Raw genomic sequence first — 57,671 nt, 5'->3', positions numbered from 1 at the left:
CCGATTGAATTTTCGTTGGACGGCCTCGATGATTCGCAAAAATGGGCGTTGCCCCTAAAGGTATGCGAGGATGCTAACGGCACTTACGCTGTAAACCCGCGCAAGTACTATCGTACGGCGGTGCTTCGTCCGATTCTCTTTAATGAGTTTTCAGGACGTTTTTCCGGATCGAGCCTTTTGGGCACGATGGCAGGTGAATCGGATATTAAGTTCAGTTCGACCGAAATTAAGCTTAATGTAGTGACTGACTCTATCGTCTTCTTCTACGCAGGTCAGCGTACCGAGGATTACGAGGATAGAATCAACTACAAAGTGTTCCTGCAATTCACAGGAGATAAGGTGGATTCTAAAAAAGATCTTTATAAAATGAAAATATGGGCTGAGAATGAGAAGTTGAAGTTCAATTCTAATTCTACCCCTACTTATAAAGTGTCATCGGAGATGGACGCTACTAAAACCTATCTGAAGCATACATATATTGTAATATCAGATATTGACTTTGATTTTGTAGACTACACAAGTGTACCCAATTATGAAATAAAATATAATATGAAGGGAGGCTTGTCAGTGTCGCGCGACTTGGATACGCGAAAACCTGATGAAGATCAAGGAAGTGACTCCAAATGGTGGTAAATAGTAGCAAATAACAACTTAACCGCTACACCGGGGTGGCTATGGACAATGGCAAACCTCGGGTAGTGGTATATTTTTAAACTTAAAAGCTGATTATGAACAATACAAAATCGCTTATAGCTATGTTTCTCTTGTCATTCATGGTGCTTTCCTGTACTGATGACGACAAGGATGTGATGGACGAATCGGGTGGATCTCAGAGTTTGTTTTTTGCCGAAGAGGGCTTGATGGTTTCTACGACAGGTGGTGATGTGGTTGCTACTGTCAATTGGAGCAATACAACGTGGCGAATAGAATATGACGAGCAAGAGAATGCAGTCGTATCAAGTTTGTCGCAAAGTGCTGGAGGTAGCTTATCGGGTAGTGGACAAACTGCTGTGACGATACGATGTTTGGACAATCCCACAGGTAAAAATCGCTCACAATCAATCTATCTGGTGGCAGAGGCTAATAAAGAACGTATACCTCTATTACTTACTCAGCCGGGTGACTATCTGAACTCGTTAGCTCCCTTGAAAAGCTATGTGAATCGCACTACCGACCCTGACTTTAAGCTGGGTACTGGTGTAAATGCCGCAAATTTCTTAAAGCAAGACATCGTGTACACGTTGACTCGCTCTAATTTTGATGAAATGACAGCCGGCAATGCCATGAAGTATGGCTCGGTAGTTCAGTCGGACGGCACAATGGACTTTACGAGGGTGAAGAACTTTGTACAATTGGCCGAGCGGTCGAATATGTCGGTCTATGGACATGTGCTTTGCTGGCATGCGCAAACACGCAAGGACTATCTCTATAGCTTGATAGAACCTGAATTTATTCCCGGAGAGCATAAATCGGGTAAGTATATCATCGACTTTGAAAGCGACAATGTGGGTGTATCTTACCCGATGACCGGTAATAGTAGTGCAATTGTAGAGGCCGATCCTGATAATGAATCGGGCAGTGTGTTGCATGTAGGTAACGATGAAGTAGCTGCTCAACGCTCTTATCCAAAGTTTGAGGTAACGTTGCCTGAAGGTACGAAACTGGGAGATTACCTCACTTTATCAGTTGATTTCCGAGGGAATTGGAATAAGGGTCAAACAGGTTCCGGTATGAGATTCGGTATTAACGAGAACTCTCCATCGAAGAAATTTAATACCCCAGCCGGTTTTGGTTGTCCCGATGGAAAATGGGGCAGAGGATTAATCAAAATCAATATGTCCGATTTGAATTTGACTGAAGAACAAAAGGAATTGACCGAATTTACACTTCTTTTAGGCTCTGAAACCGGAACGGGCAATTATTACATCGACAACATCACAATGGATTGGAGTATCACTACCGGTGATCAAACTATAGTGAAGGACCCACAAGAGAAAGTGCGGATTCTGAACGATGCGCTGGAACGTTGGATGGCAGGTATGATCGATGCCTGTGGCGGTTACGTGAAAACATGGGAACTACTGAACGAACCCATGCAGGATTGGCCTGATCCGACCCAACTGAAGACTGGCATGAAAGATGGAGTGGATGTGAATAAGGATAATACCCAAAACTCCAATTTTTATTGGCAAGACTTCCTCGGTAAAGATTATGCAGTGAAAGCTCTTGAATTTGCTCGTAAGCATGGCGGTGAAGATATCAAACTATTTGTTAATGAATATGGACTGGAGGGTATAGGTAGCAAGAAATTGCAAGGATTCTTGGATTATGTGAAATATATCGATGATACCTATGCGCAAAAGTTCCCCAATAGCCGTGGTGTGGATGGTATTGCTACGCAAATGCATGTAAGTTACTATCTAGATGCGGCCAAGCAGGTAGAGTTTGAGGCTTCGATAGAAAATATGTTCACGAAACTTGCAGCGACTGGTAAACTCGTCAAGATATCCGAATTGGATATGGGCTTAGTGGCTGAAGATGGAACTGATATTATGACTGCCGATGTTACAGAAGAGCAACATCGCAAGATGGCCGATTTCTATACGTTTATTATTAAGAAGTATTTCGAAATAATTCCTCAGCCACAACGTTATGGAATTACACAATGGTGTCAGACGGATGCGCCTGTAACATCAGGATGGCGTGGCGGACAGCCTGTTGGTATTTGGGATCTGGATTATAATCGCAAATTGATATATGAAGGATATGTCAATGGGTTGAAACAGAATTAAGAGATGCAGAGTTTTATTTTAGAATAATAATGTATGAAATATTTTTATCTATTAGGATTGATTGCGGTATTATCATTCGCCGCTTGTTCGGATAATAATGAGGAACTCAACGAGATTGTATTGGGTCATCAGAGTGCTGTATTTGTTGGTGAAAGTGTGGATGTACCATCTACAGGTGGATCGGTGAATGTAACCATTGATTGGAATAATACGGAATGGGAGATAGAATATGAATCGAACGACAATTCTTTTATTTCAAGTCTATCTGCCAATGTCGGCGGCAAAGCTATAGGCGAAGGTCAGACGATAGTCACGATTCAATGTGCTGCCAACACAACCGGTGAAAAACGTAGTCAAAGCATTAATCTGATATCTAAAGCTACAGGCAATCAGGTATCCCTCACCTTGAATCAGCTTGCCGATGGCATAGACGTGAAACTATATCGACGTCTTTATGTGTCACCTTCTGATTCGCAGGAAAAGCCTGACGGATCGTTGGAAAAACCGTTTAAAAAAATATCGGATGCTGCACTCAAAGTGGAAGCCGGTGACACGGTATTGATTGCCGGAGGGACTTATTTTGAGGAAAATATTACTCCCATTACTTCTGGTACTGCCGAAGCAATGATTGTGTTTAAACCTCTTTCGGACAATGATAAGGTGACCATCAAACATCCCGGCAAGCAGTTTACTACTGATGGAACGCCGGTGTTTAACCTCTATCAGCGCAGCTATATATGGGTTGAAGGATTCACATTTAAGAGTTATTATTATTCTGGATGGACTTTTGAAATGAAGGAAGCTAATCATTGTGTGGTTATCAATAATCATTTCGAAGACATAGGTAATGATAAGATTGTGAATACCGGCATCTCATTGATTCGTCTATACAATTCATCCGATAATGTGATTTGCAATAACTATTTTAAGGCTACATATGGCGATGGTGTTGGTATGGGACGTGAGTCCAACAACAACCTGTTGGCAAACAATACTTTTATTGAATTCAAAGGGAAGGCTCGTGGATGGGCAGGTGAAGGCTCATCGTTCACTACTAATATCACACTAGGTGACGAGATGGAATTTGACTCGAACAATCTGATTGCTTTTAATTATTCTACGAAAGGTCGTTCGTTGTTTTGGGCTGACCGTAATGGTAGTGATAATATCATTCTTCGTAATCTTGGTTATGACGCAGGGACGTTTATCTTTGACGAGTCACGCTGCAAACGTAATATCATTCAAGAAAATATAGGTTATAAAATTAATGGTCCTGCTTTCGAAACAGCTAGATATGAGACGGGGTATACCGAGAATGAACGTTTGATCAATAACATTGCATATAAAGCTAGTATAGGCTTTTTCATGTCGAAGTCATGGCATGCTGTCGTTCGTAACAACATAGCATACCTCTGTAAGGATTATAGCTTTTCGTTTGATGAAACAGCTGCCGCATGTGGTCCGCATATCTTTGAATACAACCTTTGGGGGACTACACAGAATAACGGTAATAATTGCTTGAATTATCTGAACCAAAAGAAACCTGCAAGCTATCTTGTAGAGCAACAGGGTGGTATTAATGGACCTACGGGCGACCCTATGTTTGCCAACCCAGACAATGGCGATTTTACGTTGAAGAGCGGTAGTCCGGCTATCGGGGCCGGTAAGCTTGGCCAAGATTTAGGGGCATTCGCAGTATATCCTCCTACAAGCTATGGATGGAATGAAGAGTGGAAACTGTCGAAGGGCGTATGCGTGAGCTTCTCAAAACCTGTTACCGATTGTGTGGCATTAGGCCAGCATATCGTTTTTGTCAAACTAAGTTCTCCTTCCTCAAAGGCTGTTTCTGTAAAGGTTAAGGCCGTAGCAGGTGATGCTCGTCCCTACATTGATTACACAATGGTCGATGAAATATCTTTTGCTCCGGGTGAAGTGAGTAAAGCAATACTTGTTAATGTTGTGGATAATGGCTTTGATGATAATCAATTGCTATGTCTACAGATAACACAGGTGAATGGCGCACAGATCGGTCCCCGTAATATTCATGCTATTCGCATTGAACGTTAGTAATTTTAAATTCAAGTTTCGCAAGTTCCTGTGTAATCTTCTTGGCTCAATGAATTAATGATGTTACAAAGGGCTTACGGAACTTGAATTATATTATATGACTTGTTTTTTTAGAAACTCTAAAAAGAGAATAGAATGAAAAAAATATTCGTTTTATTGATGGTCTTCTGCATGCAGATGGCCTATCAAAGTGCACAAGCGCAATCTAATCAAAAATATTGGAAATATGCTCCCCGGCCAGTGCTGGGCTGGAACTCGTGGGACATTTTCGGTACCACCGTCACCGAGCAGCAAGCCAAGGAACAGGCTGACGCCATGGCTCGGTACTTGCTGCCCAGTGGCTATAAGTATTTTACAGTTGATATCCAGTGGTATGAACCCAATTCAAAGGGACATTCATATAAAAAAGGTGCCAAGCTCACTATGGATGAATATGGACGCCTCACACCCGGGTTAAAGAAATTCCCCTCGGCAGCGGGTGGCAAGGGCTTCAAGCCGCTGGCCGATTATGTACACAGTAAAGGTCTGAAGTTCGGTATCCACATCATGCGCGGTATTCCCAAACAAGCTGTAGAACAGAACACTCCTGTATTGGGAACTAACGTCAAGGCACAGGACATTGCCATTACTAAGTCTATCTGCCATTGGAACCCTGATATGTATGGAGTGGATGCTACCAAACCTGAAGGACAGGCCTACTATCAGTCTATCATCCAGATGTACGCCGATTGGGGAGTGGACTTCATTAAGGTGGATGATATTTCTCGTCCGTACAGTGAGATTCAGCAGGCTGAGATAGAAGCCATTCGCAAGGCCATCGACAAAACAGGTCGTGAGATTGTGTTGAGCCTTTCTCCCGGCGCTACGCCTGTGAAAATGGGTAGTCATGTGATGAACCATGCAAATCAATGGCGCATTACTGACGACTTCTGGGACAAATGGGACCATCTCTATGCCATGTTTGAGCGCCTTGATGTGTGGACTCCTTATCGTGGCGAGGGGCATTTTCCTGATGCGGACATGTTGCCCATTGGCTATGTGAGCTTTGGTCGTACCACCCGCTTCACTCCTAATGAACAATACACCTTGATGAGCCTTTGGGCTATCGGTCGTTCTCCATTGATTTTTGGTGGTGATATGACTCGTCTTGATGATTTCACTAAGGAACTGCTTACCAACCCCGAGATGCTAAAGGTTAATCAGCATAGCAAAAACAACCGCCAATTCTCTCGTGAGAATAACTTCATCGTGTGGGTGGCTGATATACCGGGTAGCAAGGATAAGTATGTGGCCTTCTTCAATGCGCAAGGCAAGGAGTCGAGTGACGCTATTGTATCTGAAATAAGCATTGACCTCACCCAACTGGGCTTTAAGAAGAAGGTGAAAGTGCGCGACCTTTGGCAACACAAAGATCTTGGCAAGTTCAAGGGTAGCTTTAGCCAAAAAATCAAACGACATGGCGCAGGGCTGTACCGTATTATCTATTAAAAATGTAACAACATGAACAAGAAACAATTATTTGTATTTTCTGCCTTGTGGGCTGCTACCACCTTACCGGTTTTAGCTATCGATCACCCAGGTATCACTACAAATACGCTGCGTAGCGAAGCCTTTACGCTGTTGCAAGATGCTAAACCTACGCCCATTCTCATGGATGCGGCCGATCAGAAAGGTATCAACATTGCCGTGACTAATCTGGCTGAGGATTTCCGTCGTGTTAGCGGTACTCAAGCTGAAGTGCTTTCTACACCTCGCACGAATCGTTTTATCTTGGTAGGTAGCTTAGAGAGTAAGTATATTCAGCAACTTGTTAAGAACGACAAGCTCGATGTCAAGATGCTACAGGGTAAAAATGAACAGTATCTCATTACCTGTGTCAAGCAGCCCTTTGAAGATGTTGAAGAAGCTTTGGTTATAGTGGGGAGTGACCGTCGTGGCACCATTTATGGAACCTATGAATTGTCGGAACAGATTGGTGTATCACCTTGGTATTGGTGGGCCGATGTACCTGTGGTGAAACAGCAGAATCTCGCCATCGAGCGTGGCAACTATACCGCTGGCGAACCTGCCGTGAAATACCGTGGTCTCTTCTTTAACGATGAGGCTCCTTGCCTCACCAACTGGGTGAAGCACGCCTTTGGCACCAACTACGGTGGCCATGAGTTCTATGCCAAATGCTTTGAGCTCATCCTCCGCCTGCGTGGCAATTTCCTGTGGCCCGCCATGTGGTGCTGGACTTTTTATGCTGACGACCCCCTGAACAGCAAGGTGGCCGATGAGATGGGTGTGGTCATCAGTACCTCGCACCACGAACCCATGGCGCGCAATCATCAAGAGTGGAGCCGCCACCGCAAGGAGTATGGTGCTTGGAACTATGTTACTAATCAAAAGATCATTGATCAATTCTTCAGCGAAGGCATCCGCCGCATGAAAGATACGGAAGATGTGGTGACCATTGGCATGCGTGGCGATGGCGATGGTCCCATGAGCGAAGATGCCGATACCAAGCTGTTGGAGCGTATCATCCGGAATCAACGTAAGATTATTGCCCGCGAAACCGGTCGCCCCGCCGAGGAAACCCCGCAGGTGTGGGCGCTCTATAAAGAAGTGCAAGACTACTATGACAAAGGCCTGCGTGTGCCCGATGATGTGATTATGCTTCTGGCTGATGACAACTGGGGCAATGTGCGCCGTCTGCCCAATGCCGAGGAACGCAAACACCCCGGTGGCTGGGGCATGTACTACCATGTGGACTATGTGGGAACTCCGCGTAACTCCAAGTGGCTCAACGTTACCCCAATCCAAAATATGTGGGAACAGCTCAGCCTCACCTATGAGTATGGTGTAGACAAACTGTGGGTGCTCAATGTGGGCGACCTCAAACCCATGGAATACCCCATCAGCCTGTTTATGGACATGGCTTGGCGTCCGCAGAAATACACCGTTGAAACCCTGCTGGAGCATCCCTACGACTTCTGCAAGCAGATTTTTGGTGAGACTCAGGCAGCCGAAGCAGCCCGCATCCTCAACCTCTACTCCAAGTACAACGGTCGCGTCACCGGTGAGATGCTTGATGCTAAGACTTATAATTTGGAAACGGGTGAGTGGAAACAGGTGCGTGATGAGTATATTTGTCTGGAAGCCGAAGCCTTACGCCAATACAACTTGCTGGCTGAAGAATATAAAGATGCTTACAAACAACTTATCCTTTTCCCCGTACAAGCTATGGCCAATCTTTATGACATGTATTACAGCCAAGCTATGAACCATGCCCTCTACAAGGCTGGTAATCCTGCTTGTAATCAGTGGGCAGATAGGGTGGAGCAAACCTTTAAGCGCGATGCGGCTCTGGCTGATGATTATAACAATGTGATGAGTGGTGGCAAGTGGAAACATATGATGAGCCAGAAGCACATTGGCTACAAGACGTGGAATGATGATTTCAAGGAGGATACGCTTCCTGAAATATTCCGTATGGATGCAGCGCAAGCCAATCGTGAGGGTGGCTATGTGTTTACTGCAAAAGACGGTATGGTAGCTATGGAGGCTGAACATTACTTCAGTAAGCAAGATGCGGCTGATGCCAAATGGACTACCATTCCTTATATGGGACGTACGCTGAGCGGTGTGACACTCATGCCTCGCTTGCCACAAGCGGATGGTGCTAGTTTGACGTATAAGATGCATATTCCCCAAAATGTGAAGGAAGTAACCATTCATGTAGTGGTGAAGAGTACACTTGCTTTTGCCCGTACGGATGGGCATCGCTATACTGTGGTGCTGGATGGTGGAGAACCTATGGAAGTGAACTTCAATCATAATCTGAATGAGAAAAAGGAGAATATCTATAGCATCTTCTATCCTACGGTTGGCCGTCGTGTAGTAGAAAGCAAGATGACTGTGCCTTTGAAATCTACGGAACAGAATTTGCATACACTCACACTGAAACCGCTTGACCCGGGTATTGTGTTTGAAAAGATTGTAGTGGATTACGGTGGTTACAAGCCTGCCTACCTCTTTGGCGATGAGTCACCTTATAGTCGTTCTGTTACCGACTATTAAATGAAAGCCGTGACATATTGTTTTTATAAGCATTAAATTACTGATAACTATGAACAGAATAGGGCTTCCACTTTTTACGCTTCTCTTCATGCTCTGTATACCACTTGGCGCGCAACAGGTTTTACGGGATGCTATATTCTACTATCTTGGACAAGAGATGGTTGGTTTTCCGCAAGAGAAAATGAGCATTCATACTGACCGCCCTTCTTACTTGGCAGGTGAGCGTATTTGGTTTAGAACCCATCTGGTAGATGCGCTACAGATGAAGCAAGCTAATGCGAGTCGTTATGTGTATGTAGAGTTGATTGACCCTGCCGCACAACTCGTGAAGCGTATCAAGTTGAGGCCCGATTCTTTGGGTTATTTCCATGGTTATTTTGATGTTCAAGAAGAACTGCCTGAAGGGTATTATACCCTTCGGGCTTACACGCAATTTATGCGTAATGTAGGAACGGATTATTTCGCTCATAAACAGGTGCTTATCTCTACGCCGGCTACGCAAGATCTTACTCCTCATGTCCGGCTGATAGAACAAGGTAGCAGTGTGGCTACTGTCATTCATTTTAGTTCTGTAGGATATGCAGATACGTTAGTTCCACAGGAAGCTACTATCTTTCCGAAAGGTACGCTTGAGGAGGATGGCATTCGCTTAAAGTTTCGTGACGGTGTGGCAAAATTTACTTTCCGTAAGTGGGAGGTGAATGAACAACGTACTTTTCTGCTTCAAACGGTATATAATAACAAGGTAGCCAGTCGCTTCCTGTCTCTTCCTACAGATACCACTCGTTTTGCTGTCAGCTTTTTCCCCGAAGGAGGTTCTGCTATCGTGGGTTGTAATCAGCGTATTGCCTTCAAGGCTTTGGCGGCTGATGGATTGTCTATAGAGGTGAAAGGTGAAGTGGTGGATGATCTTGGTCAAAAATGTGCTTTGTTACAATCGGTACATTTGGGTATGGGGTCTTTTGTACTTAATTACCAAGCCGGACGCAAATATTATGCGCACTGTTTGACTAAGAATGGGGCGAAACAGACCTTTGAATTGCCTCAGCCAAAGGAAGACGCTGTCGGACTGGCTGCTCGTTGGACTGGCGATTTTTTGCGGTTGTCTTTATTACAGTCTGCTGCTGAATCTAGGCAACGTCCGTTGACTCTGGTAGCGCAGCTCAGAGGGCTGGTTTTATATGCAAACCCTTGGGATTATAGCCAGCCAAAAATTACATTCGAGCGTAGTTTCTTTCCTGCCGGTATCACGCATTTGATGCTGATTGATGATAAAAAGAACATAGTCAGTGAACGACTGGTCTTTAATATGCGTGCTGATGTGAAGGCTGACCTCACTGCTGCAACAGACAAGCCTGCTTATGAGCCTCGACAAAAAGTGAATTTAGCACTTACGTTGAAAGATGCGTTAGGACATCCGTTGAAAGGTAACTTTTCTTTGTCCGTGGTGGATGGCCATGATGTGAAGCCTGACTCAACGCAGAACATCCTTTCCGATTTGTTGCTGACTTCTGATTTACGTGGTTATATCGAGCAACCTCTTTCTTATTTTCAAGGGAATAAATTACAGTCACATCAGTTGGATTTACTCATGATGACTCAAGGTTGGAGAAGATATAATATCCCTGAAGTGGTGAAAGGAAATGTTACGGAAAAACTATCCTATCCGCTTGAAACCAGCGATGTGGTGAAGGGTAGGGTAGAAGGCTTTCTCAAAGGACTGAAAGATGCTAATCTGACACTCTTGGCCATCCGAGATTCATTGTTGGGTACTCATGTAGCAATCCCGGATAAGGATGGTTATTTCAGTTTCGACCAAATGGAATATCCGGAACGTACCAAATACATCATTCAAGCACTTAAATCCAAACGAGGAAGTGCAGGTGTTTTCTTGACACTTGATTCTGTTATTTCTCCTGCACAACCGCAATTGAAACTATTACAGCCACGTACACCTCTGCTTGCCGAGCGTAATTATGTGATGAAAATGGATCAAAAATATACGTTGGAGAATGGAATGCGTGTGTATAACTTGGGTGAAATATTGGTCACGGCCCGTCGTAAAAGTAATACAGCCGGTGACTCTCCCTATTATTCGGCCAATGTGTCCAGAGTCATTTCACGGAAAGACATAGAAAAAGGAAACTTCAGTTCTGTGCTTGATATGGTTCGTCTGTTGCCGGGTGTGGCGGTGATAGGTTCGGAAGTAACCTATCGCGGACAGCCTACATTGGTAATATTGGATAATATGCCTGAGGAGAATTTTGATTATGAACGGTTGATACCTGATGATGTGGGTGACTTGTTTTTTGCTCCCCCTACCACGGTGGGATCTGTCTTTGGCGGTCGGGGTGCCAATGGAGCCATTGTTATCAATACCCGTAGAGGTTTTGTAGAAAAAAATACGGTGAATAATAATATGGCTATAGTGCGCCCCATCGGCTATCAGCAGTCTGTAGAGTTTTACTCTCCGGTCTATGATACTCCCGAAAAACTCAAATCAACCAAGCCCGATTTGCGCTCTACTATCTATTGGAATCCGGCTGTAACAACAGACGAACATGGCGAGGCGCATATATCTTTCTATACGGCTGATTCTTCTTCACGGTATCGTCTGGCGGTGGAAGGTGTTAGTGCTATAGGAGCGATTATCTGTAGTGAACAAGATTTATTTTGAACAATCTATAATTTATTATTAAATCCAATGAGAAGAATAAATGCGATATTTGTAGTATTGATTACATGGTTCTTGACAGTTCCCATGTGTGTAGTGGCTCAGAATGCAAATCCTTATCTGCCCCTGTGGGAGCATTTGCCTGATGGAGAGCCTCATGTCTTTGAAGATCCCGATCAACCCGGTAAATATCGGGTATATATCATAGGGTCTCATGATGTAAGATTTACGGGTTATTGTGGTGCTGATATCCATGCGTGGTCTGCTGCCGTGGATGATTTGACGAATTGGCGTGATGAAGGTCCTATTTTTACGTATAAAGTTGATGGTAAATGGGATGTGATGTTTGCCCCTGACCTTGTGGAAGTGAAACGCAAGGATGGAATTAAGGAATATTACCTGTATCCACATAGTTGTGGTCGTGGGCGTGTGGCGATGGTGGCCAAAGGAAGTCGTCCTGATGGTCCTTTTACGCCCATTAACCTGACGGCTGACGGAACACGTACTACTGAAGGTAGCGTGATTGGATTTGACCCATCGGTGTATGTGGAGTATGTGACTGATCCCAAGGATCCTGATTATGAGGTTGGATTCAGGGCTTACGCCTATTGGGGCTTTCAAAAATCATCGGTAGCTGAGCTTGACCAAAACACCATGTGTACAGTTCGTCCTGGTACGGAGGTAGTGAAATCATTGATTCCTGCCAGTACCCGTTATGGCGAGTTGCGTAGAGAATCTGACAAGGAATCTCCTTATATTTATCAGGGGGAAGACTTGGGGCGATTCAATTTCTTCGAGGCTTCCTCTATCCGTAAGGTGGGCAATAAGTATTTGATGATATACAGTGGTTATTCAGGTCCTGATTATGGCTTGGGTAGTACCAACTCATCGCTCCGCTATGCTTATGGTGATACTCCGCTGGGACCATGGAGGGCTGGTGGCGTGCTGGTGGATTCTCGCGCACCGGTATTGAACAAAGAGGGTAATGCTCTGCAGACAACCAACGCCGGGCACAATACGCATGGCAGCATTGAACAGATTAATGGGCAATGGTATGTGTTTTATCATCGTCCTCCTCGTGGTTTTGGTAACGCGCGTCAGAGTATGGTGGCTCCCATCAACATAGAATGTGATAAGCGTTCGGTGGCTGATGGTGGAAAAGTGGTGATTACGGCTTTTGATCCATATGCTAAAAATAAGGAGTGGAGTGCAATGGCCAGCAATGGTGATTCCTATCGAGGAGCCGAGGTGACCTCTGAGGGCTTTAATATCTTTGGTCTGGACCCTTACCAATTTTATTCAGCCGGATATGCTTGCTATTTGAGTAATGGGCAAACCATGCAAGACTCTTGGGATATTTGGGATAACCATGCTCCTTGTACCAACGTGAAACATGGTGATGTCATTGGTTATAAGTATTTTGGATTTGGTGGGCTCAAAAAAGATAAATTGGGACTCAAGGCTTTTGCGGGTACTCGCAAAGGAAATCAGACTAAGCTCAGTATCTTCTTGGCTCCTTTGGTGAAGGATGGCTTCAAGGTGAGTGTGTGGATAGATGGTCCTTGGGACAACGCTGCATGGAAAGGACGCAAACTGGGTGAGATAGAGGTGCCTGCCGGTTCTGCCTCTTCTATACAAGAGTTTACATTGGATGTCTCTTCTTATGTGGATGGTTTGAAGGGCAAGCATGCTATCTATTTGGTGGCTGAAGGGAAACCTCATACAGCACTTTATGATTTCATCGGTCTAGGGTTTGGCAGTAAATATCAGAAACTGATTCGCCACATCGCTCCTGAAGTACAAATCTATGTGGATGGTAAAGCGGCTGAAATGCCGAAGTATCCAGTGCGTTCAACGGCTGAAAATGGTATTACTGGGTATAATCATTATTTGGTGCAAGTTGATGCAACGGACACTTCTCGAAATCCGGTAATTACAGCGAAAGCTACATCACCCGAGGTGAGCATAAAGATAACTCAGCCCTCTGCTTCTAAGGATGGCATGGTAGAATGCTGCTATAAGGGTGCGGTGAAGTACTTCGCAGTGAGAAGTAAATAGTTATCAAAAACTATAAAAAGAATGATACGCAGGAAAGTTTTCTTATTGACCGCCATCGCTATGATGGCTATAGCGAGCGGAAGTGTGTATGCCCAGAGCGGATTGGAAGCTGTAGGCCCTGTTCCCAATGCCATGCAGTTGGAGTGGCAGCGGATGGAGCAGTATGCCTTCATCCATTTCTCGATAAACACTTATACCGACCAGGAGTGGGGTGACGGAAGCAACGATCCGAAACTCTTTAACCCCACGGAGTTAGATTGCCGACAGTGGGCGCGGGTATGCAAGGAGTCGGGGCTGAAGGGGGTGATACTTACGGCGAAACATCACGACGGATTCTGCCTGTGGCCGTCGAAGTATACCGAATACTCGGTGAAGAACTCGCCATGGCGCGAGGGACGGGGCGATTTGGTAAGGGAACTGTCGGATGCTTGTCGGGAGTTCGGATTGAAGTTCGGAGTGTATCTCTCGCCGTGGGATCGAAACCGAGCCGATTATGGACGCCCCTCTTACGTGGAATACTTCCGCAACCAGTTGACGGAGCTATTGACCAATTATGGCGACGTGTTTGAAGTATGGTTCGACGGGGCCAACGGTGGATGGGGATATTACGGTGGAGCGAGGGAGAATCGCGTGATAGACCGTGCGACATATTACGATTGGCCGGGAACAATAGAGCTGATACGCAAGCTACAACCAAATGCGATAATATGGAACGAGGCAGGACCTGACATCCGCTGGTGCGGTAATGAGGGAGGTTCTATAGGTGAAACCAACTGGAGCCGATTTGACGCTCATGAGTTTGTGCCGGGTACAGCAGATACGGATGTGCTGCGTTTTGGACGAGAGACGGGAACGGACTGGGTACCGGGCGAGGTGAACGTGTCGATACGTCCTGGATGGTTTTACCATACGTATGAGGACTCAAAAGTAAAGTCACTGTCGCAACTGCTCAACATATACTATAATTCCGTGGGGCGCAACGCTACATGGCTACTCAACTTTCCAATAGACCGCCGCGGACTCATTCATGAGAACGATGTCAAAGCAATGAAGGAACTGAAGGTAACGCTCGACCAGACCTTTGCAGATAATCTTGCACGAAAGACAAAGGCGACAGCCGACAGCGAGCTTAGTTCAAAATACAGCGCGGCAAAAGCCATCGATGGCAAGGCCGACACTTATTGGACGGCAGCAGACGGTAAGAAACCCGTCGCCATCACTCTGAAGTTCAAGAGACCGACAACTGTAAACAGACTGCTCATTCAGGAGTATATACAGCTGGGACAGAGAGTGAAATCATTCAAGGTAGAAGCTCTTGTCAGCAATGCAGCCGTTGACGGACATTTGCCTAAGCAAGAGTGGAAGGAATTGGCTCGCGAGACGACCATCGGATATAAGCGAATACTGAGATTTGGCACGGTGAAGGCGGATGCGCTACGCATCAGCATAGATGACAGCGATGGCACGCCACTTTTATCTAATGTAGAGTTATACAATGCTCCGCAGATTCTCCATGCTCCGGCAGTGACGAGAGGTAAGGATGGCGAGGTGGTGATCATTCCATCAGACCATGAGTCGGCGGTATTCTACACGCTTGATGGAACGGTACCCACACGTTCGTCGCGGCGATACACTGGTCCTGTACCGACAGAGGGTAGGGTAAGCGTAAAAGCGATTTCCGTCGATGAAACAACTGGCAGGGAGAGTGCCATAAGTGCGGAGTCATTTGATATCTCACACAAGAAGTGGGCAGTAATCTCTGCCGACCGTAATGCAGTATGGGCTATTGACGGTAATCAGGGCAGCAACTGGCATCAGCGCGGAGCGATGCCTGCTGACTTGACGATTGACCTCGGCGAGAAAGTGGAGATGCGCGGCTTCCGCTATCTGCCCGACCAAAGCGCCCTTTTCGCCTCAGGCTTCATCACATTTTATGAATTTTACGTATCTGACAACGGCAGTAACTGGCGGAAAGTGACTGAAGGCGAATTCTCTAACATCCGCAATAACCCCGCAGCGTGGCATACCGTGGAGTTCGCCCCGGTGAAAGCCCGTTATGTGAGGCTGAGAGCCAAGGCGAACAGTAGTAATGACAATGTGGCGGGATATTCGGAATTTGATATCATAACGAATTAATGAAAAATAAATATGAGAAAATTTTGTTTTTTACTCTGTTTGCTGGCAGGGACAAGTGAAGCGGCCACTTATACAGTGAAAGTGGGGCAAGGACAAGTCAAGGTGGAATGGTATGCCGACGGTGTGGTGCGAGTGGTGAAGACACCTACTACGGCGGAGTTTGTAAGGAAAAGCCTCGCAGTGACTGCCGCTCCGAAGGAGATTAAAGTCAAGGTAAAGGAGACGCAGGACACACTGTTCCTCTCGGACAGCCGCATACAGATTGCAGTGGCAAAACACAGTGGTGAGATTGTTTATCGCATGGCGAAGCGTGCAGAGATTGTTAGGGAAGCATCGGAAGCAGTGTTCACTTCGGTAGATGACGCTGGGCGTAAGTCGTGGAAAGTGAAGCAGGGATTCAGGTTAGAGAAAGACGAGGCTATATATGGTCTCGGCATATTGCAAAACGGAAAGATGTCACAGCGGGGAGTAAACAGACAGTTGCGACCGGGAAATACAGAGGACGGTGTGCTGTTCTTCCAGTCGGAAAAAGGATACGGAATATATTGGGATAATTATTCGCCTACAAATATTTCTGATAAAGGCACTGAAGTTGCTTTCTCGTCGGAAGTGGGCGATGCCGTAGACTATTATTTTATATATGGAGGTAATGCCGATGGAGTGGTGTCGGGCGTTCGTGAACTTACGGGCGATGTACCAATGCTGCCACTGTGGTCGTATGGATTTATGCAGAGCCGTGAGAGATATAAAAGTCAGCAGGAATTGCTTGATGTGCTTCATCGTTATCGTAAGGATGGAGTACCGATAGACTGTATGATTCAGGACTGGCAGTATTGGGGAAACAACTATCTGTGGAACGCTATGGAGTTTATGAGCGAGTCGTTTCCAAATCCTAAGGCGATGATTGACGAGGTCCATGCACAGAATGCTAAATGTATGATTTCTATTTGGTCGTCGTTTGGACCGATGACGAAGCCTTACCGCCAGCTTGATGAGAAAGGACTGTTGTTTGACATAAAGACATGGCCGCAGTCGGGCATCAGTCATCAGTGGCCTCCACGTCAGGATTATCCGAGTGGTGTAAGGGTGTATAACTGCTATTCTTCGGAAGCTCGTGATATATATTGGGAGAATCTGAAGCGCATCTACGATCTTGGAATGGACGGCTGGTGGATGGACAGTACAGAACCTGACCACTTCAATTGGCAACCAGCGGATTTCGACCGACAGACAGGTATGGGCAGCTATCGCAGTGTGTTGTGCGCCTTTCCGCTGATGACCGTTGGCGGTGTGTACGACCATCAGCGTGCTGAGAGCGACAGTTCACGTGTGTTTATACTTACTCGTTCATGCACCTTTGGTCAGCAGCGTTATGGTGCTAATGTGTGGAGCGGCGATGTGGTGTCTACATGGGATATGCTTAGAAAGCAGGTTCCCGCAGGGTTGAATTTTTCACTTACCGGCAATCCTAATTTTAATTCTGACCTCGGTGGATTTTTCGCCGGTTCATACAACCGTTCGTGGAAAGGTAAGCCTGCCTACGAGAATCCCGCCTATCATGAGCTTTATGCCCGTTGGACACAGCAGGGAGTGTTTACTCCAATGATGCGCAGTCATGGTGCAGACGTACCTCGCGAGTTGTATTATTATGGTAAGGCAGGCGAACCTGTTTATGATGCCCTCCTAGGAGCGATAAAGTTGCGTTATCGTCTCTTGCCTTATGTTTATAGCACGTCATGGAGCGTGAGTAAGCGGCGTGATACGTTTATGCGTGCCTTGGTGATGGACTTCCCTACTGACACAAAGGCTAAGAGTCTCAACGATGAGTATATGTTCGGTCGCGCCATCCTTGCCACTCCTATACTCAATGCGCAGTACACGCCGGAGGTTGTTCGCCACGATGCCGATGCTAATGCGGGATGGGACAAAAATACGGGGAGGACCCAAATGAATGCAATGGAAAATGTGGATTTCAGCCATCCCTCGGAGCATACAGTCTATCTGCCCGCCGGCAGCCGATGGTATTATTTCCATAACGGTAAGGTATACGATGGAGGTCAGGACGTGAAACTTGAGATTCCGTTCAGCGAGATTCCTTTCTTCATCCGTGGTGGTTCGATATTGCCGATAGGCCCTGATGTACAGTATAGTGGCGAGAAGGTGTGGGATAATCTTGAGATACGTGTTTATCCCGGAGCTAATGCCGAGTTTACGCTATATGAAGATCGTGGTGACGGCTATGACTATGAACAGGGCAAATACAGCGAGATTCCCATGACATGGAACAACCGCACACGCACGCTCACGATACACAACCGCCGAGGTTCATTCCGTGGCATGACTGCTAAGAAAACATTCAGGGTGACGTTGCCGGATAGTAAACAAAAGACGGTAGATTACAATGGCAAGAAAATCGCTATAAAGCTATAACAAGTGAAGTTAACGATATAAGAAAATATGAGAAGATTTTTTTATTTCAAATTGCTATTTATGGCAATTATGCTGCTGGTTGGCACTGATGCGGTCGCAACGAACAAGACACTGACACGCAACGGACAACCGGCTTGCGAGAGTTTTAATGACAACTGGCGTTTCTGCCGCTATGGCCTACAGCCTGATGGAGGGCGAATTGATGAACCTAAGGGACTGGAAAAGCCGGCTTTTGATGACAGTCGATGGAGGAAATTGGAGTTGCCACACGATTGGGCTATCGAAGGACCGTTCCGTATAGAACTGGCGGGAGAGATGGGAAAACTGCCTTACAAGGCCATCGGATGGTATAGGAAGAATTTCACTTTAGACAAGAGCGATGCAGGACGGAGGATATATATTGACTTTGATGGTGCGATGTGTTATACCGAGGTATGGGTGAATGGGACGTTCGTGGGCGAATGGCCGTATGGATACAATTCATTCCGTTTCGACCTTACGCCATACGTGAAGTTCGGCGAAGACAATCTTATAGCCGTGAAATTGAACACAGAGAAGTTTGACTCTCGCTGGTATTCGGGAGCGGGAATCTACCGCAATGTATGGTTGACGAAGACCGAACAGGTGCATGTCGGGCATTGGGGGACATTCGTGACTACTCCTGAGGTGAGCACCGTTGCGGCGAAGGTGAATGTAGAGACAACAATAGAAAACCATACATCGGTGGTGAAGACTGTCAGTGTGGAAACAAGCATATATGTTTTGGATGCTGATGACCGTCTGCGTGGCAGGGCGGCACGATTGGAGAATAAAGAAGTGGCGGTGAGAGCTAACGGCAGCATGAAAGTGAACATCGGAGGCGAGATAAAGAGTCCCAAGTTATGGGAAGTGGACTCGCCCAACCGCTATGCGGCTGTCACACGATTATATACAGACGGAAAGCTGATTGACGAATACCGCACCGCCTTTGGCGTGCGTACCATTGAGTTTACGGCTCGCGACGGGTTTAAACTCAACGGAAAGGTGACGGTGATAAAGGGCACGTGCAACCACCACGACCTTGGGGCTCTGGGCGCAGCGTTTAATCTGAGTGCGCTGAAACGACAGTTCCGCATACTGCGCGAGATGGGGGACAACGCTCTGCGATGTTCGCATAATCCGCCGGCTCCGGAGTTTCTGCATTTGGCAGACAAAATGGGATTTCTCGTGATGGACGAAGCCTTCGACGCATGGGCGGCAGGCAAGCGTAAAAGTGATTACGCCCGCATATATGAGCAGTGGCATGAAAAGGATTTGAAGGCGATGATACATCGAGACCGCAACCATCCATGTGTCGTGCTGTGGTCGATAGGCAACGAGGTGATAGAGCAGCGCGGGGTGGAGATAACGAAACACCTTGCCGACATCGCCCGCCGCGAAGATTCGACCCGTCCGCTGACTGCGGGATATAACGACCCTGACGGAGCGCGTGACGTGGGAGCACCGCTGTCGCTCGACGTGATGGGAATAAACTATTTCTACGGCGGGCAGGAGCGATTTGAGAAAGACCCACGATACAAGGATATGCCGACACTGTGCGCAGAGACTTCGTCACAGGTAAGCACTCGTGGTTTTTACACTTTTAATTACGATCGCGATGCATTGCAGAACTATCAGATTTCGTCTTACGACTACCGTCACAAGGGACAGCTGAACACGGGATGGATGTGTCCGCCCGACGCTATGTTCCGCATGTTTGAGGAGAAGCCTCACCTGATGGGTGAGTTTGTGTGGACGGGATTTGACTATTTGGGTGAGCCTACGCCGTATAATTCTGACGAGACGGTATTGACCAACTATCGCCATGACAAGGCGAAGCAGGCTGAGGTGGCTAAGGAACTGGAGGAACTGAGAAAAAAGACTCCGCCATCACGCAGCAGTTACTTCGGCATTGTGGACTTGGCGGGATTTCCGAAAGACCGATATTATCTCTATCAGTCGCACTGGCGGCCTGACTATCCGATGGCTCACATCCTGCCTCACTGGACTTGGCCGGAGAGAGTGGGGCAAAAAGTTCCGGTGCATGTATATACATCGGGGGATGAGGCGGAGCTGTTCCTAAACGGCAAGAGCCTCGGACGCAAGAAGAAGGTGGCGCGACAAGATTATCGACTGGTGTGGCATGACGTGGCGTACGAGCCGGGCGAGATAAAGGTGGTTGCATATAAGGACGGCAAGGAGTGGGCGACGGCTGTGCAGCGCACAGCATTGGAAGCTGCCACTCTGCAACTCTCTGCTGATCGCAACAAGATAACATGTGATGGCAAGGATCTCGCTTTCATCACGCTGAAGGTCTGCGATGCGCAGGGTACACTTGTGCCACGAAGCGATGCGACGGTGAAGTTCTCTGTGGAGGGACCTGCTGAAATCATCGCCACCGACAATGGTGACGCCACGTCGTTTGAGTCGTTTCAGTCGCCGCAGCGCAAGGCGTTTAACGGAATGGCGCTCGCAATAGTGCGGACAAAGAAAGGCGAGACGGGAACAATCCGAGTGAAAGCCGAAAGTAACGGATTGCAGGCTGGCGAGGTGATAATAAAATCGAGGAAGTAAGCGGGGGCATAAAGACGATATTCCGCAATCAAAAAGAATACGAAATAACAGTTTATTATTAAGCACTATGAAAATAAAGAATATATTTCTGCTATGTCTTCTCGGCTCGGCAATGCCGGTTGATGCTGCCGCCAATAAGGTGGAGATAAAACGTGAGGGCGGAAATATCGTAATGCTTCCGATGAACGACAACGCAATCAGAATACAAGTGGCCGGCTCGGTTGGTGTGCAGCCCGATGAACTGATATATGTGAACAAAGTGGAAAACGTGAAATATTCTGTCTGTGAACGTGGTGGCACGACTACGTTGAAAGTTAAGAATATGACGGCCGTATATGACGCTGCCACCGATGCCATTGCATTCACCGATGCGAAGGGGAAGGTGTTGCTCAAAGAAATCTCCCACGGACGAACAATGAGAGAATCGGAGGTGCAAGGAGAAGCAACCACCGCTGTCGCTCAGCGATTCTTCTCGCCTGCAGACGAATATCTTTTCGGTACGGGACAGTTTCAGGATGGATATGTCAATGTGCGCGGTCTTTCTCGTCGGCTCACTCAGGTGAATACCCAGATTTCCATCCCGTTCGTTTTGTCGAACAAAGGCTACGCTCTGCTGTGGAACAACTACGGTCTCACGGAGTTCAATCCCGCCTCTCAGTCTAAGGTTCTGAATCCTGTGGAATGCATGGGCAAGACAATCACCGTCGATGTCACCTCCACCAAAGGCAACAAGAAAGAGACGCGCAACATCAACGCTTTTGAGGCGGAGATAGAGGTGGCGGAAACAGGAGAATATTCCATACTGATGGATGTTGGCCAGAGGATGGCACGCAAACATAAGGTAATTATAGACGGCAAGACTATGGTGGATATCAACAATCTGTGGTTGCCGCCCACAACATCTTTCATGACCCGACTCACGAAGGGTCGTCACAAGGTGGTGGTCGAGGGTGAGAAGCGCGACAAGCCTACTGTATACTGGAGAAAGAACATCAATGAAACGGAATTGCGATCGCCAGTATCCACCGGCATCGACTACACGGTGTTCGCAGGCAGTCCCGATGAGGTGATAGCCAGTTACCGACAGCTCTCGGGCAATGCTCCGATGATGCCGTTATGGGCGATGGGCTACATCCACTGCCGCGAGCGATACAAGACGCAGCAGGAGTTGCTGGAGAATGCCAAGGAATTTCGTAAGCGCGACATCCCTATCGACATGATTGTACAGGACTGGCAATACTGGGGAAAATACGGTTGGAACGCCATGCGATTTGATGAAGAGAATTATCCCGATCCGGCACAAATGGTGAGGGAGTTGCACAATGAGAATATCCGATTGATGATTTCCGTTTGGGCGAAAGTGGACGAGGAATCGGCTGTCGGAGCGAAAGCAAAAGAGCTGGGATATCTGTTGCCAGGAATAGACTGGGTGGACTTCTTCAATTCCAAGGCTACCGACTACTACTGGGCGAATTTCAGTAACGGACTGCTCAAACCATACGGTATCGATGCATGGTGGCAGGACGCCACTGAACCAGAGAACGATGACCTGCAGGGACGGCGGATAAACAACCGGCAGTGGCCGGGTGAGGTGTACCGTAATGCGTTCCCGATGTTTGTCAACCGCACTGTGTTCACCGGACTGAGAAAGGATGCTCCCGAGAAGCGAGTGATGATACTCACCCGTAGCGGATTTCCCGGACTACAGCGTTATGCCGCTGCTACATGGTCGGGCGACGTTGGTCACGATTGGGAGACTCTGCGCCGACAAATAGCGGGCGGACTAGGACAGATGGCAGCCGGACTGCCTTGGTGGACTTTTGATGCGGGAGGATTTTTCCGTCCGTGGAACCAATACGAAAGCCCGGAGTATCACGAGATGTTTCTGCGCTGGCTTCAGGTGGGAGCATTTCTGCCGCTGATGCGAGTGCACGGATATATGAGCGACACCGAGCCATGGCGTTACGGCGAGCTGGTGGAGAGGGTAGCTCGAAAATACATCACCCTTCGTTATTCGCTCATGCCTTACATTTATAGCAATGCCGCTCGCGTCACCAACGAAGGTTACACCATTATGCGACCGTTGGTGATGGACTTCCCCGATGATGAGCGCGCGTTGCAACAGAAGTACGAATATATGTTTGGCCCATCGTTGCTCGTCTCTCCAATAGTCGAGCCAAATGTCAATAGCTGGACGACTTATCTCCCTAAGTCCTCTGACTGGTATGATTTCCGCACCGGTAAGCGCTACTCCGGCGGCACATCAGTGACAACCACTGAGAGCATTGAGTCGATGCCTGTCTTCGTTCGCTCCGGCTCCATTATCCCCATGGCTCAAGGCAAGCGTTATGCTGCCGACAAGTCAGCTGCTCCGCTTTCCATTCGCATCTATCCTGGTAGAGACTGCACCTTTTCACTTTACGAAGATGATGGAGAGACCTATAACTACGGGCATGGCGAACGCTCCCTCATCCAATTCACTTGGAGTGAGTCCAAGCAGCAGCTCACCATTGCCAAGCGCGAAGGAGAGTATAAGGGAATGCCCGAAAGCCGAACATTCATAATGATGTTCCCTGACGGACAGCAGAAGACAGTGGAGTATTTTGGGAAAAGAATAACAATGAGTAAAAAACAATAACATTATAATGATATGATTGAAAATATGATTAGTAAGAAACTGATAGCAACCGTCCTTTGCCTCTGTCCGGCTTTCGTCAGCATGACCCATGCTCAGGACAAACTCTACCCCGAACTCTTTCCGCTGAGTGATGTGCAACTGCTTGACGGACCGTTTAAACATGCCCAAGACCTCAACCGCAGTGTACTATTGGAATATGATGTTGACAGACTATTGGCCCCGTTCTTCATCGAGGCCGGACTGAAACCTAAAGCAGAAAAGTTTCCCAACTGGCCGGGACTGGATGGCCACGTGGCTGGTCACTATCTTTCTGCCATGGCGATGAATTACAGAGCCGGCGGTGGCGAAGAGTTCAAACGACGGATGGATTATATGCTCAGTGAACTGTACAGATGCCAGCAAGCGAATGGTGATGGATACATCGGAGGTATTCCCAACGGAAAGGCGGGATGGAATGAAATCAAGAAAGGCAATGTCGGCACTATATGGAAATATTGGGCTCCTTGGTACAATCTCCACAAGCTCTATGCCGGACTGCGCGATGCATGGCTCTATGCCGACAATGAGTTGGCGAAGAAGATGTTCTTGGATTACTGTGATTGGGGAATCGGTGTAATTAGAGGTCTTAACGACGAACAGATGGAGCAGATGCTCAATAATGAGTTTGGTGGTATGAACGAGGTATTTGCCGATGCATATCAGATGTCGGGCGATACGAAATATCTCGATGCGGCGAAACGATTCTCTCATAAATGGCTGTTTGAGAGCATGCGTGACGGAAGAGATAATCTTGACAACAAGCACGCAAACACCCAGGTGCCGAAAGCTGTTGGTTATCAGCGTGTGGCTGAACTGAGTGTCCAAGCGAAGCGTAGTAGCGATGCGACTGACTACACTCGTGCTGCTCATTTTTTTTGGTAAACAGTCACAGCCAACCGATCCCTCGCTTTCGGTGGTAACAGTCGTCGCGAACATTTCCCCGATGACACGGATTATCTGAGCTATGTAGATGATCGCGAGGGGCCGGAGTCATGCAATACCTACAATATGTTACGCCTCACTGAGGGACTTTTCCGAATGAATCCTACAGCGGATTATGCAGACTTCTATGAGCGCGCTTTGTTCAATCACATTCTTTCTACCCAGCATCCCGAACACGGTGGATATGTATATTTTACTCCCGCTCGTCCCGCCCACTACCGTGTTTACTCCGCTCCTAACGAGGCGATGTGGTGTTGCGTGGGTACCGGTATGGAAAACCATGGTAAGTATGGCGAGTTTATTTACGCCCACACTGGAGATTCGCTCTATGTCAACCTCTTCATCTCCTCGCGACTCGAATGGAAGAAGCGGAGGATCAGTCTAACACAGACTACTTCGTTTCCTAATGAAGGCAAAACGTGTCTCACCATCACAGCGAAGAAAAGCACGAAATTTCCATTGTTCGTACGTAAGCCGGGCTGGGTGGGCGATGGTAAGGTAATTATCACCGTCAACGGGAAAAGTATTGAGACAACAACCGCTGCCAACAGCTATTATACGATTAACAGAAAGTGGAAGAACGGCGATGTTGTGGAGGTGCAGATGCCGATGAATATACGTATTGAAGAATTGAAGCATCATCCCGAATACATAGCCATTATGCGTGGACCAATACTCCTGGGAGCTAACGTTGGGAAAGAAAACCTCAACGGTCTTGTTGCCAGCGACCACCGTTGGGGGCACATAGCTCACGGTCCGTTAGTATCTCTGTTCGACACACCGATGATTATCGGTGACAGAGAGAAAATTCTTCAGAAACTAAGTCAGATGAAACCCGTGGCAGGCAAGCCATGTACATTCACTGTGCCGGGTCTTTTTGAGGATAAGTATGCCGAGCTTGAGCTTCAGCCTTTCGCCTCTCTCCACGACTGCCGATATATGATATATTGGTTATCAATGTCTGACAGCCAATACCGCAGCTATCAAGCGGAGAAGATGGATGCAGAAAAGAAGCGATTGCAACTAGACGCAAGAACGGTGGATATGGTGACCTGTGGTGAGCAACAGCCGGAGATTGACCACAATGTGAAGAGCAACCGATCTGGTACAGGCAATACTCATGGAGCCGCATGGCGCAAAGCCAATAACGATGGATATTTTACCTATGAGTTATCTACCAACGGCAAGGCCACCCTTTCGCTCTGTGTCACTTACTGGGGAAATGAAAACGGTAACTGTCGGTTCTCCATCCTTATTAACGATCAGCTCCTCACCAACGAAAATCTGCAAAACAAATGGAACTCTGACAAGTTTATGACTGTAGAGTACCCCATACCTACTCAGATGCTCAAAGGCAAACAGCAAGTGAGTGTCACATTCAAGTCGCAGAAGGGTACTACTGCCGGACCTATTTACAGCCTGCGCCTGCTAAACCAACAATGGGAATAAAGTATTAGATACAGAGATAGCGCCAGTAAACGGTGTGAAAGACATCTATTTTGTATGTCGCGGCAAAGCTCTGAAAGACATCATGTTTTTTGACTATTGGACATTCTCGGAATAAAGATGACACTAATGATAGGATTTCATATTTTTGCACACACTGAATATAAATATAAGTATAGAACCTATGAATTAAAGTATTTATTAAAATCTATAAGTAGATGTTGAAAATTAGTTTAAATCGAATATTTTTCATGGCTTTGCGTAACCTCATAAATACATATAGCTATCGCAAAGATCAAAGTTTTCCAATTGACAGAGGCGCAACGTCTGGAATTGGAAAAAGGTTTCCGTGCTGGCAAGAGCCATACATACCGTATGCCTTGCCGCGCAATTCTTTTGAAATCACAGGATCTGAAATCAGAGGATGTCGGCTCGCAAACGGAAATGACACTTGTATCTGTAAATGCTTGGGTGAAACGCTTCGAGTCAGAAGGAATTGCAGGTTTGGAAACACGTCCAGGACGTGGGCGAAAGCCAATAATGGACTGCTTGGACAAAGAAGCGGTTCGCAAAGCCATCGAGCAGAGCGTGAAGAAAGCCAAGGAATCCTGGCAGCAGGCCTCCGGCAAGGAAGCGAGCGAGAGTACGTTCCGAGCTTTTTTATCCGCATTGGCACGAGATATAGACGTATAAGAAAACGTTCCAAGGGAAAGCCCTCGCCGCAGCTCTATGCGTACAAGATCGCACATCTCAACATAGTCGAGACGCTGTGGCGCATACTCAAAGGTAAATGGCTCAGACAGGCGGACTATGTATCCACGGACTCCCTGTTCTATGCTACAAACAGAGCATTGGCGGCAGTCGGGGATGAACTCATTATCAATTTTACCCATGCGGCTTAGTATAATTTAATTTTTACAACTTACTTATTATTCTTGATATGAAGCGAATAAACTTATCTTTTCTTATGTTCGTGATAGCGGTAACTGTTATGGCCGACGACACTGTCGTTTCACCCGACGGCAGATTGAACGTATGTGTAAACAACAAAAATGGTATGCCGGTATATTCTGTGAGTTACGACGGAAAGTTTGTGCTGACAGAGTCCCGTTTAGGTCTTGTTGCCAATTATGCCGATTTCTCGAAAAACTTGAAATTGAAAGATGTACAGCGTGAGGATAATGTAGTGAAAGACTACTATATGATTAACACCAAGCAGAATAAATTTCATTACGTATCAAATAAGATGGATCTTATTTTTGAGAACAAGGATGGACATTGCATGACTGTCGCTTTCTGTGTGGCCAACAATAGCGTGGCTTTCCGCTACGAGCTTCAAAAGCCCAACAATGAGAAAGGCATTCCGCTGAGTGCCGTCATTCTTAAAGAAACGACGTCTTTCCGACTGGCAGAAGCTGCCACAAGTTTCCTCTGCCAGCAGAGCCTACCAATGGTTGGTTTTGCTAGAACAAAACCATCTTACGAGGAAACCTACGAAGCAGATGTTCCTGTGGCACAGCGCAAATCAAACAGTAAGCAAGGATTCACATTCCCTTGCCTGTTTCGCATCCCGGATGGAGATATCAACTATTGGGCGTTGGTGAGCGAAACTGGAGTGACAAGCAATTATTGCGGCTCACGATTGAGTGATTACAATCAAGAAACGGGATATAGCCTGCTGTTCCCACAAGAAGGCGAGAACAATGGAATAGGAAGCGTAACACCGGCGGTACCTGTTCCGTCAGCAACACCATGGCGTACCATTACGGTGGGAAATTCTCTGAAGCCGATTGTTGAGACAACGGTTCAATTTGATGTCCTTGACCCACTTTATGAAACAAAGTATGATTATAAACCAGGACGATATACTTGGAGCTGGATTCTTTGGGGAGACAGTTCGATGAACTGGGACGATCAGGTGAAATTTGTCGACCTTGCATCAGTGATGGGATATGAGTATATTCTCGTTGACGCTTTATGGGATTCACGCATTGGCTATGAGGGCATTGAACGTCTGGCAAAATATGCGAAAGGCAAGAATGTGGAGCTACTGCTTTGGTATAACAGCAATGGAGCGGTGAACGACGCTCCACAAGGTCCACACGGTGTGATGAATAACTGCATAGCCCGCAAGCGTGATATGAAGTGGATGCAGAAGATTGGCGTGAAAGGTATTAAGGTTGATTTCTTTGGCGGTGACAAGCAGCAGACGATGCAGCTTTATGAAGAGATACTAAGCGATGCCAATGAATACGGCTTGCAGGTTATATTCCATGGCTGCACTCTTCCAAGAGGTTGGGAAAGACTTTATCCCAATTTTGTGGCAAGTGAGGCGGCTCTTGCCTCAGAGAACATGAATTTCACCAATAGGTTTTCACGTTCAGAAGGTTTTGACATGACGCTGCATCCTTTTTGCCGAAATGCTGTTGCCAGCTTCGACTGGGGAGGAGTGTTTATGAATAAGCGTTTCAGCAAGAACAATAAGAGTCGGCATCCGAGATACACGTCGGATATCTTTGAATTGGCTACAGCAATCACCAACCAGACTAACGTAAACTGTGTCGCTATAATGCCAAATAACCTTGAAGATATGCCACAGCATGTTCTGGATTTTGCGCGCAATATCCCTACCACTTGGCAGGAGACGCAATTCATTGACGGATATCCCACAAAGTATTGTATCATAGCCCGCAAGCATGATGGACATTGGTATATAGGGGGACTGAATGGCACAGACCATCCCATGACCTTGACCGTAAATCTCCCGATGCTTGCCGGAAAGATAGTAAAGTATTATGTTGACAAGCCGCGCCGTATCATAAAGCAAGAAGACAAAGAGAATGTTGACAGTTATGCCTCCGAATTGACAAGTCTGAAAATAGACAAGAGTGGCAATGCGAAAGTTACCTTGCAACCGTTGGGTGGTATAATTATTGTCGAATAAAATTAGAAAGTTTTCTACATTATTTATCAGAGACAATGGATGTTCTCGGAATAAAGACGACACTAATGATGGAATTTCATATTTTTGTACACGCTGAATATAAAAATAGCATAGAACCATGAAAATTAAAGAATTTATTAAAATCTATAACATGAAACAGCTTAAACTATATGTTTGCTGTGGTTTGTTGGCTTTTAGTCTGATGTGCAAGGCACAAACAACTACGGGAGGCGATAACATTGACCTGTCTGGTCAGTGGAGATTGGCCTTAGACTATAACAATCAAGGATTGCAGAATGAATGGTATAAATACTATTCGCAATGGGATAGTATGTCGCTTCCAGGTACTACTGATGAGGCCAAAAAGGGGCGACCGGAGTCGAAGCGTAAGTATGCCTACCGTGGATATGCTTGGTATGAAAAAGAGGTGACTATTCCAGAAAATTGGAAAGGGAAACGTGTGGTGTTCTCAATTGAGCGCGCTAAGGGGTCAATGGTCTGGTTTGATGGACAATACATCGGCTGTGACTCCACTTATATCTGTGAACAGAAATTTTTGCTGTCCAATGAGGCGGTTCCAGGTAAACATAAACTGACTGTGCGTATTTATAATGGAAATGATAAAAAATTATTGCCGCCTGTATCCATAGGCCATCAGTCCAACGATGGTACTGCCACCAATTGGAATGGTATGCTCGGTAAGATTCAACTCTGTGCTTATGAGGATATTTGGGTAGATCAAGTACAACTTTATCCCGATATTGACACGAAGACAGTGAAGGTGAAATGTGTCTTTGACGGTGTGACTGACAGACAGTGGGAAGGTACAGTTCGTTTATGCGCCAACCTCTGGAATGCAGGTAGTCAGAAACATACGATTCCAGAGAAAACTTTTCACGTTAAAGGGGTGTCGAACACTGATACGGTGCGTGAATTTATTTATCCCATGGGACAAGATGTGCACTTGTGGAGCGAATGGAATCCGGCACTCTATAAATTGACGATGAGTAGTGAGCTTAAGAGCGGTGAGGATGTGATGGCTGATCATCGTCAACTAAACTTCGGCATGCGTAAATTTGCCACAAATGGTAAACAGTTTACCATTAATGGGACTCCAACCTTTCTGCGTGGAAAACACGATGGACAAGTCTTTCCTCACCAAGGTTATGCTCCTATGAATGTAGATGAATGGGTTAAGATTCTACGATTACTTAAAGATTGGGGAATCAACCACATTCGTTGCCACACTTGGTGCCCACCGGAAGCTTGCTTCACTGCTTGCGACATTGTAGGTATCTATATGCTCCCTGAACTTCCTCATTGGGGCAGCGTAGGTCGTAAGGCGAAAGTCGTTCAGGGAGATGTGGAGCAGAAACTGGAAGTTTATGACAACACTACTACTTATTTAATAGGAGAGGGCAGAAGACTGCTTGATCAGTTTGGTAACCACGCCTCGTTCGTTATGTTCGAAATTGGCAATGAACTAGGTGGCGATCGGCAAGAGTTGCAAAAAATCATCACGGGTTTTCGTGCTCATGACCCTCGTAAACTTTATGCAGCAGGTAGTAACAATTTCCTGACCAGACCCCAACAGCAAGAGGGGGATGATTACTGGTCTAGCACACTCACAGGTGGAAAATATGGAGCGGGCGTATACACGGACTGTGAAGGCTATGAGGTCCGTGCTTCTTTCCCACAATCTAAGTTTGGTCATATGAACAACTATCTTCGGGGTACAGACTATGATTTCTCTGCTGGAAATTCACACTCTACAATTCCTGTGATTGGTCATGAAACGGGGCAATATCAGATGTATCCAGATACGTCAGAGATTCATCTTTATACGGGGGTAACCACCTTGAATAACTTTGTAGAGTATCAAAAGCGTTTGGATAAAGCGGGTTTGGGCGATTTGAGCCATAAATATTTTAAAGCTTCGGGTGCTTTGGCTGCTCTCTGCTATCGTGAGGAAATTGAGTCAGCTCTTCGAACCAAAGACTATGGTGGTTTTCAATTACTCGATTTACAGGACTTCCCGGGCCAAGGTTGTGCTTTGGTGGGTGTACTGAATGCCTATTTCAAACCCAAGGGCGTGATTTCTCAAAAGGAATGGCATCAGTTCTGTTCCGAAGTAGTACCTCTTTTGCGTTATCCTGAATTTACGCTTACGAACAACGACACATTTGAGGGACGTGTGCAAGTAGCTAACTATAGTGCAAAATCTTTGTCTAAGCCTGTGAATTGGTCTATTAAGGATGGACAAGGAAACCTGATTGATAAAGGTTCATTCGGGTTGAAAGATATTCCTCAAGGTAATGTCTTTGACATCGCTACCCTTCGTTATTCCTTGGATGGGATTAATCACGCACAGAAGTTGAATATCACGATTAGTATTGAGGGTACTGAGTATGAGAATACTTATTCTATTTGGGTTTATCCGGCTGATGCAAAAATTAAGGAAGGTAAAGTACAGGTCTTCACTTCGTTCAACCCAAAAGCACAAGAAGCTTTGAAGAAAGGTAAGAAGGTTTTGATTTTGCCTACTCCTGAGGTGCTTCCTACCAGTGTAGATGGGGCTTTTCAGAGTGATTTTTGGAACTATAATATGTTCAAGAAATATGGGAATGTGGGTACCATGGGAATCTTGACTGATGATGAACATCCTGTATTTGCAGACTTCCCTACAGAATATCACAGCAATTGGCAGTGGTTCCGTCTGTTGCGTAACGGTCGTCCTATCGACATGGCTTCATTGCCTCGTGAGTATCGCCCTATGGTGCAAGTTATCGACAACTTTGTGCTCAACCGTAAGCTCGGTGTACTTTTTGAAGCTCAAGTGGGTAAAGGTAAACTGATGGTCTGTAGCATGGCACTTCAAGATAATATGAAGTATCCTGAAGGTAAGCAGATGTATAGGAGTATCCTGAATTATATGAACTCTAAACAGTTTAATCCTAAACAGATATTGTCTGTAGAACAAATCAAATCAATCATTCACTAACAATTGTAATATAATGAAGAAAAATTTCGTATTGATTACGTTGTTGCTGAGTTTGGCACTTCACTTGGCAGCCAGACCAGCTACACGACAAAAAATTGACTTTAATTTCGATTGGAACTTTTCACTGACTGATAGTCAGAAATATATTCTTACCCCTTTTGATAAAAGTCATTCAGAGTCTGTACAATTACCTCATGATTGGAATGTGAAGCAGGACTTCGATTCCAAATGGGGTGGAGCCACTGCCTATCTCCCAGAAGGCATTGGCTGGTATCAAAAAGAGTTTATACTTCCTGCTAGTACCAGTGGACGGCAAGTGAGCATCGTGTTTGATGGTATCTTCATGCAGAGCGATGTTTATATCAATGGTCATCATTTAGGTCATCGCCCATATGGTTTCTGTAGCATAGTTTACGACCTTACTCCTTATCTGAAAGCACCTGGCGAACTTAACTTCATGGCTGTTCGTGTCAATACTACAGGTGGACGTCCGCGTTGGTATGCGGGCGCTGGAATCTATCGTCATGCTTGGTTGGATGTGACTGAGGATGTGCATGTTGATACTTATGGTACCTACATCACAACCCCTCAGGTGAGCGCTGAGGCAGCGCAAGTGGCTGTGGTAACTACTGTGAAGAATAGCAGCCCTAAAAAACAGTACGTTACCCTTTTGCAAAAAGTCAAAGATGCTACAGGTAAGGTCTTGGCTAAAAGTAAATCTCAAAGAGTGGTGGTAGAAGCAGGTAAAGCTTTTGATGTGAAACAACTCCTTGATTTGGTTCAACCTAAACTTTGGACTCCGGAGTCGCCGACATTATACACACTAGAAACTTCGGTTAAGGCTGGTGGAAGCACTACTGATGTCTATACTAGCACTTTCGGCATACGTGCCATCGCATTCGATCCCAACCGTGGCTTTTTGCTCAATGGGAAGCAAGTCAAACTGAAAGGTATGTGTTTGCATCATGATGCCGGTGCCATGGGTGTAGCTGTCCCTTTACGTTCATATGAACGTCGATTGGAAATATTGAAAGAGTATGGTGTCAACGCTCTGCGTATGAGTCATAACCAACCCTCTACTGAGTTTTTAGACCTCTGTGATCGCATGGGCTTTTTGGTCATAGATGAGGCTTTTGACAAATGGAAGAGCGGTGATAATTACTATACTCGTCATTTCGATGAATGGTGGCAGAAGGATTTGGGCAACATGATATTACGTGACCGTAACCATCCCTGTATTATTCTTTGGAGCATAGGTAATGAGGTGGGGGAAGCCTGGAGAGAGGGTGAAGAGTATGTGAAGCGTGCTGCCATGCTGCAAGATTTCGTACATCGGCTAGAACCCAGTAGGAAGGTTACCCTTGCTGCCCAAAATAATCACAAGGAAGCATTTGCAGGGGTGACTGATGTCATAGGATATAACTATCTTGAAGTACGGGCTATCAGCGATCACAAGAAATTTCCTAATCGTTGTTTCCTTATTTCGGAGGAGCTTCCTTACTATCGCGGTGCCGAGGGCAATTTGCGAAGCTATACGCCGCTCAATCCATGGAGTCTGATTGCTGAAAACGACTTCTTTGCCGGTGGCTTTATCTGGCCTGGCGTGGACTATTTGGGTGAAGCAGGTTGGCCTAGTAAGGGCTGGCCTAACGGCTTGTTCGATGTATGTATGTACGAAAAACCTCGTGCGGCCTACCATCGTGCAATGTGGAACAAAACACCGATGGTGCGCATTGCGGTGAAGGATCCCTTTGCCGACATCGATCATGGTCGCGATCTGTGGCAGTGGCCGGCTATTGTTGATCACTGGAACTATCCCAATAAATTCAATGGTCTTGTGATTGAGGTACTTACCACCACCAACTGTGAGGAGGTAGAACTGTATCGCAACGGCAAGTTGATGGGGCGTGAGCGTACGGCTGATTATACCAACAATACCATTGTATGGAACATCCCCTACACGCCCGGAAAGCTCGAAGCGAAGGGCTTTAACAAAGGCAAGGAGGTAGCTTATTGGAAGATTGAAACCGCAGGTAAGCTTGCTACTTTAAAGTTGAAGGCGGATCGTCAGACCATTAAAGCGGATGGTCAAGATTTGAGTCATATAGATCTGACATTAATAGATGATAAAGGAGTGAAAGTGCAGACTGATAATCGAATGATTACTGTGAAGGTGAGTGGTGAGGGACGTTTGGTTGCTTTGGATAGCGGTGATCTGCGTTTAAATAAATTTTATACCAACCAGATAAAATCTTACTTTGGACATGCTCTGCTTACTGTACAATCTACACGTAAACCTGGTGTAATCCATGCGGAAATTCAAGTAGAGGGTATTGACAAACCATTTGAGGTGGTGATTAGAACTCGCTAATAAATAGAAAAATATATCGCATTAATAGATTTAACAAATATGAAAAATCAACTTTTAAAAAGTGTTTTGACGTTAAGCGCTTTTATGGTTACTATGTCGGTGAGTGCTCAACGGCCGATTATTCAGACCAAATTTACGGCTGACCCTGCACCAATGGTACATAATGATACTGTTTTTCTATATACTACGCATGATGAGGATTACGCACCTGAGGGTTATGCAGGCTTCCGTATGAAGGAATGGCTGCTTTACACCAGCACTGACATGGTGAATTGGACTGATCATGGTAAAGTAGCCAACTTGCATAATTTCACTTGGGCGGCCAAGGAAATTTCCGGTTGGGGTGGCTTTGATAATGGAGCATGGGCTCCACAATGTATTGAGCGAAATGGAAAGTTTTATTTATATTGTCCTCTTCAAGGTCGTGGCATAGGTGTGTTAGTGGGGGATTCTCCTTATGGTCCTTTTAAGGATCCTATTGGGAAGCCGCTTATTAGTGGAAAATATGATAGCATTGATCCTACAGTCTTTATTGATGATGACGGGCAAGCTTATTTGTATTGGGGAAATCCAAATATGTGGTATGCTAAACTTAATGAGGATATGATTAGCTTGAAGGGAGAAATTACGAAAGATACGAATCTCACTAAAGAAAATAGAGGTAATGTGCACTTTCAAGAAGGCCCTTGGATTTATAAAAGAGGTAAACAGTATTATATGGCTTATGCTTCTACTTGCTGTCCTGAGGGGATTGGCTATGCTATGGGTGATACGCCTACTGGACCATGGGTGTTTAAAGGTTATCTCATGAAACCCGATGGCCGCTCTTCGGGCAATCATCCAGGAATTATTGATTATCATGGTAAAACTTATCTCTTTGGATTTAATTATCAATTAAACTATGCCATAACCAATAAGCATCATGAACGTCGTTCGGTTTGTGTGGCCGAAATAGCTTTTAATGCTGATGGTACAATTAATGAGGAACCTTGGTGGATGGAAAACCAAAATCCTTCACCTATCAGAACATTCAATCCATTAAGAAGGGTGGAAGCTGAGACTATGGCTTGGTCGGAAGGCATTAAGACATGTTCTCATGATGATGGAATCTCTATTGTTGCTACTAAAAACGGGGCTTTCATCCAAGTAGCTAATGTGAACTTTGGTAGTAAGGGGGCTTCGGCTTTCAGAGCTTTGGTTGGCGGAGAAAAATCAAAGAATATTTCATTAGAGATTCGATTGGATGATCTTAATGGTAAGTTAGTGAGAAAAATACAGATTCCTCAAAAAACTAAAAGCGGAAAGTATCGTACTATCAAGGCTAATATACCACGCGTCACGGGTGTTCATGATTTATATTTTGTGTTTAATAATATAAAGGGTGAAGATAATTATGCTTACATAGATTATTGGGAGTTTAAATAATTCAATTCTTCTCGTTGCGTCCTCTGCCGTGAAATACTGGCAGGGGGCGCTTGTTTTTTATAATCAATCTGTTTCTGTAGGATTGTTTTCTTTCATATAGGCAGTGGGATACATACCATAGAGCTCTTTGAATGACTTGGAGAAGTAGTTGGGGTCTGAGAAACCGGTGAGGTCGCTCACTTCTGCGATGGAGTGCTTCTTTTCGGCCAGTAAACGTGCGGCAGCCTGCAAACGGATGTTGCGGATAAAGCGACTGGAGGTTTGGTTGGTGAGCTCTTTCAACTTACGATTGAGGTGCACAGTGCTGATGCCTATTTCATCGGCAATCTGCTTCACGGAAATCTCGGTGTTACTCAAATTGTCGTTTACTACTTTTATGATGCGTTCCATTAACTTCTCATCTGGACTTTGTAGGGTAGGGCTTTCGACTTTGTTTCCTATTTCTTGTGTACCGCTAAAACTGTTTTTTAAAGCCAATCTGTTCTGTATGAGGCTTAATATTGTACTACGCAGTATATTGAGGCTAAAAGGTTTGGTTATGTAGGCATCTGCTCCCACTGCAAGTCCTGTGATATTATCTGTTTCACGGGTTTTGGCCGTGAGTAGTATAATGGGAATATGATTGAATTGCAAATGCTGTTTGATATGCTTGCAAAGGCTTATGCCATCCATTTCGGGCATCATGATGTCACTTACTACTAGATTGAATGACTGCTTGTGGAGCAGTTCGATAGCTTCTTTGCCATTGCCGCATGAGGTGAGGTGGAAATCTTCAGCCAATTCACGACAAAGGTATTCATTAATCTCTTCGTCATCTTCCACAATTAATACGTGGTATTTGGTTTTGCTTTTTATGCGTACTACTTCTTTTGCTTCGTTGCTGTAGCAGGTTTCTGATGTAGAGGCGAGACGTTCGTTCGTTTGGTCGCTTATGACCTCGCTTTCAACGTTTTCAGGCCTCTTTTCTGTGATCATATCTTCTTCAGCCAAATGTGATGATTCTAAGGGAAGTGTGATAGTGAAGTGGCATCCCGGTTGGTGCTCTCCATTGTTGTCGGCTTGAATAGTACCATGATGCAACTCGACTAATGAGCGAGTAAGGTTTAGACCGATACCCGTGCCGATGGCTGCTCCATTGCTATCTTGTTTGGATTGGAAGAATCGGTCGAAAATCTTTTCTTTGTCTGCTTCAATCAGTCCTTTACCCGTGTCGCGAACCACGATTTGGGCCGATTGAGTGGTTTGTGTCAACTCAATAACGACCTCACCACCTTCGGGTGTGAATTTAAATGCATTGGATAATAAATTGAAGATAATCTTATCGAAATTGGATGGGTCAATCCATAGCTTTAATTGCTCGATATCAGAATGGACAAAACGTAATTTGATGTTCTTTCGCGTAAATAGTTGAATGAAGTTCTCACAAACATCTTCGATAAAAGATACCATTTCGGTCTGCTTAAATAGCAAGTGCATTTGTCCTTTCTCAATCTTACGTACATCTAATAGTTGATTCACCAGGTTGAGTATACGATGTGCATTCCTGTACATCAGACTATAGTTCCGTTTGCGCAATGAAGTATCTTCATCATTCTCTATGAGCTTTTGCAATGGACTGATTATGAGCGACATGGGCGTTCGTATTTCATGGCTGATGTTGATGAGAAATTGCAATTTGGCTTCCTTCTCTTTTTCTTCTTGGATATAACGCTTGATTTCAAGCTTGGATTGATAACGTTTGTATCCCAACCAAAGTATGATGCCAACTACGATGAATCCGATAAGTATATAAATTGTCCAAGCCCACCAAGAACGCCACCAAGGGGGAAGTACTATGATGCTGAAATTCAGTTCATTGGACTCCACATCGTAATATTGGGCGCGGATACGCAAATGATAGCGTTGGGCGGGTAGATTGTTGAAAGAAATCTTGTAGACTCCTTTCATCATACTGATCCAGCGGTTACCGTTCAAACTATACTGATAAGTGATGTGCTTGCGTGGAATGGCAAAGTCGAGGGCTGTGAGTTCGAAAGTGAAGTTATTCTCCTTGTGCTTGATGCGATAGTCATGACTGGATATAGACTGGTTGTAGATATAGAAGTTGCTAAGTGCAATGTTAAAATCCTTGCGGCTGTGCATGATATTGTCGGGATTGAAGTAGGTGATACCATTGATCCCTCCAAACCAAAGCTGTTTTTGTTGGTCAATGAGCGAAGAGTTGCGGCAGAACTCATTGCCTTGCAGACCGTCTGCTGCATAATAGTAGTCTGCCTTGAGGGTGAGTGTGTTAAGGCAGATGAGTCCTTGATTGGTTCCCATCCATAGTTGGTTGTTATTGTCTTCGCGAATGGAGTATATGATCATCCCATTGGGGGCATCGTTGATCGTGATGGTGTCAAGTTTTGTTTGACCTTGGGCACGACGGAACAGACCATCATTGGTTCCCATCCAAAGGTCGCCTTTGTGGTCGGTAGTCATAGCATTGACGATGCTTTGGAGGAAAATGACTGTGATCTTTTGGGTTAGTGCATGTACGGCATAGGCACCATTGTAAGTGCCGATGTAGAGGGTGTCGGTGGCGGAAGCATAATGTAAACAGTTAATCCAGACATTGGTTTGTTGGCTCACTAATGAATCGTGCTGTAGGTCACCGGTTTTTAAATTGTAACAGAATAGGCCTTTGCCGAGGGTGCCTATCCATAGTTTTTGATGGCGGTCTTCTGCAAAGTCATACACGTCTAGATAGTGTAGGTCTGGATATTGCGTTGATTGCAGGGGGTGGCATTGGCTGGTACGTGGGTCTATCCATCCCATGCCTTGTCCTAAGCTGCCATACCAAATTTGGTTGGTAGAGGAACGATAGAGCGAAGGAATGATGTTGGGTACATTGCTGTTATTACCTGGTACAAGGTGATTTACAGTGCGCCGTTTGTTGTTGAGCTGGTAAATGCCATCATTATCTGTACCTATCCAATAGTTTCCTTGTTCATCTTGGGCTAAAGCAGAGATAGCATTGTTTCCTATGAGATTCTTTTCGTAAGATTTGGAGCCTATGTAGTTGAACTTCTGTTCTTGTCTGGGCACCATCAGTACTCCTTTTTGGTAGATGCCTAACCATAGTGAACCATTCTTATCGCGAAATATGGCATGAATCTTCAGTTTCTCGGGGTTGAGAAAGGGGTATTCTAAAGAGATGCTGCTAATCTTCTGTGTACGGGTGTTGTAGCATTTCAATCCGAAACCATCGGTTCCGATGTAGATTTCTTCGTCATTGTTGGGGTATATGGTATAGATGGGGTGAGTGAAGTTTGGCGTGAGGCAAATGACTTGCTGGGCTTTGGTGTTGAAGGTATATAGTCCATGTTGTTGTGTTCCGAAGAATGCTGTGCCTTGACCGTTACAACAGAGGTTGGTGGAAACGATAGAACTGTTGTTTTCACAGAAATAGGTTTGAACATTATTTTTGTTTGTAGGATTGAAGTGATTGATGCCTTTGTATCGTTGAGTGAACCAGATGGTACCATCGCAGGCTGATCTCATACGTCCGATGCCTTTAATGTTTTCCAAGTTTTGATAGATGGTTTCGTATAGCTGGTCTCCTTCTATATGAAGTTGTACGATTTGATAACCTGAAGCTAATAGCTTTCCATCAGGCAATTCGACAATGGCTGTCACATTTTGGTCGAACGGCTTTCCTGTTTCTTTATTAATCGTTGTGGGGGTGAAGTTGTTGGTTTGGGGCAGGTACATCTGTACGCCTGCATGGGTGCCTACGAACAAGTGGCCTTGGCTATCGACAAATAGGGCGTTCACAAAATTATTACTTAATGAGTGGGCATCTCCTCGATGGTGGAAATAGCTGGTCATTTTGTTACCATCGAATTTGTTCAATCCATTTTCGGTGGCAATCCAAATCATGCCTTCGTGGTCTTGGCAGATTTGGGTAATCAGACTGCTGGACAATTCAGATTCGGTTGTATATAATCGAGCTAATTGTGCATAGAGGGTATTGTTGCAGAATCCTAAAAATAATACTATGAACAACAGAATATTTTTCTTCATAAAGAATATTATTTTTTCGTAAGGTTAATGCTGCAAAAATAAATATTAATGTTGATTCATGCAAGCCTTCTAAGGGTAAATGTCTGCTGTATCTATTCTTCATCCCCTTTTCTGTATTCTATTTTGAGTGTGATGTAATATAAGTACGGATAAATGAATCTTCTGTCGAAGAAGCTTTGTGAGGAATACTCTATTTTTGCTGAAAAAGAAATCATCATTGAAAAAAGAAAAAACCATGAATGGAACAATGAAAATTATTTTTAGTTTATGTTTTTGTGTGTTGGCTTCGTTCCAAGTGATTCGAGCTGGCAATGGGTATGATTTGTTACCCCAATATATAGTATTTAACTCGTCTGCATCTTCCTTGCCGTTGGTGAAAAACGGAGTAGCTTCACCTATTTATATAGATGAACAAGATTGGAGGGGCGTACAACATGCAGCATCGGATTTAATCGCAGATGTAAAACGGGTCTCGTCGGCTCAAGCGGAACTTATCCATTCAGTTGATGTGAATGGATTGCTCAATCAATCAAACGGACTTACAGGAACTCGCAAGGGTATCATTGTGGGTACCATCGGCAAGAGTCGCATCATTGACCAACTCATTGCCCAAAAGAAGCTGGATGTAAAAGACATCAAAGGCACATGGGAATCGTTTGTGACCACTACGATTGATGGCAATCTTGTAATTGCAGGTAGCGATAAGCGCGGTACCATCTATGGTATTTATGATCTTTGCGAGAAGATGGGCGTATCTCCCTGGTATTGGTGGGCAGATGTGCCGGTAGCACAACAAAAAGAAATATATGTGACTGAAGGTCGCTATGTGATGCCTTCTCCGAAAGTGAAATACCGTGGTATCTTTATCAATGATGAACATCCCTCATTTGCCAGCTGGGGACGCGAGAAGTTTGGCGGTGTCAATTCGAAGCTTTACGTACATATGTTTGAACTGCTGCTTAGACTGAAGGCAAATTATCTCTGGCCAGCCATGTGGGCTAATGCTTTCAATGAGGATGATCCCATGAACCCTGTGTTAGCAGATGAATATGGTATCGTGATGGGTACATCGCACCACGAGCCCATGATGCGCGCGCACAAAGAATATACCAAGCGTCGCAAAGAAGTAGGTCCATGGGACTATGCCAATAACCGGGAACGCATCGATCAATTCTTTCGCGAAGGTCTGGAACGAAACAAAAAATTTGAAAACATTGTCACCATTGGCATGCGTGGCGATGGTGATTCGCCCATGGGTAAAGGTGATGATGTGGAGAATGTGAGAGTGTTGGAAGAGGTCATCAAGGGGCAACGTGCCATTATCGAGGAGGTATACCAGACCAATCCGGCTGAGGTTCCTCAATTGTGGGCTATCTTCACAGAAGTACAGCGTTACTACGACGCAGGTTTCACAGTACCCGAAGATGTAACTCTTCTGTTCTGTGATAACAATTGGGGGCAGATTCGTCGGACGGGTCCGAAGGAGGAACTCAAACGTCCCGGTGGCATGGGGTTATACTATCACATTGATATGAATGGGGGACCCGCCAACGATCGATGGGTCAACACCACTACAGTGCCCAAACTGCGCGAACAGCTCAACTTGGCTTATCAATCAGGCATTGACCGTATTTGGATTATTAACGTGGGCGATCTCAAGCCTAAGGAATATCCCATTGATTTCATCATGCGCTATGCTTGGAATCCTGATGCGATAAAAGTGGGAGACGAGGCTTCTTATACGTTGGCTTGGGCAGAAAGTATCTTTGGTAAAAACTATGCAGCTGAGATTGCGGATATTGTAGCAACTTATTCCAACTATCACCTCACACGTAAGGCAGAAGTGCAAAATCCGCTGATATTTAGCCATGTAAACTTCAATGAGAGTGATCGTCAGTTGGCGCAATGGCACCGATTGGTGCGCAGAGCGGAGGTTTTGGAGTATAAACTCCCTGAAGAAGTGCGCGATGCCTATTATCAATTGGTTCTCTATCCGGCTAAAGCTGCGGCAGGTGTGGCAGAAATGTATATTGCAGCAGGTAAAAACAACTTGTATGCCAAACAGCAACGTCTGCAAGCTAATTATTGGTATGAACGTGCTTGTGTGCTTTTTGAACAAGATAGGAAGATGAGTGATTATTATAACCACTGTGTAGCCGACGGAAAATGGAAGTGTATGATGAGTGATAACCACATAGGTTACATCAGCTGGCCTATTCCCAAGAAGAATGAACTGCCTCCATTCCAGGTAGTGAAGCCTGCTTCACGGTCAAGTATGGGTGTAGCTTTGGAGGGAAGTGAACAAGCTTATCCCGCTGCCAATGTAGCTACGGCTTCCTTGCCTTTGTTCCAACCCATTGCAGGTAGTGACAGCTATTATATTGATGTCTTTAATCGTGGCAAAGGCGTTTTGGAGGGCAAGGTAGAGGCTGTGCCTTCTGAGTCGTGGATTAAAGTGAATACAGAGAAGTCTGTGGAGGGAATAGACGAAATACGACTGCGGGTGACGATAGACTGGAAGCAACTGCCTGTTGGTCGTCATCAGGGTTGTGTCAATATTCGTCATTCTTCTGCTGTGGTGGATGTGATGGTTGATGCACTCAATTTCCAAATACCTGATCATAGTCAGAAGTTGTATGGCGGTAGTGGCGAGTTTTCTATGATGGCTGTTGGTTATAGCCGCATCCATGCTGGCAAGTATGCCCAATGGGTGGAAGCTCCAGGGCTTGGACGTGAACAGAGTTGCATGCTCATCAATAATGTGCTGGCTCCAAGTGCCACATTGAAGAAAGGCTGTTTGCAGAAGATAGATCAACTTCCTTCTATGGAGTATGACTTCTTTCTGCCCGAACCAACCGACTTTAAACTAGCCTTGGGTATTCTGCCCACACAAGACATTAATCCCGCTCGTGGTTTGCGAATGGCTGTATCTATTGATGGTGGTGAACCGGTGATTATAGACATGCGTAAGAACATGAATAATATTTTCAAGGAATATACCCCTGAGAGTTTAAGTCGTTCCAAAAACCTCAAACCACTACCCGAAGTGGACCGTAAGTTTGTACTAGCCGGATATGGCAAGCCACGTCGTTCTGACATTCTCGATGGTTTACGTTGGGTGGATCAGCAAATGGATAGATTGGAGGCTGGAGTTCACACCCTCAAGATCATTATGATAGACCCCGAGTTAGTGCTCGAAAAAATTGTGGTTAATCCCGATAATGCTCACTATAGCTATATGGGGAAACCCAGTGTAGAATTATAAACTTTACCTCAAAAACATATCTTATGAAGAAAATATTTATAATGCTTGGTTTGGTCTGCGCAACCTTTCTGAATGGTTGGGCGCAGCTCAATCCACTTGACTTGGAATTTCATCGTTTGGCTTCGCGCCGTTTTATCTTCTCTAATAATATTCCGCTGTCAGAGTTTGTTCCTGCAGAAATCGTGGCTTTCGAATCTATGCATCCTGCTTTTCTTCCTTCTACCAAGGGTATGGATGAAGCTGAATGTGATAAAAATTTCAAGCCTGTTATCAATAAGGGACAGTTGGTGCTCTCTAATCAGTGTGGACAAACACCTGTTTCTTTCTATGTAGGTTCGGTCAATCCGTTTGCTACTTATGAGGTCGACATCAATCAACTAACGTTGAAGGGAGACAAAGGTATTAAGGCTGACAGTGTGGAAGTGGGTTTTGAGTTGGCTCGTTTGGGTTTGCAAGATCGTGTACAGCTTGTGGCTCATCGTTCTACTCAAAAGGAGGGCGTGTATTTACGCATCTATGAAGATGGTAAGTTGGTTCGTCAGGAATGCTATACGGATGATTTGCCAGATGGTCCCTTCAAACTTCGCGCCCAACTCTATGGACATTCGTGGGGCGCTTTTATTGAAGAAAATGGACATACGGATTATATCGGTTATGTATCTGTGAAGAATAACTTCAGTAAGACGATTGATTTTCGTCGTAAGACGGATGCTGCACAAGCTACTTTTAACGTTATCTCCAATTTAAAAGGGTGTTCGGCAGTTGGTGGTGCTCGTTCTTATCTTTCATCTGGTATCGGTCAGGCAGATATCCGTTTGATTTCAAATGAAGACCTTAGCCCTTATATGGACGATAACCGCTTGTGGTTCACTTTTTCATGTCGTGGTATAGATATTTTCCAGTCTGCACAAGGGGTATTGAGTGTGGATCCTTCGGTATTTGATGTTCGTTTTGAAGGTATGATTATGTACGATCATGGTGATGGCTTGCTGCGAAATGACTATGCGTCGCACTTGTTCTATAATCGTCAAACGCAAGAATGGTGTGCCTATGCCTGCGATTTTGGTGGCACCTATAATCGCGATGGACGTTCAGGTACAGGATTAGTGATAGGCACTTCTAAACGTGATCCGCGTCGTGGATTCTCGGTGATGAAAGCCCGCAAGGTGGAGCCTACACATGTGAAACATCACAATGAGGATCCTTGTATCTTCTATGATACCGATGTGAAGAAATGGCGTTTACTCACTAGTGTGTTTAAAAATGGTATTGTATCAGGTACTTTTGAAAGCGATTCTTGGAATGGCATATTTACCCCCGTTGCAGATCCTATTAAGATGAACTCTACAGGTACCTCTATGCAACGCATAGATGGCAAAGTTTATGTTTTCATGGGTGGATTGGGCGAATTGCGTTGTCATTCCTATCCAGACCTTAAGTTGAAAGGTGAATTGAATTTGGATTTACAACCCCATTGGCCGAAACCCGCGCAACGTGTATGGGCCAGTTTGGTTCCTTTGCCAGAGGGATATCCCTATAAATATGTATTGCTGACCATGGACCGTCCCAATTTCCCCGGTACCCCGAAACCTAACTGGAGTTACGGAGCACTTTACTTCTATGGTGCAAACCCTAAATAATTGAAATAATTATATTTTATAAGATGGGAAATAAAAAACTTATACAGGCTTTAGCGCTGGCTACATTTTTAGGCATTACAACTACGGTCTTAGCACAAATAACAGAACGTCCCCGTCCTGTATCTTGGGAGCAGTTGGTGCCAGGTGCCCGATTTATGGATAGATTTCTGCCTATGCAAGGCAGTAGGTTAGTAGCTGATAGTTGGGGGGCTAAAGGGGTCAAGTTAAGATTGGCAGATAATGGAATAGAAAGTCGTATTTGGTCATTTTGGGGTGGAAACATCGTGAAGGCAGACGATGGGAAATACCATCTGATGGTTTGTGGATGGCTTGAAAGCTCACCTGCCGGTCATATGGAATGGTCAAGGTCTTATGTGTTCAATACCGTTAGCGATACTCCGTATGGACCTTTTGAGCTGCGCAATATGATAGGTCGTGGACACAACCCCGAAGTTTATCGTTTGCTTGACGGACGCTATGTACTCTATGTAATCGATGGATGCTATGTGACCGACAACTTGAACGGAAAATGGCAAAAGTCAAAACTCACTTTCGATTCGCGCGACCGCAACATAGTAGAAGGACTATCCAACCTATCGTTTGCGCGTAGGTCAGATGGCTCTTTTCTGATGGTGTGCCGTGGTGGTGGTATTTGGGTGAGTCGAGATGGCTTTCATTTCAGTCAGGTAAGCAATGAATCCGTCTACCCCAAGGTAGATGGTCGCTTTGAAGACCCTGTCGTTTGGAAAGATAGTGTGCAGTATAATTTGATTGTAAATGATTGGTATGGTCGCATAGCTTACTACCTTCGTTCGGCTAATGGTATAGATTGGACAACGGATGCAGGAGAAGCGTATATGCCGGGCATTGCCCGCCATGCAGATGGAAAAAAAGAAGATTGGTTTAAATATGAACGGCCTAAGGTCTTGCAAGATGAATATGGACGTGCTGTACAGGCCAATTTTGCAGTAATTGATACGCTCAAGTTTGCTGATGATGCCTGCGATAACCATAGCTCTAAAAATATAACCATCCCTCTCAATTCCGGTCTTCTGCTCCATGTTGAAGGAAATAAAAAAATCGACTGTATGTCTCGTGACATTCGTGTCAAGGTATCATCCGAAAAACATTTCGCTCCTTACAGCGATTTAGATATTGCTTCGCTCCGTCTGGGAGCTCCAACAGAAGTGGACTATGGACGAGGATGTCTGGTCAAGAAACACGAACGGGTGGGGAATGATTTGATACTTACTTTTGATGGAAAAGGAAATGGACTTACTTCCAACGATTTTGTTCTCAAACTTATAGGAAAGAAGAAAGACGGAAGCATTGCGTATGGCTATGCGCGATTGCCTCAGGCATCGGTTCACTCCCCTTTACTATCTGCTCGTGCTCCTCGTTTGACTGCCGATGGGAACTGCCGGATTACTGTTGAAAATTTTGGTCTTGAAACGGCAGAACCCAGCACCGTTTGCGTGGAATATACCGATGGAAAAGGACGTGGAAAAATGTTGGGTTCTGCTGAAGTGTCCGCTTTAAAGCCCTATGAATCAACAGAAGTGTACTTTAAGCCTGCTGTCTCCCTAACGTTAGGAAAGATGCAAGAGTTAGGAAAAGTATCGGTTATTTTGAAGCAACATCGCAAGGCTATAGGGCGTGCATTTATCACCCCTATCCATGCCCCCCAGATGCTTCAAGAAGCTACTACGTTGACTTCACCGAATGGGAAATTAACGGCCTCACTTTCCATCCCCACTATTTCAACAGGAAAGTGGGGAATAGCTTCGTTAGCTGTATCTTTCGCACATCAAGGACAAACACCTACTCAGTTGATGTCTGCCATTTCTTTGGGCTTAAAGACTAATCAAAGAGATTTCTCGCGACGCGTCTGGTTGATAGCGGTCTCAGATGAAAGGAAGATAACCGATGACTATGTGATGATTACTGGAAAACGAAGTCACTGTGTCAACCATGGAGTAGAACGAACCTACACCTTTGAAAACGACAAGAAGCAACTGTTACAGTTCACTCTGCGTGTATATAACGACGGAGTAGCTTTCCGTTATCAATTGCCACAACACATAGATGCTACCAAAGGAAAAACTGAAATTCTGTTGTCCGAACATACTACCTACAACATTCCTCAAGGAACTAAACGCTGGATGCAGACTTACGATCCTACAAGTTATGAACGGTTCTATCCCTTGATAACCGACGGATCACTTCCCAACGAATCAAAAAAGTTCGATTGGGGGTATCCGTCTTTGATTGAAGCAGCCCAGGAACAGTTTGTGCTCATTACGGAAGCTGGGTTACGTCGCGACCATGCTGCCAGCTATTTGAACAATAAGGTTAAGCCCCATCAATATCAGGTGACATATGGCGACAAGTCATTGCCAATAAAAGCAGGTTACACCTCGCCTTGGCGTGTGCTGATTACAGGAACGATGGCTGATATAGTGGAGTCCACTTTGGTTACAGATGTATCTGACCCCTCCGAAATGACGTCAACCGATTGGATAAAACCCGCACCTGCCTCATGGATCTACTGGGCTTATAATCACGGTTCCAAAGATTACAAAATTGTAAAAGAATATGCAGATCTTGCCGTGGATATGAAATGGCCCTATCTGCTTATTGATTGGGAATGGGATGTCATGGGTAATGGCGGTAATATTGACGATGCCTTGCGTTATTGCCATGAACATAAGGTGAGCCCTTTACTATGGTACAACTCATCTACCAATTGGATAGGGAAAGGCGCTCCAGGTCCGCTATACAAACTGAATACGCCCGATGCTCGTAGAAAAGAAATGACTTGGCTGAAGGAAAAAGGGGTGGCTGGAATTAAGGTAGACTTTTTCAAAGGAGATGATGTCAAGAGTGTAAACTATTATCTCGACTTGCTTGAAGAAGCGGCTCGCCAACGCTTGCTCATTACCTTCCATGGTGCAACTGTACCGCGCGGATGGCAACGCACTTATCCCCATCTGATGACAGTAGAAGCTGTGTATGGAGCAGAATGGTATAACAATGCCAAGAGATTAGGACCCCGTGCAGCAGCTCACAATTGTACCTTGGTCTTTACGCGCAATGTAATAGGTCCCATGGACTATACTCCAGGTACGTTTAGTGATAGCCAACACCCACATTTCACTACGCATGGCCATGAGTTGGCATTGCCTATCCTTTTTGAATCTGCTTTGCAGCATATGCCCGATCGACCATCTGTCTATCGTTCATTGCCAAAAGAAGTTAAGCAGTTGCTAAGCCAACTCCCTACCGCTTGGGACGAAACTCGTCTCTTGAATGGTTATCCAGACCATCATGTCGTGATGGCTCGTCGTAAAGGAAATGCTTGGTATGTGGCTGGGATAAATGGTACAGAATCTGCTCAAGAGTTAAAGATGAACTTGAAGCAGTTGGGGCTTGAAGGTCGTACAGCCACGCTGATGGCCGACGGGCAGACTCCACACAGCTTCCGTATTGAAACATTAAAGATCACTGCATCCATGCAAGTATCTACATTACCCCGAGGAGGTTTTGTTTTGCTTATCGATTGAGGCATGATTTTCCTTACCGGGGATTCCCGATGTGAAGAACTTGACATATCTGAGGTAGGATACAACGATAAACTTACTATAATCGTGTAGAGAAACACGGTGTGGAATCCGGGATATTTACAATTATGGTAGATTCTTTGCTTCAAAATATTTGTGGCTAGTGAAATTTTAATAATTATGGATATGCCATTCAAGTAGTGGTTAACATATATGAAAGTTAAGATAACAGATTTATTCAAAAAATGGTAGAAAGGATCTTTATAATAGAAAGTTCTGTAGAAACAGTGAATTGATATCGTTTTTGGGTAGATGAGAAACTGACAATTATAGAATTATTGTTGAGTAAAATTTAACAGAATCTATTTTTTTATGTTATAATGGATAAAATAAAGGATTTTCATAAACTCTCCTGGCTTCAGCGAATAGGTTTCGGCTCAGGTGACTTGGCACAAAATCTGATTTATCAGACAGTATGCATGTATCTGCTATTGTTTTATACCAACGTCTACGGCCTTAAGCCCGAAACGGTAGCTGTAATGTTTCTCATTGTCCGAATAGTGGACGTAATTTGGGATCCGCTGGTCGGTACTTTTGTTGATAAACATAATCCACGCCTGGGTAAATATCGTGCTTATTTGGTGCTTGCAGGTATTCCTCTTACCGGATTTGCCATTCTTTGCTTCTGGAATGGATTTTCGGGTAGTCTGGTTTATGCCTATATTACTTACGTGGGGTTGTCGATGCTCTATACTTTAATAAATGTGCCTTATGGAGCCTTAAATGCCTCACTGACCCGTGATACGAACGAGATCACGACACTGACCAGTGTGCGTATGTTTTTGGCTAACACCGGAGGATTGGCCGTGGCTTACGGTATTCCTAAACTGGTGGCCTGTTTATCACCTGACGGACTGACGAATACAGCAGCTAGTGCCGATGCATGGTTTGCCACAATGACTATTTACGGTATTGTAGGATTGTTGCTGCTGGTTTTCTGTTTCACACAATGTAAAGAGCGGGTGGTAATGGATGCGAAAGAAACGGAGAATGTGCAGGTGTCCGATCTTTGGACAGAGTTTCGTCGTAATCGCCCGCTACGCATTCTGGCCTTTTTCTTTATCACGGCTTTCGCTATGATGGCTGTGGGAAATTCGGCAGGATCCTATTATATGTTATATAATGTACACGGAACGAGCGACCAGATGGCCAATTTCATGGCTCTTGGTTCCATTCCGGCCTTTATATTCATGCCTTTGGTACCGTGGATCAAACGCAGGATAGGAAAACGTGCTATGTTTTCTGTGTTTTTGTCGGTGGCTATTATTGGAATGGCGTTACTCTACGTCATTTCGATGATACCATCATTGAAAAATCAGATATGGCTGGTTTATGTGGCTCAGTTTGTCAAATCTACAGGTGTCATCGTAGCTACAGGTTATATGTGGGCATTGGTTCCTGAAGTCATTTCGTATGGTGAATATACCACGGGTAAACGCATTTCGGGCATTGTGAACGCATTGACGGGTATTTTCTATAAGGCGGGTATGGCCCTTGGCGGTGTAGTACCCGGTTTGGTGTTGGCTTATGTAGGTTTCGACCAGAAGAATACCGTCAGCCAGTCCGCTTTTGCCGAACAGGGTATTTTATGGTTGGTAGCCGTAATTCCCGCTTTGCTGCTTTTGCTGGCCATGTTCATCATTTCGAAATATGAACTGGACGATATGACTGTTGAACGTATCAATAAAGAAATAGAGACAAGAACGAAAATTTAAAAATAGAATAGTAACTGATATGAAACAAAAAATGATTTTGGTACTGCTGATGATCACTATGCTGACTTCTTGCAGTACGGCAGGAGGAAATGACCATCAGGAAACTACACTGAGGTCTCTTTTCGGTGACCGCTTTCTGATTGGAACAGCCCTGAATACCGCCCAGATTATTGGGAGGGATACAGCCGCTTTACAGATTGTCCGTACCCACTTCAATTCGGTGGTAGCGGAGAACTGTATGAAATGTGAAGTGATTCATCCCGAAGAGAACCGATATGATTTTACTCAGGCTGACAAATTTGTGGAATTTGGTGAAAAGAACGGAATGGCTGTTATCGGGCATTGCCTCATTTGGCACTCACAGCTTGCACCCTGGTTTTGTGTGGACGATGCGGGCAATAATGTCACTCCCGAAATATTGAAGCAGCGTATGAAAGCCCATATTACGACAATTGTAAGCCGTTATAAAGGACGGATTAAAGGATGGGATGTCGTGAATGAGGCTATTGTAGAAGACGGTTCTTACCGCAAGAGTAAGTTTTATGAGATATTGGGTAAGGAATTTATCCCGTTGGCATTCCGTTATGCGCATGAGGCTGATCCGGATGCCGAACTCTATTATAATGATTATAATATGCATGTAGCGGGTCGCAGAAATACGGTGGTAGAACTGGTACATTCCTTGAAAACAAAAGGACTACGTATTGATGCCATAGGTATGCAGGGGCATATCGGCATGGATTATCCTGATATAAAAGAGTTTGAAAAAAGTATGCAGGTTTTTGCCAAAGCCGGTGTGAAGGTGATGGTTACGGAATGGGACATGAGCGCTCTGCCTACTATCAGCATGACGGCCAATGTATCGGATACGGCTGCATATCGGAAAGAATTGAATCCCTATCCAGTGGGATTACCCGATTCGGTATCTCAGGCATGGAATTTTCGTATGAAAATGTTCCTTGACCTTTTTGTGAAACATTCGAATTTCGTATCCAGAGTGACGGTATGGGGAGTAACAGACGAAGACTCATGGAAAAACAACTTTCCGGTACGTGGTCGACATGATTATCCGCTTCTTTTTGATCGTAACTATGAACCGAAACCGTTTGTGAAAGAACTGCTCTTTGATAAAAAATAAAATGATCTGTTTAATCTTCAATATAGACTAAATATGAAAAAAGAAATGAGATACCTGGTTCCGGGTGATTATATGGCAGATCCGGCCGTACATGTCTTTAATGGTAGGGTTTACATCTATCCCAGCCACGATTGGGAAAGCGGCGTAGAGGAGAACGATAATGGCGATCACTTTAATATGAAAGATTACCATGTCTTCTCTACTGACAACATAATGCATGGAGAAGTCACTGACCACGGCATTGTCCTGCAGGTAGAGGATATTCCCTGGGCAGGCCGCCAGTTATGGGATTGTGATGTGGCTGAGAAGGATGGAAAGTATTACATGTATTTTCCACTGAAGGATAAAAACGACATTTTTCATATTGGTGTGGCAGTTAGTGACAAACCGGAAGGTCCGTTTATTCCGCAATCTGATCCTATCAGAGGGAGTTACAGTATTGATCCCGCCATATTGGATGACGGTGATGGAAATTACTATATGTATTTTGGTGGTCTTTGGGGCGGGCAACTACAACGTTATCATAATAACAAGGCTATGGAGAGTGCCGCGTTTCCGGCTGACAACGAACCAGCCATTCCCGCACGGGTGGCCAGGCTAAGCCGAGACATGCTGGAATTTGCAGAGAAGCCCCGTCCGGTTGTGATTCTGGATGAAGAAGGCCGTCCATTAACCCAGGGGGATAACGGACGTCGTTTCTTTGAGGCGTCCTGGATGCACAAATATAAGGGGAAATATTATTTTTCCTATTCTACGGGAGATACACATCGTTTGTGCTATGCTGTGGGTGACAATCCCTACGGGCCGTTCACTTACAGAGGTGTGATCCTTACGCCAGTGGTAGGCTGGACCACTCATCATGCCATTATTGAATATCAGAACAAATGGTATTTATTTCATCATGATTGTGTGCCTTCGGGTGGGAAAACCTGGCTTCGTAGCCTGAAAGTAACGGAACTGGAATATGATATGGACGGTAATATAATTACAATAGATGGAGGAGCGTAGGGCTGGAACACTTCCGTTTTGATCCGGCAAGTTCTTTGTTGATTGTAGGGTTATTTGTCAGGATAACTAGACTACAGCTTGGTTGTCCGTTGATAATTATGTTTTGTAAAAAGACATGATATGGATTTTTCATGTCGGCGGATAAGCTAACGTGACCATGGTCATTCTACTGTCATGGGATATATTTTATTGTATCCTGTAAACAAACTGGGGACATTCCTTTTGTGTGCGCCATTAATAAATTATCAGAAGCAGAATGACTATAATGGTGTAATTGACGGGCGGGCAATGAGTGCTTGGTATGTTCAGGGCTATTATCTGCTTGTTATTTTCCTGAGTCGGTAAAACAGGAAAAGGAAGGGATAAAGAAAAACAAAACGAATCATGTGGCTGAAGTTTAAAATATTTTTAGGATATGCCATTTTAATGGTCCTGCTCGTCTGCACCATCGTGCTTTTCCGCCGTGAACAGATAAAACGGGGTAGCCTGCATCAGGATGAACGGGAGCTGGTCCATATCCGCAACCTGTCGCAACAGGCTTACGCTGGACTACTGGAACTGGCTACCTATGGGGAGACAGTCAGTGTCTGGGACGAGGATGACCTCAAGACGTACCAGGTAAACCGGTACAACGTCCGTGGAACTTTGCAGGAACTGAAACGGTATGTGAACACTCACAGGCAGCAGGCGTACATAGACTCTTTGTGCCTACTACTGGAAAGAAAGGAGCAGTTACTGGATACAATAATGGGCACGTTCAAGCATTTCCGAGAAGTAAACGAAATCGTGAGACGGAAGATTCCGCTGATAGCATCCCGCGTCCATCGTGATACGGAATCCTTGTCCAATGAAAAGGAAGAAGGGAAAAATGCCCAAAAGAGTTTCTGGATCTTCCTCAGGCGCAAGAAGACATCCGCCTATCGGGAACAGAAAGAAAAGATGGAACGTAGACGGGATATCCCAGCAGTCACCCGTATGCTCCATTCCTTGAACAGGGAGGTTACAGACAAGCAGACTGCCAAGCAGAAAAAACTGTTGGTGCAGATGGACAGCCTGTATGCCGGCAACGTGGCGCTGAATCGGAGGCTGCATGGTGTCGTCAAGGATTTCGAGACGGAAGCCTCCCAGCGTCTTGAAGAACGTTACAGGCATTTCCTATCCGCACGTGACCGATCGTTCCGTACAGCTTCCATCCTGGGCATCATCGTCTCATCGCTGACCATTATCCTGTACATTGTTGTGCATCGTGATATCAATGGTCGGAACCGCTACCAACGACAACTGGAAATCTCTAATAAGGAGAACAGGGAACTGATACAATCCAGAAAACGCATGATGTTAACTATCGCCCATGACTTGCGCTCACCCCTTGCCATCATCAGGGGGGCAGCGGAATTGCTGCCCGGTGAACAGGAAAGGGCTATGCAAGAGGAGTACGCTGGAAATATCCGGCATGCGTCAGACTATATGCTCTCACTGGTGGACACGCTGATGGACTTCTACCTGCTGGATACCGGACAGGTCCGGGAGAACGTCTCCATCTTCCGCCTGGAATCTCTGTTCAGGGAGATTGCGGACAACCACGCGCCACTGGTCAAAAAGAAGAGACTGCGGATGCTGACCCGTTTCTCCGGTATGGATGCGGTTGTCTGTAGTGACAGAGGGCATCTGCAGCAAATTGTGAACAACCTGCTCTCCAACGCCCTGAAATTTACCGTAAAGGGATACATCCGGCTGGAGGCGGCGTATCATGAAGGGGAACTGCGTATCAAGGTACAGGATACGGGAACAGGAATGAATGAAGGAGACAGACAGCGGATATTCGACGCGTTCGAGAGGCTGGACAATGCCCGCGGCATTTCCGGATTCGGGCTCGGCCTTGCCATCACCTCCCGTCTGGTCTCACAAATGGGAGGCTTTATCCGGGTGGAGAGTCGACCGGACGAGGGGAGCTGTTTCATTGTGCTGCTGCCCCTCCCCCTTGCCGACAGCAGTACCTTGAAAGAGGAGCCGCCGCTTCCGACCGGTTATCAGATGGAAGGGCTGCGTGTCCTCCTGCTTGACGACGACCCGAGACAGCTCTCCCTCACACGTGAGATGTTCAGACGTAACCGGGCCGAATGTGACTGCTGTACCGACTGCCGGAAAGTGGTGGATAAACTCCGGGAAAATGATTACGATGTCCTGCTTACCGACATCCGGATGCCCGACATGGACGGGTTCGAACTGCTGGGATTGCTGCGATCGTCCAACATAGAAAGGGCGAGGAGGATTCCGGTCATAGCCCTGACAGCCGACGTGGAGTCGGAAGCTGAATACCTTTCCGGAGGGTTTGCCGGATACGTCCGCAAGCCTTTCCGGATGGAGGAACTGATGGAGCTCATCTACCGGAGTGTCGGCAGGGACAGGCAAACGGCATGGTGGCCGGACTTCTCCCTGATCCTCTCGGGAGAGGATGACAGGGCGGGGATGCTTGATGTCTTCATCTCGGAAAGCCGCAAGGACCTTGACCGGCTACGCAAGGCGCTGGAAAAGAATGACCGGCTGGCGGTCCGGGAGATCCTGCACAAGAATCTTCCTCTATGGACAAGCGTCCACCTTGACTATCCGGCAGAGAAACTACGCGCCATCATACTGTCTGAACCGAAACTCTGGACGGAAGAACGGATAAAGTGCATCCGTGAAATAGGGGAAGCCGCTGAAAGGCTGATTGCTTGTGCGGAAAACATGAAGAGGAACATAAGACAGGAAAATGAAATGAGACACTTATGAAAACCATATTGATTATAGAGGATGACGTTGTCTTCGGCCGTAGTATCGGCAACTGGCTGAGGAAGAAAGGAATGGACATCACCCATGTGGGCACGCTCTCGGCGGCCCGCAAGGAACTCCAGACAAAGGAGTTCGATCTCGTCCTGGCCGACCTGCGCCTGCCTGACGGCAACAGTACGGAGTTGTTGGAATGGATGAACGGGAAATACTGTTCTGCCCCGTTCTTTATCATGACTAATTACGGTCAGGTGGAGAATGCGGTGGAAGCCATGCAACAGGGGGCCGTCAATTACCTCTGTAAGCCGGTACAACCGGAAAGGCTGTTGGAAGCCATTGAAAAAGTATTTAACCGTCCGAGGCATGACGGAACGGAGTTCTATCGTGGTGAAAGTGAAAAGGCGCGCGAGATGTACCGGCAGATAGGTCCGGTAGCCCGTTCCGACATGTCCGTACTGCTTCGTGGTGCATCGGGCACGGGCAAGGAACATATTGCCGCCGAGATTCATGAACAGAGCCTGCGCAGGAACAAACCTTTCATAGCCGTGGATTGCGGGGCCGTAACTGACGGACTTGGCGGGAGCGAGTTTTTCGGCCACCGTAAGGGTTCGTTCACCGGAGCGGACAGTGACAGGGTGGGACTTTTTCATGCGGCGGAAGGCGGCACGCTGTTCCTGGATGAAATCGGGAACCTCACTCTCGTAAACCAGATGAAACTGCTGCGCGCCCTGCAGGAGAAGCGTTATCTGCCGGTCGGAACGGTAAAGGAACGCCCTTTTGACGTCCGTCTGGTCGCCGCCACCAACGCGGATCTGGAGAGGGCCATAACGGAAGGGCGGTTCCGTGAAGACCTGTACTACCGGCTGAACGAGTATACCATCCGGGTACCGTCACTCTCGGAATGCAGGGAGGACATCCTTCCGCTCGCCGGATTCTTCCTGAAGCATTTCTCTGTAAAGTACCGTAAGGAGATCCACGGCTTCGAGAGGCTGGCGGTCGCCGCATTGCAACAATACGCCTGGCCGGGGAATATCCGGGAACTGAAGAATACGGTCCAACGCGCGGTCGTGTTTGCCAAGGGGGGATGGATATCCGTAGAGTCACTGAAACTGGACCTGGGTATGAGACAGGATAAGGTGGCGGTCCTGTCGGAAGAGGAGAAGGAAAAGCAGCTGATTCTTGCCACGCTTGAGAGAACCGACGGGAATCGTGCCCGTGCGGCCCGGATACTCGGTATTAGCCGGACATCCCTGTATGACAAGCTGAAAAAATACGATATCCTCTGACGAAGGATGGCCGGTTCTACGATACCCTTTGTCGCGAAACCGGATATTATCAACATCCGTTATTTGCATTTCCGCCCGCTTCGGGATATGTTTGCCGGGAGATATGAATGGCATTTCAGGGAGCTCTCCCAAAATAGAAGCCCCTGTTCCATGGGCACTCCGCTGCATGATACGGACCAGTTGTGTATCCTGTTGACGGAAACCGTCCCCTGAGAATGGTATGTCCATGCACATCCCTTACAAAAGGTGTACGCTTGCCTTACAATTTTGTAAAGCAGTGTACGCCTTTTGTGTTTACATTCTACGGCCGGGCTTTTGTTTTATCTGGCTGGTATTCATTCTGTTAACCGACAATATACCCCAAACGGTTATCTCCGGCATCATATTCGTCCTTGCATTTTCGCCGGAAGGCACCATTGTCAAACCAAGAAAATGAACAGCATGAGAACACTGACGACACACCGCCTGCTGGACTGCTTCCGGGAAGCGGTCTTGGAAAGAAACACCGTTTCAGAAAACATATTGTCATCCTCCTATGATGAGTTCCTTGACTACCTGCTACGACTTGCAAAGGGTGAAATGCCTCTTCTTGAAAGACTCAGACACCTATACTATCTGGAACTGGAATTGGACACCTGCCTGAGCATGGCAAAGGAGATACCCGGAAAGTATCTGCATATCTGTCTGACGAAAGCTGCGGCTCTTGTCAAGACGGAAATCGGACTACTTCACTTTTCCATAGAACATCCCGAATACTGCACAGTCCCTTCCCTTACGAAAGGTAAGGGACCGGATCTGCCCCCGCTTTACTGGAAGGGTTCTCTTGTCAATCTGATGGAACTGATCGCCTCACTGGATTATTCCGGATTGGTTACGGACGGTACAGGAAACCGACAGTCATTCGCTTCACTGGTGACGGCATTCGAGTCGTTCTTCCATGTCAACCTTCCCAAACCTTACGACCTGCGTGCGGATCTTGCCCGACGTAAGAAAAGCCTCTCGGTGCTGCTTCCAAAACTCCGGGAAACCTTTGAAAAGAATATCGTGAACTGCGGAATCGGGAAGTGAGCAGAGAGTAAAAATCCCCCTGTCACAAATAGTCATCTCCTGTCAGTTGTAGTCACTTCCCGATTTTAGGTTCGTATGAATATTATCACTTATTTTGCTGCCGAATAAATGAAACACTTAAAAGTATGGCAAAGATCAGTAATACGCGCAAGCCTGTGCAGGCTGACAAATCAGGCAAATGAAGAGGCGGACGAACTCCCAAGGAGGAATCCCAGCTTCATTCCTACTATTATGGTTTCCGCCTGGACGAATTCCAGAACATCGAGTTCGAAAGACTTTTCGAGAACTCGGGAGCCAAAAACAAATCCCAGTTCATCCTTTCCGCCCTCTTTGACAAACCGATGAAAGTCGTAAAGATCGACAAGGCGGCAACGGACTACTACATCAAGCTGACCAACCTGCAAAGCGAATACCGCCGCATAGGTGTGAACTATAACCAGGCGGTCAAGGCCCTGCATACCAGGCTCTCCGAGAAGAAAG

The 57,671-nt window shown here is 45.8% G+C and carries 26 protein-coding genes and 2 pseudogenes (1 of these 28 only partly in view); 27 read left to right on the top strand and 1 reads right to left on the bottom strand.

Annotated features, from left to right (window positions below):
• From BSCG_RS04550 to BSCG_RS04630, 17 genes and pseudogenes are all read left to right on the top strand, one after another.
• Nucleotides 1-633 carry the 3' portion of a DUF4973 domain-containing protein gene (locus BSCG_RS04550; protein ID WP_008777137.1) on the top strand. Its footprint begins 384 nt before the window's first position, so the window shows 633 of its 1,017 coding nt (coding positions 385-1,017); the start codon falls outside the window, past its left edge; it ends in the stop codon at nucleotides 631-633.
• Nucleotides 634-728: 95 nt separating this feature from the next.
• On the top strand, nucleotides 729-2,792 hold the full coding sequence (locus BSCG_RS04555; protein ID WP_139016512.1) for an endo-1,4-beta-xylanase: 2,064 nt from the start codon (nucleotides 729-731) through the stop codon (nucleotides 2,790-2,792).
• A gap of 33 nt (nucleotides 2,793-2,825) precedes the next feature.
• Nucleotides 2,826-4,859, top strand: coding sequence for a right-handed parallel beta-helix repeat-containing protein (locus BSCG_RS04560; RefSeq protein ID WP_008777135.1), 2,034 nt, complete (start codon nucleotides 2,826-2,828; stop codon nucleotides 4,857-4,859).
• Between the two features lie 135 nt (nucleotides 4,860-4,994).
• Nucleotides 4,995-6,347: a glycoside hydrolase family 27 protein gene (locus BSCG_RS04565; RefSeq protein WP_008777134.1), complete on the top strand. Its 1,353-nt coding sequence runs from the start codon at nucleotides 4,995-4,997 to the stop codon at nucleotides 6,345-6,347.
• A gap of 12 nt (nucleotides 6,348-6,359) precedes the next feature.
• Nucleotides 6,360-8,921: a glycosyl hydrolase 115 family protein gene (locus tag BSCG_RS04570; RefSeq protein ID WP_008777133.1), complete on the top strand. Its 2,562-nt coding sequence runs from the start codon at nucleotides 6,360-6,362 to the stop codon at nucleotides 8,919-8,921.
• A 49-nt stretch (nucleotides 8,922-8,970) separates the two neighbouring features.
• Nucleotides 8,971-11,598: an MG2 domain-containing protein gene (locus BSCG_RS04575; RefSeq protein WP_032849744.1), complete on the top strand. Its 2,628-nt coding sequence runs from the start codon at nucleotides 8,971-8,973 to the stop codon at nucleotides 11,596-11,598.
• Between the two features lie 84 nt (nucleotides 11,599-11,682).
• Nucleotides 11,683-13,653 carry a hypothetical protein gene (locus BSCG_RS04580; RefSeq protein ID WP_229119744.1) on the top strand — a complete coding sequence of 657 codons (1,971 nt, stop codon included), beginning with the start codon at nucleotides 11,683-11,685 and terminating at the stop codon, nucleotides 13,651-13,653.
• 21 nt (nucleotides 13,654-13,674) lie between these two features.
• A complete protein-coding gene (locus BSCG_RS04585) occupies nucleotides 13,675-15,789 on the top strand; it encodes an alpha-L-fucosidase (RefSeq protein ID WP_197535131.1) in 2,115 nt (704 codons plus the stop codon).
• A gap of 12 nt (nucleotides 15,790-15,801) precedes the next feature.
• Nucleotides 15,802-18,219 (top strand): TIM-barrel domain-containing protein, encoded by a 2,418-nt coding sequence (locus BSCG_RS04590; protein ID WP_008777129.1) that lies wholly within the window; start codon nucleotides 15,802-15,804, stop codon nucleotides 18,217-18,219.
• A gap of 27 nt (nucleotides 18,220-18,246) precedes the next feature.
• Nucleotides 18,247-20,811 carry a beta-galactosidase GalB gene (gene galB, locus BSCG_RS04595; protein ID WP_008777128.1) on the top strand — a complete coding sequence of 855 codons (2,565 nt, stop codon included), beginning with the start codon at nucleotides 18,247-18,249 and terminating at the stop codon, nucleotides 20,809-20,811.
• A 67-nt stretch (nucleotides 20,812-20,878) separates the two neighbouring features.
• Nucleotides 20,879-23,449, top strand: a complete 2,571-nt coding sequence (locus tag BSCG_RS04600) for a TIM-barrel domain-containing protein (protein WP_139016511.1) — start codon at nucleotides 20,879-20,881, stop codon at nucleotides 23,447-23,449.
• Nucleotides 23,450-23,473: 24 nt separating this feature from the next.
• A pseudogene (locus BSCG_RS04605) lies at nucleotides 23,474-25,879 on the top strand (beta-L-arabinofuranosidase domain-containing protein).
• 306 nt (nucleotides 25,880-26,185) lie between these two features.
• Nucleotides 26,186-26,569, top strand: a complete 384-nt coding sequence (locus BSCG_RS04610) for a helix-turn-helix domain-containing protein (RefSeq protein WP_008777125.1) — start codon at nucleotides 26,186-26,188, stop codon at nucleotides 26,567-26,569.
• 247 nt (nucleotides 26,570-26,816) lie between these two features.
• Nucleotides 26,817-28,820 carry a glycoside hydrolase family 97 protein gene (locus BSCG_RS04615; protein WP_004297814.1) on the top strand — a complete coding sequence of 668 codons (2,004 nt, stop codon included), beginning with the start codon at nucleotides 26,817-26,819 and terminating at the stop codon, nucleotides 28,818-28,820.
• A 118-nt stretch (nucleotides 28,821-28,938) separates the two neighbouring features.
• Nucleotides 28,939-31,821, top strand: a complete 2,883-nt coding sequence (locus BSCG_RS04620; RefSeq protein WP_007767679.1) for a glycoside hydrolase family 2 — start codon at nucleotides 28,939-28,941, stop codon at nucleotides 31,819-31,821.
• A gap of 13 nt (nucleotides 31,822-31,834) precedes the next feature.
• A complete protein-coding gene (locus BSCG_RS04625) occupies nucleotides 31,835-34,192 on the top strand; it encodes a glycoside hydrolase family 2 TIM barrel-domain containing protein (protein ID WP_032849742.1) in 2,358 nt (785 codons plus the stop codon).
• A 39-nt stretch (nucleotides 34,193-34,231) separates the two neighbouring features.
• A complete protein-coding gene (locus BSCG_RS04630; protein ID WP_004297811.1) occupies nucleotides 34,232-35,617 on the top strand; it encodes a glycoside hydrolase family 43 protein in 1,386 nt (461 codons plus the stop codon).
• 63 nt (nucleotides 35,618-35,680) lie between these two features.
• Here the strand turns inward: BSCG_RS04630 and BSCG_RS04635 are convergent, their stop codons facing one another.
• A complete protein-coding gene (locus BSCG_RS04635; RefSeq protein ID WP_008777121.1) occupies nucleotides 35,681-39,682 on the bottom strand; it encodes a two-component regulator propeller domain-containing protein in 4,002 nt (1,333 codons plus the stop codon).
• A 217-nt stretch (nucleotides 39,683-39,899) separates the two neighbouring features.
• Between BSCG_RS04635 and BSCG_RS04640 the strand changes: the two genes are divergently transcribed.
• The 10 genes and pseudogenes from BSCG_RS04640 to BSCG_RS30630 all read left to right on the top strand — a co-directional run.
• Nucleotides 39,900-42,947 carry a glycosyl hydrolase 115 family protein gene (locus tag BSCG_RS04640; RefSeq protein WP_241762164.1) on the top strand — a complete coding sequence of 1,016 codons (3,048 nt, stop codon included), beginning with the start codon at nucleotides 39,900-39,902 and terminating at the stop codon, nucleotides 42,945-42,947.
• Nucleotides 42,948-42,970: 23 nt separating this feature from the next.
• Nucleotides 42,971-44,587, top strand: a complete 1,617-nt coding sequence (locus tag BSCG_RS04645; protein ID WP_008777118.1) for a hypothetical protein — start codon at nucleotides 42,971-42,973, stop codon at nucleotides 44,585-44,587.
• A gap of 23 nt (nucleotides 44,588-44,610) precedes the next feature.
• On the top strand, nucleotides 44,611-48,150 hold the full coding sequence (locus BSCG_RS29090) for a glycoside hydrolase family 97 catalytic domain-containing protein (RefSeq protein ID WP_083793680.1): 3,540 nt from the start codon (nucleotides 44,611-44,613) through the stop codon (nucleotides 48,148-48,150).
• Between the two features lie 377 nt (nucleotides 48,151-48,527).
• On the top strand, nucleotides 48,528-49,922 hold the full coding sequence (locus BSCG_RS04655; protein WP_004297806.1) for an MFS transporter: 1,395 nt from the start codon (nucleotides 48,528-48,530) through the stop codon (nucleotides 49,920-49,922).
• A 19-nt stretch (nucleotides 49,923-49,941) separates the two neighbouring features.
• A complete protein-coding gene (locus tag BSCG_RS04660) occupies nucleotides 49,942-51,060 on the top strand; it encodes an endo-1,4-beta-xylanase (protein ID WP_008777116.1) in 1,119 nt (372 codons plus the stop codon).
• Nucleotides 51,061-51,093: 33 nt separating this feature from the next.
• Nucleotides 51,094-52,068 (top strand): glycoside hydrolase family 43 protein, encoded by a 975-nt coding sequence (locus tag BSCG_RS04665; RefSeq protein ID WP_008777115.1) that lies wholly within the window; start codon nucleotides 51,094-51,096, stop codon nucleotides 52,066-52,068.
• A gap of 384 nt (nucleotides 52,069-52,452) precedes the next feature.
• Nucleotides 52,453-54,840 (top strand): hybrid sensor histidine kinase/response regulator, encoded by a 2,388-nt coding sequence (locus BSCG_RS04670; RefSeq protein ID WP_008777114.1) that lies wholly within the window; start codon nucleotides 52,453-52,455, stop codon nucleotides 54,838-54,840.
• Nucleotides 54,837-56,123, top strand: coding sequence for a sigma-54-dependent transcriptional regulator (locus BSCG_RS04675; RefSeq protein WP_008777113.1), 1,287 nt, complete (start codon nucleotides 54,837-54,839; stop codon nucleotides 56,121-56,123). Before BSCG_RS04670 ends, BSCG_RS04675 begins: the two co-directional genes overlap by 4 nt.
• A 441-nt stretch (nucleotides 56,124-56,564) precedes the next feature.
• Complete coding sequence (locus BSCG_RS04680; protein ID WP_032849740.1) at nucleotides 56,565-57,191, top strand: RteC domain-containing protein; 627 nt, start codon at nucleotides 56,565-56,567, stop codon at nucleotides 57,189-57,191.
• A 197-nt stretch (nucleotides 57,192-57,388) separates the two neighbouring features.
• Nucleotides 57,389-57,671, top strand: a pseudogene (locus BSCG_RS30630) (hypothetical protein); the annotation flags it as partial.

It is taken from the genome of Bacteroides sp. 2_2_4 (assembly GCF_000157055.1).
In the GTDB taxonomy this organism is placed as follows: domain Bacteria; phylum Bacteroidota; class Bacteroidia; order Bacteroidales; family Bacteroidaceae; genus Bacteroides; species Bacteroides ovatus.
This window is presented reverse-complemented; position numbering and strand designations above follow the sequence as displayed.

Excerpts from the sequence above, each read along its gene's own strand:
- BSCG_RS04555 (WP_139016512.1), top strand. The coding sequence starts at position 729 with ATGAACAATACAAAATCGCTTATAGCTATGTTTCTCTTGTCATTCATG.
- BSCG_RS04560 (WP_008777135.1), top strand. The coding sequence starts at position 2,826 with ATGAAATATTTTTATCTATTAGGATTGATTGCGGTATTATCATTCGCC.
- BSCG_RS04565 (WP_008777134.1), top strand. The coding sequence starts at position 4,995 with ATGAAAAAAATATTCGTTTTATTGATGGTCTTCTGCATGCAGATGGCC.
- BSCG_RS04570 (WP_008777133.1), top strand. The coding sequence starts at position 6,360 with ATGAACAAGAAACAATTATTTGTATTTTCTGCCTTGTGGGCTGCTACC.
- BSCG_RS04575 (WP_032849744.1), top strand. The coding sequence starts at position 8,971 with ATGAACAGAATAGGGCTTCCACTTTTTACGCTTCTCTTCATGCTCTGT.
- BSCG_RS04580 (WP_229119744.1), top strand. The coding sequence starts at position 11,683 with ATGTGTGTAGTGGCTCAGAATGCAAATCCTTATCTGCCCCTGTGGGAG.
- BSCG_RS04585 (WP_197535131.1), top strand. The coding sequence starts at position 13,675 with ATGATACGCAGGAAAGTTTTCTTATTGACCGCCATCGCTATGATGGCT.
- BSCG_RS04590 (WP_008777129.1), top strand. The coding sequence starts at position 15,802 with ATGAGAAAATTTTGTTTTTTACTCTGTTTGCTGGCAGGGACAAGTGAA.
- galB (WP_008777128.1), top strand. The coding sequence starts at position 18,247 with ATGAGAAGATTTTTTTATTTCAAATTGCTATTTATGGCAATTATGCTG.
- BSCG_RS04600 (WP_139016511.1), top strand. The coding sequence starts at position 20,879 with ATGAAAATAAAGAATATATTTCTGCTATGTCTTCTCGGCTCGGCAATG.
- BSCG_RS04615 (WP_004297814.1), top strand. The coding sequence starts at position 26,817 with ATGAAGCGAATAAACTTATCTTTTCTTATGTTCGTGATAGCGGTAACT.
- BSCG_RS04620 (WP_007767679.1), top strand. The coding sequence starts at position 28,939 with ATGAAAATTAAAGAATTTATTAAAATCTATAACATGAAACAGCTTAAA.
- BSCG_RS04625 (WP_032849742.1), top strand. The coding sequence starts at position 31,835 with ATGAAGAAAAATTTCGTATTGATTACGTTGTTGCTGAGTTTGGCACTT.
- BSCG_RS04630 (WP_004297811.1), top strand. The coding sequence starts at position 34,232 with ATGAAAAATCAACTTTTAAAAAGTGTTTTGACGTTAAGCGCTTTTATG.
- BSCG_RS04635 (WP_008777121.1), bottom strand. The coding sequence starts at position 39,682 with ATGAAGAAAAATATTCTGTTGTTCATAGTATTATTTTTAGGATTCTGC.
- BSCG_RS04645 (WP_008777118.1), top strand. The coding sequence starts at position 42,971 with ATGAAGAAAATATTTATAATGCTTGGTTTGGTCTGCGCAACCTTTCTG.
- BSCG_RS29090 (WP_083793680.1), top strand. The coding sequence starts at position 44,611 with ATGGGAAATAAAAAACTTATACAGGCTTTAGCGCTGGCTACATTTTTA.
- BSCG_RS04655 (WP_004297806.1), top strand. The coding sequence starts at position 48,528 with ATGGATAAAATAAAGGATTTTCATAAACTCTCCTGGCTTCAGCGAATA.
- BSCG_RS04660 (WP_008777116.1), top strand. The coding sequence starts at position 49,942 with ATGAAACAAAAAATGATTTTGGTACTGCTGATGATCACTATGCTGACT.
- BSCG_RS04665 (WP_008777115.1), top strand. The coding sequence starts at position 51,094 with ATGAAAAAAGAAATGAGATACCTGGTTCCGGGTGATTATATGGCAGAT.
- BSCG_RS04670 (WP_008777114.1), top strand. The coding sequence starts at position 52,453 with ATGTGGCTGAAGTTTAAAATATTTTTAGGATATGCCATTTTAATGGTC.
- BSCG_RS04675 (WP_008777113.1), top strand. The coding sequence starts at position 54,837 with ATGAAAACCATATTGATTATAGAGGATGACGTTGTCTTCGGCCGTAGT.
- BSCG_RS04680 (WP_032849740.1), top strand. The coding sequence starts at position 56,565 with ATGAGAACACTGACGACACACCGCCTGCTGGACTGCTTCCGGGAAGCG.